This window comes from Micromonospora sp. LZ34 (assembly GCF_052981855.1).
This window is the reverse complement of record NZ_JBRIQN010000042.1, coordinates 1-54,998: the sequence shown is the minus strand read 5'-3', so window position 1 is coordinate 54,998 and position 54,998 is coordinate 1. Positions and strand designations below refer to the sequence as shown.

Below are 54,998 nucleotides of genomic sequence, written 5' to 3'. Positions count from 1 at the left end.
CGGGAGTGGCTCGGAGACGCTAAACGGACGTGGAGCCGACCGTAAGACCCCGCACGCGGGGCTGGTGGCCGTGAAGCGTCAACCCGGCACCGCCACGGCGGGCAAGACCGGGACCGTCCCACCGCAAGGTAGGGCATCCGATCATGTGCTCACTTCAGCCTCATGAGAGGAAACGGTTGCGGACGCCGGGCATGACGGGGGTTACGGGAGGCCGGCCGCGCGGGAGGTGGTGCCACCGGGACAGGCACCGCGATCGGAGAGCGCTCTCGGGAAGAGTTGCGGCGCGGTTGCAACGGCGTCAAGACATCGGTCTATAACGACTGTTATATATCCAGGAGATTCGATATAGCCAGTTCGCCTCAGGACCGTACGCCGCCGGCCGCGAGCAGCCGGGCGATCGGCAGGGTGGCCGCCCCCAGCGCCACCGCGTCCACGCCGAGCCGGCACAGCTCGATCGACGCCTGCTCGTACGGCTGGCGCAGCGCCTGCCGGCCGGCGGCCTCGCGCACCGCCGGCAGCAGGTCGCCCAGCGCCATCGCGGCCCAGCCGCCCAGCACCACCCGCTCCGGGTTGAACAGGTTGATCAGGTTGGCCACGCCGGCGCCCAGGTAGCCGGCGGTCTCGTCGAGCACCCGTCGGGCGGTGCCCGACGTAGCGGCCGCCTCGACCAGGGCAGCGAGCTGGGACTCCTCGTCGTCGCCCGGCACCGCCCGGCCGTGCCGCGCCTCCCGGTACCGGTCGATGATCGCCTCCGCCCCGACGTACGCCTCGAGGCAGCCGCGCGCCCCGCACCGGCAGGGCCGGCCCCCGTACACCAGGGTGGTGTGCCCCCACTCCCCCGCGCTGCTGGACGCCCCGCGGTAGGTGACCCCGTTGGTCACCACTGCGGACCCGACACCGGAGCCGACCAGCGCGAACACCGCGTGCCGGGCGCCCCGCCCGGCGCCGAACCACATCTCTGCCTGGCCCAGCGTCTTGGCGCCGTTGTCGATGTGCAGCGGCAGGTCGGTGCCGGCGGCGATGAGCCGCTCCAGGGGCACCCGGTCCCAGCCGAGGGCCTGGGCATGCACCACCGCCCGCTCCCCCTGCTCGACCACGCCGGAGACGCCGATGCCCACCCCGAGCACGTCGTCCGGAGTCACCCCGGCCCGGGTGGTGACCGCGTCGATGCCGGCCAGCACGTGCCCGGCGACCACCGCCGGCTCGGTGCGCGCTGGGTCGAGCGGGTACTCGACGCTGGCCAGCAGGGTCATCGCGAAGTCGAACAGCTCGACCCGCACCCGGGTCTCGCCGACGTCCACCCCGACCACGAAGGCGTACCGGGGCGCGACCCGGAGCATCATGCTGGGCCGGCCGCCGTCGGACTCGGCCGCGCCGGCCTCGACGACGAGGCCCTCGTCGATCAGGTCGCCCACCACGTTGCTCACCGCGGGCTGGCTGAGCCCGGTGCTGCGGACCAGGTCCTGGCGGGTCAGCGGGCCGTCGAGGAAGAGCTTCGACAGCAGCGCCGACCGGTTCCGCAGCCGGACACCGCGATTCGTCGCTCGCGCCAACTCCACACGCCACCTCGATCCCCCGGGCCGTCCGAGGCGACTGTACGACCCCGTGCTTGACGGCCCTGCGGACAACCACTTTAATGACGACATTCATTAAGCCTTGATGTAACTCTCGTGACACCGGGCGGCGCCGCCGCCGGAACACCAGCCCCACCCGCCCCACCGGCCGCCCGCGACCCCCTGCGCCACCGGGCGCCGGTGGCCCGCACCACTGTCGAACCGGAAGGGCAGATCGTGTCGAGACGACACCTCGCGATACTCACCGCGGCCGTCCTGGCCGCCGCCTCGCTGACCGCCTGCGGCGGCTCGGGCGACGACGCCTCCTCTGGGGGCGCGAAGACGCTCACCTACTGGGCCAGCAACCAGGGCGCCAGCCTGGAGGCCGACAAGCAGATCCTCCAGCCGGAGCTGGCCAAGTTCGAGCAGCAGACCGGCATCAAGGTCAACGTCGAGGTGGTGCCCTGGTCGGACCTGCTCAACCGGCTGCTCGCCGCCGCCACCTCCGGCCAGGGCCCGGACGTGGTGAACATCGGCAACACCTGGTCGGCCTCGTTGCAGGCCACCGGCGCGCTGGTGGAGTTCGACGACGCCACCCTGGCCAAGGTCGGCGGCAAGGACCGGTTCGTCCCGGCCGCGCTGGCCGCCGCCGGCGCCCCCGGCAAGCCGCCCGCGGCGGTGCCGCTCTACAGCCTCGCCTACGCCCTCTACTACAACAAGAAGGCGTTCGCCGACGCCGGCATCACCAGCCCGCCCACCACCTGGGAGCAGGTGGCCGAGGCCGGCCGGAAGCTCACCGGCGGCGGCAAGTGGGGCCTCGCGGTCGAGGGCGCCAACCCGTCGGAGAACGCGCACCACGCGTTCACCTTCAGCCAGCAGTACGGCGGCGAGTGGTTCGACTCCGCCGGCAAGCCGACCTTCGACACCCCGCAGAACGTCGCCGCGGTCAAGCGCTACATCGACCTGATGGCCGTCGACAAGATCGTTAACCCGAGCAACGCCGAGTACGCGCAGAACCAGTCGGTCTCCGACTTCGCCAACGGCAAGGCCGCCATGCTGCTCTGGCAGGCCGCCGGGTCGAACCTGAAGTCGCAGAACATGGCGCCGGACGCGTACGGGATCGCCCCGGTGCCGTTCCTGGCCGCCCCGCCGGCCGGCGGCAAGAAGGTCAACAGCATGGTCGCCGGGATCAACATGGCGGTGTTCAAGCACACCAAGAACAAGGACGCCGCGCTGGAGTTCGTCAAGTTCATGACCAGCGACGCCGAGCAGGTCGCGCTGAACAAGACGTACGGCTCGCTGCCCGCCGTCAAGACGGTGGCCGGTGACCCGGCGTTCGCCGCGCCGGAGCAGAAGGTGCTCCAGGAGACGCTCGCCGGCACGGCCGCGCCGCTGCCGCAGGTGCCCGACGAGAGCACCTTCGAGACGCTGGTCGGCACCGCCATGAAGGAGTTGTTCGCCGACGCGGCGCGCGGCAAGCCGGTCACCGAGGAGAGCGTCCGGCAGAAGTTGAGCCAGGCCCAGCAGCAGATGCGCTGACCCGCCGGACCGGTGGCCGTGGGAGGGACGCCGACCCTCCCACGGCCACCCAGCGAGAGGACCTCGATGGCAACCAGCACCACCCCCCGGGACGTCGCCGCGCCCGACCGGCCGGCCCGCGGCGGGAAGTCGGACCGGCGCCGCCTCCGGCGGCCCCGCCGGTCCCTCCTGCCGTACCTGCTGCTCGCCCCGGCCATCGTGCTGGAGCTGGCGATCCACGTGGTGCCGATGCTGGTCGGCGCGTGGATGAGCCTGCTGGAGCTGACCCAGTTCCACATCCGGGACTGGTCGACCGCGCCCTTCGTCGGCCTGGAGAACTACCGAGTGGTGCTCGACTTCGACTCCGCCGCCGGGGCCGAGCTGCTGCACTCGTTCTGGGTGACCGTGATCTACACGGTCGCCTCGGTCGGGCTCTCCTGGGTGCTCGGCACCACCGCCGCGGTGCTGCTGCAACGACCCTTCCGCGGCCGCGGCGTGCTGCGCGCGCTCTTCCTCACCCCGTACGCGCTGCCGGTCTACACCGCCGTGATCACCTGGAGCTTCCTGTTCCAGCGGGACACCGGCCTGGTCAACCACGTCCTGGTCAACCAGCTGCACCTGTTCGGCGAGAAGCCGTTCTGGCTGATCGGCGGGAACAGCTTCTTCGCGCTGCTGATCGTCTCGATCTGGCGGTCCTGGCCGTTCGCCTTCCTCTGCATCATGGCCGGGCTGCAGAACATCCCCGGTGAGCTGTACGAGGCCGCGGCCATGGACGGGGCCGGCTTCTGGCGGCGGCTGCGCTCGGTGACCCTGCCCATGCTGCGGCCGGTGAACCTGGTCCTGCTGCTGGTGCTGTTCCTGTGGACCTTCAACGACTTCAACACCCCGTACGTGCTCTTCGGCGGCTCCGCGCCGGACCAGGCGGACCTGATCTCTATCCACATCTACCGCAGCTCCTTCAAGACCTGGGACTTCGGCTCCGGCTCGGCGATGTCGGTGGCGCTGCTGCTGTTCCTGCTCGTGGTCACCGCCGCCTACCTGCTGATCACCAACCGCCGGAGGAACGATGCGTGAGACGGCCACCGAGCGCTGGGCCCGCCGGATCGTGCTGACCCTGCTCGCGATCTTCGTCCTGGTACCGCTGTACGTGATGGTCAGCTCGGCCATCAAGCCGCTGCAGGACGTGCAGAACGCGTTCACCTGGTGGCCGCGCCGCCCGACGCTGCAGGCGTTCGTGGACATGTGGTCGACCGTGCCGCTCGGCCGTTACCTGGTGAACAGCCTGGTCGTCTCCAGCGTGGCGGCGGTCTTCTCGGTCACCGTGGCGATCTTCGCGGCGTTCGCGGTGAGCCGCTACCGGTTCCACGGCCGGGGCCTGTTCTCGGTGACCGTGCTCTCCACCCAGATGTTCCCCGGCATCCTGTTCCTGCTGCCGCTGTTCCTGATCTACGTCAACCTCGGCAACGCCACCGGCATCCCGCTCTACGCCAGCCGGACCGGGCTGATCATCACGTACCTCACCTTCTCGCTGCCGTTCTCGATCTGGATGCTGGTCGGCTACTTCGACTCCATCCCGCGCGGGCTCGACGAGGCCGCGCAGGTCGACGGCGCCGGGCCGCTGTGCACCCTGTTCCAGGTGGTGCTGCCGGCGGCGGTGCCCGGCGTGGTCGCGGTGACCGTGTACGCGTTCATGACCGCCTGGGGTGAGGTGCTCTTCGCCTCGGTGATGACCAACGAGGACAGCCGCACCCTGGCGGTCGGCCTGCAGGGCTACTCCACCCAGTTCAACGTCTACTGGAACCAGATCATGGCGGCCTCGCTGGTGGTCAGCATCCCGGTCGTCGCCGGTTTCCTGGCGTTGCAGCGCTACTTCGTCGCCGGCCTCACCGCCGGCGCGGTCAAGTAGGACCACGTTCACCGCGCTCGCTAAGGAGAACCGAGAAGTGCCGGACCTGTCCAACCTGCCGCCCGACTTCCTCTGGGGCGTCGCCACCTCGGCGTACCAGATCGAGGGCGCCGTCGACGCCGACGGTCGGGCACCGTCCATCTGGGACACCTTCTGCCGGCTGCCCGGCGCCGTCGACAACGGCGACACCGGGGCCGTCGCCTGCGACCACTACCACCGTTGGCCGGAGGACGTGGGGCTGATCCGGCGGCTCGGCGTCGACGCGTACCGCTTCTCGGTGGCCTGGCCCCGGGTGCGCCCGGACGGCGTCGGCGCGGTGAACCCGAAGGGGCTGGACTTCTACGACCGGCTGGTCGACGCGCTGCTGGCCGCCGGGATCCGGCCGTTCGTCACGCTCTACCACTGGGACCTGCCGCAGGTGCTGCAGGACCGGGGCGGCTGGCCGGAGCGGTCCACCGCCGAGGCGTTCGCCGACTACGCCGCCGTGGTGGCCGCGCGGCTCGGCGACCGGGTGACCGACTGGACCACCGTCAACGAGCCGCTCTGCGTGTGCTGGATCGGGCACCTGGAGGGGCGGATGGCCCCGGGCGAGCGGGACCTGGCCCGGGCCGTGCGCGCCGGGCACCACGTGCTGCTCGGCCACGGGCTGGCCACCCGGGCGATCCGGGCGAACGCCGCCAGCCCGGCGTCGGTGGGGCTGGTGCTCAACCTCAGCCCGATCGAGCCGGCGACCGACCGGCCGGAGGACGTCGCGGCGGCTCGGCGGATGGACGGCCACGTCAACCGCTGGTGGCTGGACCCGGTGCACGGCCGCGGCTACCCGGCCGACATGCTCGCCACGTACGGCGTGGAGCCGCCGGTGCGCGGCGACGACCTGGCCGTCATCGCCACCCCGACCGACTTCCTCGGCGTCAACTACTACTTCCGGCAGCTGGTGGTCGACGACCCGGCCGGGCCGGCACCGCACGCCCGGCAGGTGCCGGTGCCCGGCTCGGTGGAGACCGCGATGGGCTGGGAGATGTACCCGGCCGGGTTGGAGCAGCTGCTGGTCGCGGTGCACGAGGAGTACCGGCCGGCGAAGATCATCGTCACCGAGAGCGGCTCGGCCTGGCCGGACGAGGTCACCCCGGACGGGACCGTGGAGGACAAGGAGCGCACCGACCACCTGGAGCAGCACTTGGCCGCCTGCGCCGGGGCGGTCGGCCGGGGCGTCCCGCTCGCCGGCTACTTCGTCTGGTCGCTGCTGGACAACTTCGAGTGGGCGTACGGCTACGACAAGCGGTTCGGCCTGGTGCACGTGGACTACCCGACGCAGCGGCGGACGGTCAAGGCGAGCGGTCACCGCTACGCCGAGCTGATCCGCGCCCACCAGCGGCGCACCGGGGCGGCGGAGGCCGTCGCCCCGGTGGCCGGATAGCGGGCCGACGGGGCCCGGGAACCCTGGGTGTCGCACCGGGCGGCACCCAGGGACCCGTCCGGATGGCCGGCCGGGTGAAGCGGCACCGGCGCCGGCCGGGACGGCGGTAGCCTGCGATCGTGGCCGCGACGGAGCAGGTCCCGGCGGGTGGCCCCCGACTGGCCGAACTCGACCGGTTGAAGGCGTTCAGCGACGGCGTCTTCGCGATCGTCATCACCCTGCTGGTGCTGGAACTGCGCGTGCCCTCGTACGAGCCGGGCGGTCTGCTGTCGGCGCTGCTCCACGAGGGCTCCAGCTACCTCGCCTTCGTGGTCTCCTTCGTCTACGTCGGCGTCCTCTGGCTCAACCACCACGCGCTGCTGCGGCTGCTGGGCGGCACCAACCTGGCACTGAACTGGATCAACCTGGCCATCCTGTTCGGCGTGGTGATCATCCCGTTTCCGACCGCGGTGCTCGCCTCGGCGTTTACCCAGGACGGCGACCGGCACGACCGGCAGGTGGCGGTCGCCCTCTACGCGCTCGCCGCGGCGCTGATGTCGGTGCCGTGGCTGGTGGTCTTCGGCTACCTGCGCCGCCGGGCCGAGGTGCGCGGGGCGGGCGTCGACGACGCGTACGTACGCGCGCAGGAGCGGCGGCCGGTCACCGGCCTGGTCCTCTACGGCCTGGCCGGCCTGCTCGGCTGGTTGGTGAACCCGGTGGTCGGGCTGGTCGGCATCATCGTCATGATCGTCTACCACGCCGTCACCAGCGAGGGAATCCGCCGTCGGCGGCGGTCGCCGGCCGGCCGGCCGCGCTGACCCGACCCCGCTCGGCCCGCGTCAGATCGGCCGGGGTGTCGGCGTCCCGCGGCGAGCCGGTCCCGTCGCAGGGCACCCGGACCACCAGGTCCGGCCGGTCGCGGATGAGGTCGCGGGCGCCCCGGTCGCCGGTGGCGTACCGGTCGAGCAGCGGCCAGGCCGGCCGGCCCAGCAGCACGGGGTGCCCGGGCCGGCCGGCGTAGGTGGCGACCGCGACCGGCGCGCCGGCGGCGTACGCGGCCCGCACCCGGCGCACCGCCGCCGGGCCGAGCAGCGGCTGGTCGACGAGGACGACGACGGCCGCCGCCACGTCGTCCGGCAGCGACGCCAGCCCCCGGCGCAGCGAACCGCCCAACCCGTCCGCCCAGGCCTCGTTGCGGACCAGCACCGCGCCGGGCAGGTCGGGCAGGTCGTCGCCGCCCGCGCCGACCACCACGTGCACCGGCGCGCACCCGCCCCGCCGCAGCAGGCGGACCGCGCGGCGCACCAACGGCTGGCCGGCGAACTCCACGAGGGCCTTCGGGCGACCGAACCGGTGGCCGGCGCCGGCGGCGAGCAGCAACCCGGCCACGGCCCCCGCGTCCTCCGCTCCCGGCACCAGGCCTCCCCTGCTCTTGCTGTTCTTCCGTTATGCCCGATAGGACCCGGTCAACGCTAATATGAGGCGGTGCAGAGCGGGAACCAGAGCACCGATCCCGGCGCCGGGCCGACGTCCCGCGTCGCGCTGACCGTCAACGGCACCGGCCACGACCTCACCCTGGACAACCGCACCACCCTGCTCGACGCGCTGCGCGAGCACCTCGGCCTGATCGGCGCCAAGAAGGGCTGCGACCACGGGCAGTGCGGCTCGTGCACGGTGCTGCTGGACGGCCGGCGGGTGAAGAGCTGCCTGATCTTCGCGGTCAGCCTGGACGGCTGCGACGTGCTCAGCGTGGAGGGGCTGGCCGGCCCCGACGACCTCAGCCCGCTGCAGGCCGCGTTCATCGCGCACGACGCCTTCCAGTGCGGCTACTGCACCCCGGGCCAGCTCTGCTCCGCCCGCGGCCTGCTCGACGAGGTGGCCCGGGACTGGCCCAGCTCGGTCACCGGTGACCTGATCGGACCGGTCGAGCTGACCGACGCCGAGATCCGCGAGCGGATGAGCGGCAACCTGTGCCGCTGCGCCGCGTACCCGAACATCGTGGCCGCCGTGCGCGAGGCGGCGGGGTCGCGGTGAGGCCCTTCCGCTACCGGCGGCCCGCCGACGTCACCGAGGCGGTCGCCCTGCTCGACGCGGAGCCGCAGGCGGCGTACCTCGCCGGCGGCACCAACCTGGTCGACCTGATGAAGCTCGGCGTGCAGCGGCCGGAGCTGCTGGTGGACGTCACCCGGCTGCCGCTGGACGGGATCGAGCCGCAGCCCGACGGCGGGCTGCGGGTGGGCGCCACCGCGCGCAACAGCGACCTCGCCGCGCACCCGCTGGTGCGCCGGGACTATCCGGTGCTCGCCCGCGCGCTGCTCGCCGCCGCCTCCGGGCAGCTGCGCAACATGGCCACCACCGCGGGGAACCTGCTCCAGCGCACCCGGTGCGTCTACTTCCAGGACACCGGCAAGGCGTGCAACAAGCGCACCCCCGGCAGCGGCTGCGCCGCGCGGCACGGGCAGAACCGCGACCTGGCCATCCTCGACTGGTCCGACCGGTGCGTGGCCACCCACCCGTCCGACCTGGCGGTGGCGCTGGCAGCGCTGGACGCGGTGGTCGAGGTGCACGAGCCGGACGGTGCCCGGGAGCTGCCGCTGACCGAGCTGTACCGGTCACCGGGCGAGCACCCGGAGCGGGAGACCACCCTGCCCCGGGGCTCGCTGATCACCGCGGTGCGGATCCCGCCGCTGGTGGCGGCGCGCCGCTCGACGTACCTGAAGGTGCGCGACCGGGCGGCGTTCGCGTTCGCGGTCGGCTCGGTGGCCGCGGTGCTCGACCTCGACGGGGACGTCGTGCGAGAGGTCCGGCTGGCGTACGGGGCGGTGGCGCACCGGCCGTGGCGCGCCCACCGGGCCGAGCAGGTGTTACGGGGTCAACGGTTCACGCCCGAGCTGGCCGGCCGGGCCGCCGACGCCGAACTCGCCGAGGCCCGCCCGCTGCGGCACAACGGTTTCAAGGTGCCGCTGGTCCGCAACATCACCGTCCGGGCGCTGACCGACCTGGCCGGGCAGGCGGCGGCATGAGCACCGGGGCGGTGGGGCGGGCGTACCCGCGGCTGGAGGGCCGGGACAAGGTCACCGGTGCCGCCCGGTACGCGGTGGAGTACCCGGTGGAGGGCGTCACGTACGGCTGGGCCGTGCCGGCGGCGGCGGTGCGCGGCCGGATCACCCGGATCGACCCGGCGGCGGCGCTCGCCGTGCCCGGCGTCCTGGCCGTGGTGCACCACGGCAACGCGCCCCGGCTGGCCCCGGACGTCGACGCCGACCTGTACCTGTTGCAGGACCCGGTGGTGCACTACCGCGGCCAACTGGTCGCAGTGGTGGTGGCCGAGAGCATCGAGGCCGCCCGGGAGGGGGCGCGGCTGGTCGCGATCGAGTACGACACCCTGCCGCACAGCACCGTGCTCACCGAGGACCACCCCGGGCTCTACCGGCCGGACCGGGTGAACCCGTCCTACCCGACGGACACCGCCTCGGGCGACTTCGACGCCGGGTACGCCGCCGCCGCGGTGCGGGTGGACGCCACCTACCGGACCCCGGCCTACCACAACAATCCGATGGAGCCGCACGCCAGCACCGCGCACTGGCGGCCGGACGGGACGCTGCTGGTGCACGACTCCAGCCAGGGCTCCACGCCGGTGCAGGCCGCTCTCGCGGAGCTGTTCCGGGTGCCCCGGGAGAGCGTCCGGGTGGTCAGCGAGCACGTCGGTGGCGGGTTCGGCAGCAAGGGGTACGCCAAGGCTGCGGTGGTGCTCACCGCGCTGGCCGCCCGACACGTGGACCGGCCGGTGCGGCTGGCGCTGACCCGGCAACAGCTGTTCGGCCCGGTCGGCTACCGCACCCCCACCATCCAGCGGGTCCGGCTCGGCGCGGACGCCGACGGCCGGCTCGCCGCGGTCTCCCACGACGCGATCAGCCAGTCCTCGACGATCGTCGAGTTCGCCGAGCAGACCGCCGTCTACACCCGCAGCATGTACGCCGCGCCGCACCGGCGCACCACACACCGGCTGGTCCGGCTGGACGTGCCCTCCCCGTTCTGGATGCGGGCCCCCGGCGAGTGCCCCGGCGCGTACGCCCTGGAGTCGGCGATGGACGAGCTGGCCACCGTCTGCGGGGTCGACCCGGTGGAGCTGCGCGTCCGTAACGACGCGCGGGTCGACCCGGAGTTCGGCGAGCCGTTCACCAGCCGGAACCTGGTCGGCTGCCTCACCGACGGGGCGCGCCGGTTCGGCTGGGCCGACCGGGACCCGCGGCCGGGGGCCCGCCGGGACGGGCGCTGGCTGGTCGGCACCGGGGTGGCCGGCTCCAGCTACCCGGCCCGGCAACGCGCCGCGTCGGCGTCGGCCACCGCCCTGCCCGACGGGCGGTTCCGGGTGGAGATCAACGCGGTCGACATCGGCACCGGCGCCCGGACCGCGCTGTGGCAGATCGCCGCCGACGCGCTGGGCGTGCCGCCGGAGCGGGTGGAGGTCCGGATCGGCGACAGCGCGCTCCCCCGGGCCCCCGGCGCGGGCGGCTCGATGGGCACCTCCTCCTGGAGCTGGGCCGTGGTGCGGGCGTGCGAGCAGGTGCGCGACCGGCTGGGGCCCGACCGACAGCCACCCGGGGACGCGCTCACCGTCGAGGTGAGCAGCGCCGACGAGGTCCGCGCCCAGGCCCAGCGGCCGCGGTACGCGTACGGGGCGCAGTTCGCCGAGGTCCGGGTGGACGCCGACACCGGCGAGGTGCGGGTGAGCCGGATGCTCGGCGTTTTCGCGGTCGGCCGGGTGGTCAACCCGACGACCGCGCGCAGCCAGCTGATCGGCGGCATGACGATGGGCATCTCGATGGCGCTGCACGAGGAGGGCGTGCTCGACGAGCGGTACGGCGACTGGGTCAACCACGACCTGGCCACCTATCACATCACCGGCTGCGCGGACGTCGAGCGGATCGAGGCGTACTGGGTGCCCGAGGAGGACGCCGACCTGAACCCGTCCGGGGTGAAGGGGCTCGGCGAGATCGGCATCGTCGGCACCGCGGCCGCCGTCGCCAACGCCGTGCACCACGCGACCGGGGTACGGATCCGGGAGCTGCCGATCCGCCTCGACAAACTGGTCACCGGATCAGTCTTTGCTTAAATAAGCCCACGCTGATATAACTGGCGGGTGCACGCCTTCGATGTGCTCGGCGATCCGGTGCGACGCCGGATCCTCGAGCTGCTCGCCGACGGCGAGATGACCGCCGGCGGGCTCAGCGACGTGATCCGGGCGGAGTTCGGCATCTCCCAACCGGCCGTCTCGCAGCACCTCAAGGTGCTGCGGGAGAACGGCTTCACCACGGTGCGGCCGGAGGGGACCCGGCGGCTCTACGCCGTCGACCCGGGCCCGCTGCGCGAGGTCGACGACTGGCTCGGCCACTTCCGCCGGTTCTGGATCCCACCGCTTCAGGCACTCGCCACCGAGCTCGCCCGGGGCAAGCGAGAACGGCGGCTGCGCGGGCAGTCCGCCGACGCGTCCGACGACGACAGGAGACAACCATGATCGACGCGACCAGCCAGCTCAACGCCGTCCGCCGCCAGGTGGGCCAGCGGACGCTGGAGGCCGGCGAGGCGCGGGTCACGACCATCAGCCAGACGTACGACGCGCCGCTGGAGGACGTCTGGGACGCCTGCACCAACCCCGAGCGCATCCCCCGCTGGTTCCTGCCCATCAGCGGCGACCTCAAGCTGCACGGCCGCTACCAGTTGGAGGGCAACGCGTCCGGCGTCATCGAGCGCTGCGACCCGCCGAAGAGCTTCGCCGCCACCTGGGAAATGATGGGCGAGGTGAGCTGGATCGAGGTCCGGCTGACCCCCACCGACGACGGCCGCACCCGGTTCGAGCTCGACCACATCGCCCACGTCGACCAGGAGCGGTGGGACCAGTTCGGCCCGGGCGCGGTCGGGGTGGGCTGGGACCTGGCGCTGCTCGGCCTGGCCACCCACCTCGCCAACGACGGCAGCGGGGTCACCCCGGAGCAGAGCGAGGCCTGGAGCACCTCCCCGGAGGGCCGGGCGTTCACGACCACCAGCAGCGAGCGGTGGGGCGAGGCGAGCATCGCCGCCGGCACCGACCCGGCGCAGGCCCGGGCCGCCGCCCAGCGCACCACCGCCTTCTACACCGGCGTCCCGGAGAGCTGAGCCGCCCGTCGCCGGCGCGATCCACCCGGTTTGCGGGATGTCGGGGTGTCCCCGGCGCCCGGACACCCCGACATCCGGTAACCGGAGTGGATCAAGATGGCGGGTAACGCGCTGCGGCATGAGTGGCCTGCCGTACTCCCACTGCTCCTACTGCGGGGCGGCCTACCCGGCGACGGCCGGCTGGCCGCGGGTCTGCGCGGTCTGCGGCCAGACGGTCTGGCGCAACCCGCTGCCCGTCGCGGTGGCGGTGCTGCCGGTCCGCACCGCCGCGGGCCTGTCGGCGTGGTCGTCGTACGCCGGGACATCGAGCCGGCGCGCGGGCTGCTCGCGCTGCCCGGCGGCTTCGTCGAGTACGGCGAGGAGTGGAACGACGCGCTGGTCCGGGAGCTGCGCGAGGAGACCGGTCTGCTCGCCGACGCCGCGGACGCGCGGCTCTTCGCAGTGCACAGCGCCCCGGCCGGCGGCACCATGATGGTCTTCGGCGAGCTGCCCGAGCGGCGGGCCGAGGAGTTGCCGCCGTCGGCCGCCGACCGAGGAGGCCACCGAGTGGCTGGTGCTGACCGAGCCGACCGAGCTGGCCTTCTCCACGCACACCGGGTGCTGGCCGACTTCTTCGCCCGCCGCGTCGGCTGAGACGCCATCGCGTCCGACGCCGGCGGTGCTGTGACGATCAGGCGGTGCCGGTCAGGTAGGCGGCGGGGACCGCTTCGGTGAGCCAGACGCCGTTGGCGCTGCGGTAGAAGACGTGTCCGTCGCGGGCCATCGCCGCCGCGTCGATGGTGAACACCACGACCGACCCGGGCCGGCGGGCGCCCACCCGTCGGGCGGTCTCGACGTCGGGCGACAGGTGGACGTGGTGCCGCCCGCCGCGGTGCAGGCCGGTGGCCCGGATCGACGCGACGGCGGCCGCGCCGGTGCCGTGGTAGAGCGTGTCCGGCGGCGGCACCGGCACCAACCCCAGGTCGACCGGGATCGAGTGCCCCTGGTTGGCCCGGATCCGCTCCACCCCGTCCGGGCCCCGCTCGACCGCGAACCGCTGCTTGTCGTTGCCGGCCACCACCGCGTCGAGGTCGGCACGGTCGATCCGCAGCGCGGCGAGGAACTCCCCGACCGGCACCCAGCCCGCCCCGTCGGGCGTGAGGCCGAACCGGCCGGGCTGGTGCCGCAGCGCGAGCGACATCCGCTTGCTCAACCTGACCAGATCCGCGAGATCCACCCCGGCATTGTCACCCGGAAGCACGCCCCGATCACGACCCGCCCGGCCCGGGTCGTCCCTCGACGGCGCCCGACCGGCAGGAGCCCGGCGCGGCGGCCGGCGTGGGCGCGGCGGCGACCGGCGAGGCCGGCGCGGCGAGGGTCCGCGATGGCCGCGCCGCCGGGAAGGCCCCGGACCCGCGACAGGGGTGCGTTGGTGCACCGACGAGCAGCTTCTCCTACCGGGCGCTCAGCGTATCGCTCTTGACGAAGGCCAGGTCGATGGCGGGATCGGTAACGGTGATCGCAGCGGGCGACAGGATCGGGACGCCGACGGGCAACGGCCGGTCGGGGGCCAGCGTGATCTTGACGCCGGGGAGCCCTCCGACGAAGCGGGTGGCGTAGAACGCGACGTTGCCGCTCACGGTCAGCCGGTCGGCGGTGAACCGAACGGTCCGGTCGGGCGCGCCGGCCGGGCGCAGCGCGACATCATCGGTGACCGCCTCGTGCATGCTGAACTTCAACGCCGTGAGGGTGCCGTCGGCGGTGGGCAGTTGGACGATCCCTTCCAACCGGAGTCCGGTCATGGTCAGCGTGGAGCCGGTCAGCTTCGAGGGGGTCGTCGCCACCAGCGGCTGTCCCGGATCAGCGCTGATCCATGGCAACGCCGTCCCGGCGTCGACGCCGCCGGTGGCGTTCGGGGACGACTCCGGTCGGCGGCAGTCGCCCGACGCTGCCGGTGCAAGGGTCGCCGGCACGTTCGTGGACAGCCGGTGGAGGGGTCCGGCGGAAGCCCTCGCCCGCGTCGCGGCCCCCTCGTCGTCATCGTGGTGTCCCCCGCCGAACACGTCGCCGGTCCCGTCGGTGCGGACGACGTGGCCAGCGCGCGTCTCGAGGTATCCGATCGGGCGAGCCGGAAGGGCGCCGTGCGGGCCGGCCGACGCGGGCCGATTCTCCTGCGGCGCGCCGCTCGGTGCTGGCGGGCTCGGGCAGGTAGGTCCGTCCCGCGCGGTGGCAGGCAGGATGGACGCCCGGGCCGGGCTGAGCGCGGCGGGCGCCACGGCGGCGGCGAGGCCGAGCAGTCCGAGCAGCACGGCGAAGATCCGGGGGTCGGGCTTGCGAGGCACGAGCGGTTCCGCCTCCGGCCCACCGGCTCGCTGGTATGTCCCCGACCCGCGGGTGCCCTCTTCAGTGGGTGCCCGCAAGGCGATGCGCGGGCCGATGCCGTCCCGATCCGACATCAGCTCGTCGACGACGGCCGGCTGCTCCCGCTCGGCGCCGGGCCTGCACCGGGGGCCGGTAGGTCAGGGGCCGTCCCGGTCGCCGGCTTGTGCCGCGTCCCCGCCTCGTCCGGTGACTCGTCCTGCGAGTCGCCGGACGAGGCGTCCCGCCCCATCCCCTCGCCGGCCGACCCTCGGGTCGTTCCGTCGTCGTCGGGCTCTCCCCGTCCGGCCGCAGGGTCGGGGGCCAGCACCCACGCGTAGCCCAGGGCGCTGCCCACAATGCCGAGGATCAGACCGATGAAGAAGCCGCCGAGGTTCACCCCGATCAGCGAGAAGAGGGCGGTCACCGCGGCGACCACGGCGTAGAGGACCCGGTGCTGCGGCTTGAACCACATCAGCAGCCCGCAGGTGACCAGGATGGCGGGGATCAGCCAGGAGAGGAAGCCCGTCGGCCCGGTTTGGAAGGAGAGACCAGCGAGCGACATCTGGGTGGTGCCGAAGATCTCGAGGCCGGCCAGGCCGGTGAGCAGGCCACCCCAGAAGGGCCGGGTCCGCCGCCAACGGCGCACACCTCCCCATGCCCCGCGGAGCCGGCCAGGCCGGGCGTGCTGGAGTTCAACGTCTGTCACGCATCCTCCTGCCGGATAAGGAGTGGAGCGCAGGGAAGGGCGCGCGGAGCGTGCCCTGGTGGCCCGGGCGGTCGGCTCAGAAACATTCCCTGGCGGCCGGGCCGACGTTGACCTTCAAACGAAGCCCGGTGAGGCTGAACGTCCCGGCCTGAGTGGAGCGCGCCACCTGGCGCAGGTTCTTGATGTTCACCGCGTCGGCCTGCTGGCCGAAGGCACCCCGGGGACCCTTGGCGCCGTCAGGACCGCCCTCGAGGGTCGACGCGTCCTGCCCGATGTTGATGTTGGTAAACGTGACGTCACCCTCGAGCGACTCGACGTCGATCAGCAGGTCGCTCGCCGTGGCGGGCCTCCCGCCGCCGCCGCCGGTGATGGTGAGCACTACGGGAACGCCCGGCGCCTTGACTGACTGGCACAGGTCGAAGAGCCGTGCTTCGCGGATACCGGTGACTGCCACGGGGTGCTCCGTGCCGTCGACCTCTCGGGCCACTCCGCCGTACTGGACGAAGCCCTCCCCCTGCAACTCCGAGGCCGAAACCTTGAACGTCTGCCCGGACACCGCGAACGAGGCCGCGATCGCGCCGTTGGCCATGCCGAAGACGATCCCGGCGGCGACGACGCTCGCCGGCACCAGCATCGCGGCGAACCTTCGCCACCGGGTACGCCCCACGGGGTTGCCGATCCGTTCCTGCACGATTGCTCCCTCGGGTGGATGTCGCGCGGTTCGCCGGACGGATGTGATGGCCGCGCGCGGCGCTGGCCACCGGTAATCGGCAGGCAATCAGGTCCGCTGTGGTGGTGCCGGAGTGCCGCACACCACAGGGCCCGCCTACTCGACGCTAACACGGAGTGGACTTTCCGGGGGCGTTTCCTCACGGAGCGTAGAACTAACCGCGATTCCGGTTGGTAAGGGCAATCGGAAACGGACAACCCGAACTGCGATGCATTCGATTGTCGAATACCCACCAGAGGCCATTCGGGGACGACGGTCCGGCCTCGGTGGCGGGTGCGGCAGGCGGTGCGGGTGGGATGCTCTCGGCCTGTCCCCACATCGGACTTTCCCCGCTATCACCTGCGACCCCTTCGCCACGCGGGCCACGACTTCCGGCGATGTCCTGCGCCGTCACCCGGGTGAAATCGATGATGCCCCTAGCAGCCCTCCTGCGGTGAGCCTGCGTGCGACTGCGGCAGGTTGCCCGTGCCGAACCCGGCCGATCGTCCGATTCGGAACGGTGGAGCGAAGGGCACGACGCGGGACGTCGGGGCGACGGACAGCGCGGACGGCAGGCCCGGGAAACAGAGAGCATTCCGGTTACGGAGCTCCGTGACGTTTCAGCGTCAACGCTCCGTTCCGGACCGATCTCGAAAGGTCACTTTATGTTCGCACGCACGGCGCATCACCTCGTTCCCGCGCTGGCGATGGCGCTGGGTATGTCCGCCGTGGCCGTGGCACCCATCGCACAATCGGTTGCCGCGCCCGCCGACGCCTGCATGAAGGATCCGAGAAGCAAGAGCGGTCGGGAGGACGACGCGGTCGTCGAGAAGTTCATGGTGGCCGCCGCCCATCCCCTCGCCGCCGAGGCCGGTTGCAAGATCATCGCCAAGGGCGGTAGTGCCGCGGACGCCGCCGTATCGGTTCAGGCGGTCCTCGCCGTCGTGGAGCCGCACGCCTCCGGGCTGGCCGGCGGCACCCTCATCAACCACTGGGACGAGGACGACCGCGACATCCGGTTCTTCGACGGCATGGCCAGGGCTCCGAAGAACGTGACCGAGAATCTCCGGACGCCCACCGCGCAGGAGGCCGAGGACCTCGGGACGAATCGCTATCCGAACGACGCCTCGGCAACCGGACGCGCATTCGGCGTTCCGGGCACCCTGCGGGTGCTCGCGGACGTGCACGAGTTGTACGGCAAGCTCCCGTGGAATCAGCTCTTCGATGACGCCATCAGGTTGGCCGCGGACGGCTTTCCGATGTCACCCAACCTGCACGACGGTTTCGAGGAGCGCTTCAACGGACGGAAGCGCTGCAACTATCCCGACCTGCGCCCCCGTTACTGCGACGGCGACGAGCCGAAGCCGGTGGGAACGACCCTCTACAACCCGGAGATCGCAGAGGTGCTGCGGCAGGTGCGGAGCGGGGGCGCGGAGGCGTTCTACGATCCCAACGGCAAGATCGCCCCGGCCATCGCCGAGCACGCGGCCAAGGGGCCGATCAAGCTCAAGGGCAACACGGCGGGCCCAGTGGTGATTCCGTCCCTGATGACCCCGCAGGACTTCGCCGACTTCACCACCGTGGAACGCACGGAGGTGTGCCGGAAGGTTTTCGGCGTCTCGGTGTGCACCTCGCCGCCGGCCGCGTTCGGCGGAGTGGCGGTGCTGGAGATGCTCAAGTTGCTGGAACGCGGCCAGGTAGCGAAGACCGACCCTGGCTCGGCCGCCCGGATCCATCTCTCGATCGAGGCCAGCCGGCTGGCGAATCTCGACCGTCGCGCCTACATCGGTGACCCGGAGTACCACGGCGTGCCGGTGGACGGTCTCCTCGACGACCGGTATCTCGACAGCCGCTTCGCCCTGTTCTCTCCGGATCGGGCGATCCGGCCGGTCGAGCAGGGCGACCCGCCGGGAATTCCACGGCCCGCCCCGCAGGTGGGCGACGAACCGTCCACCGTGGATGTCGGTGACCCGACGAGCAACGTGAGCATCGTCGATGCCGAGGGCAACGCCATCTCCATGACGACCACGAACAACAGCCACTTCGGGTCGCATCTGGAGGCGCAGGGGATGATCCTCAACAACGCGTTGAACAACTTCACGGACACGGCGTCGGTCTCGCCCGGTAAGCCGGTCAACGTCCTGCAGCCGGGGAAGCGGCCCACGGCCTCGATGGCGCCGACGCTCGTGCTCGACGGCGAGGGCAGGGAACTGAAGCTCGTGGTGGGCGCCGCCGGCGGCTCGCACATTCCCGACTACGTGGTGCAGACCGTCGTTGGCGTGATCGTCGACGGCATGGGCCCGGCGCAGGCGATCAACCAGGGCCACTACAGCGGGCAGGACATCACCCGCGACTGCGACGGGAGACGGGACGCACCGTCGGAGATCGAAGCGAACCGGCGGATCGCCCTGCGCATGCCGGGCCTCGTCGAGCGTCGGCACCCCTGTCCCCGGCTCATCGCCCTGGACAGCGGACTCACCGCGATCGAGATCCGCGGCAAGCAGCTTCTCGGCGCGGCCGACCCGCGTCGGGACGGCACCGCCACCGGGGGCTGACGCCACGCCGGCCAACCGGCCCCACCGCGGCGCTGGCGGCTGACGGAGGCACGCTTGGGATCTCCCGGGCGGCCGCCGGCGCCGGCGTCACGCGCCCGTCCAGGCGTACGCGCCCGCACGCTCCGCCGTTCGCCGCGCTGGCCGACCCTCGATCGGGTCCGCCCGCGCGGCGATCATGGCGCCTGTCCCGCGTCGAGCCGGGCTGCCCGCGCGACCGTCGCCGGGAGCCGGTTGCGCCAACGGCACCTGAGCAGGGCTTCATACGTCGGGTTCATCTCGGTCGGGTGATGCCCGCTCACCCTGCCGAGTTCCATGATCGGGTCATACCGACCCATCCACCGCTTGGCGGGGTCCGGCAGAGGTTCGAGGCATGCCCAGGTCGTCCCGGTGAGGTGATGCTGGCTCACCCCGTCGAGTCCGATGATCGATTCGACCGTGCAACTTCCGGTGTTCGCGGAAGGGAAGGGGTCGCCATGAATAGAAAGAGCGAAGGCGAACAGCCTGCGCCTGACCGGGACACAGCTCAGAAGAGGTTCCGCGGTAGCGCTCCCGTAGCGGGGAAGCCGGCCGAGACGCTGCCGCCGGAGGAGATGGTCGCCTGGCGGCGCCGCGCGCTGGAGCAGCAGCTGCCGAGCGCCGGCTTTCCCGCGGGCTCCGGTAAGCCGTCGCTGGTGTATCTCTGGGTGACGATGTTCCTGGCGGCGGCCATCGTGCTGGGGTTCGCACTCAACCACCAGCGGGGCGTGCCCCCGGCCGTGGTGGATTCGCAACGGGACAACGTGTCGAAGGTCGCCACCAGCACGCGACTGACCATCCAGCACTCGGTGGAGGAGCTCGACCAGCAGGTCTCGACCCGGGCACCAGGGACCCCGGACCCCGAGCTGCTGAAACGGGTGGTGGGGGACGGAGCCACCTGGAACGGGGCGACGATCATGGAGACCACCACCCGCCGTCCGCTGGCGACCCTCGGGCCAGAGGTGCCGTTGGACCAGCTACCGCCGACGTTGCCGGCCAACGTGTTCCCGGTCACCACGGAGGACGGTCCGGCGCTGGTCCGCAACATCGCGCTGGACGGATCGCGGACTCTGCTGGCGATGCAGCCGCTCAACATGGACGAGTTGCGGCTCAACCCCAAGGCCCGACAGGGCGTCTTCGTGATCACGCCGGACGGCAAGAGCACCCTGATGCAGGGGGTCAGTGCCGTCGACGAGGTCCACCTGCCGGTGGTCTTCCGCGGACTGGCACAGTCGGAGTCCAGCGAGGGCCACCCGATCAGGGTGACCGAGTGGCCGGATCGACAACTTGTCGTCTCCTCCGCGCCGGTGGGGAACACCGGCGTGACGCTGGCGACCTTGATCGTCGCGGAGGAGACGGGCGGTACCTCCACGGTCCGCGGTCTCCTGCTCGGCCTGACCCTGCTGGCACTGGCGGTGCCGAGCTTCCTGCTGATGCGGCTGGCGCTGGTCCGGCCCGTGCGCTCGGTGCTCGATCAGGCCAAGGCCAACGCCTCCGGTGCCGCCCCGAAGAAGCGGCACCCGCTGCGCATCGCGGAGGCGCACCGCATCGCCCAGGCGCTGGCCACCACGTCCGGTGAGCCCTCGTCCGCCAGCGCTCCGCGCACCCGGTGGCGGTGGCGGTGGCGGCCGACCGTGACGCAGGGCCTGGCCGTGGCCACGGTCGCGGCTCTGCTCTGGCCGGCGGCGGCCGTGGCGACGACGATCGGCGCGCCCAAGCCGTCGATCCCCGAGCAACTCGTCAAGGACGAGGAGAGCCGGGCCGAGGCGGCGAGCACCCTGATGGGTAGGGCGCTCAACAACGGGCTGCAGACGGTGATCCGCATCTCCCAGGCCGCCGAGGCCGGCGACCCGGCCCAGATGACCCCGCTGCTCAAGCAGGAACTGGCCGACAAGCAACGGTTCCGCACCCTCTACGTGATGGATTCGAACGGTTCGGTGATCAGCTCTGCCGGGCGTGAGCCGCTGCGTAAGGAGCGGCTGCGGGGTGAGTCCGGGATCGATCTGGACGACAAGACCGCCCGAGTCCCGGTGGTCTACGCCTTCCGGGTGGGCGCCAACGGCGTCGCGACCGTCGGTGAGTACGACATCGACTACCTGCTGGAGATGCTGCGTGAGGTGGACGGTCAGGCACGGGTCGTGGACGAGGACCTGCGGACCGTCTTCGACTCCGAGGGCTTCCGCGCCTTCGAGGAGTTGGAGGGTAGCGCGCGTGGTGCCGCGGCCGAGGCGCTGAACGGCGGCACCGTGGGGCGGGCCGAGAAACCCGGCGGCGGTGCGGCGTTGATCGCGGCGTCCGGCTTGAACAAGCCCAACACGGTTGCTCCGCTGAAGTGGTCGCTGGTCGTGGAACAGGATCTCGCCGGACTGCGGCTGCCGCAGAGCGACGGGCGCCGTTGGACGCTGCTGGTCGCCGGCGCCGCCACAGGCGTCGTGCTGCTCACCCAGGTGTGGCAGTACTACGTCTTCGCCCGGCCGCTGCGGCGGCTCGCGACCGAAGCCGACAAGATCCGCGACGGCTCGGTAGAGGAGCCCATCCCGCCGCAACGACACGATGACATCGGGGAACTGGCGATGTGTCTGGAGATCTGCCGTCAGGCCCGGCACACCGGCTCCGCCCGCCTGGGCGGCGTGACGCGGATACGCGGCACGGAGGACGACCCGACGGCGGTGCTCCCCGAGATTCCGCCGCGAGCCGACGCGGAGAGGGTCGCCCCGCCGACCGTCTATCGCGCCGGCAACCACCCTGCCGGCCGAGACGAAGGGGACTGACGTGGCATACCTATACGTCGTATTCGTCCTTTGCTGCCTGGCTCTGCTCGGCGCCGGGATCGTCGAGCACCGCAACCACGACCGCAACCTGGTGAAGATCCCGGACCGCGTGCTGGTCAACGGCATCCGCGGTAAGAGTTCCATCACCCGGCTCTGTGCCGGTGCGTTGCGCGGCGGTGGCCGGGTGGTGGTGGCCAAGACCACCGGCACCGCCGCCCGGTTCATCTTCCCGGACGCCAGTGAGGAGCCGGTGCACCGGAAGTTCGGCATCGCGAATGTGGTGGAGCAGATCGGGATCGTGCGGCGGGCCGCCGTCTACCACCCCGACGCCCTGGTCATGGAGTGCATGGCGGTGATGCCGGCACTGCAGGAGGTCAACCAGAGCAAGCTGATCCGGTCGAACATCGGGGTGCTGTGCAACGTACGGGAGGACCATCTCACCGAGATGGGGCCCACCCTGGACGATGTGGCCCGGTCCCTGAGCCGGTCCATGCCGGTGGGTGGGGTCTGCATCACCGCGGAGCGGGAACGGCTGGCGATCCTGCAGGAGGAGGCCGAACGACGCGACTGCCGCCTCATCGCGGTCGATCCGGAGTCGGTGACCGACCGCGAGATGGATGGATTCGGGTGGATCACGTTCAAGGAGAACGTCGCCATCGCACTGGCCGTCGCCGAGCAACTGGGCGTCGACCGGCACAGCGCACTCAAGGGCATGTGGGAAGCACCGCCCGACCCCGGTGTGCTGTCCGTGGCGCGGGTGATGCACGGCAGCAAGCGGATGCGGTTCGCCAACATCTTCGCCGCCAACGATCCCGAATCCACCTTCATGAACATCCAGCAACTGGAGAATCAGCACCTCATCACCCGTCCGCTGACGATGGTGGTCAACTGCCGGCCGGACCGGATCGAACGCAACGGTCAAATGGGCGAGCTCAGCGGCCGGGTGCGACCGGAGAAGATAGTTCTGATCGGCGAGGTGACCAAGAGCGCGCGTACGAGCGTGCCGTCCGAGCTTCAGGACCGGGTGGTCGACATCGGCGGCAAGCTTCCCCCTGACAGCCTGCTCGAGGGCGTGATGGCGGAGACGCCGGCCGACTCGTCGATCGTCGCCGTCGGGAACATCCACGGGCAGGGCGAGGTCCTGATCCACAAACTGGCGGAACTGCCGGGCTGGACCTGCGAGGACGGCTCTCCAGCGGCCTCCACGCTTCGTACGCCGACCGGAGAAAGGATTCAGCGATGACCTTCGGCGGAGAACTCAGTGCCCAGTTGGCTACCGCGAGCCTCGGGATCGGCCTGGTGTTCGCGCTGCTGTGTTACCTGACCACCAACCTCTCGCCGGGCGGCATGATCACGCCCGGGTGGATCGCGCTGACACTCATCGAGGACCAGCTGCAGGCGGTGATCATCGCGGGGATGACCGTGCTCACCTACCTGCTCACCCGGCTGATGCAACGGGTGGTCATCCTCTACGGCAAGCGGCTGTTCGCGGCGATCGTACTGCTCAGCGTCCTGTTGCAGCTGACCCTGTTCGTCATCGTCCAACGCGACCTTCCGCTGCTGTTCGCCCACCAGACGCTGGGCTTCGTCATCCCTGGGCTCATCGCGTACCAGCTCGTACGGCAGCCGCCGAAGGCCACCATCATGGCGACCTTCATCGTGACCGCCATCACGTTCGGGGTCGCGTACAGCGGCGTTGTCGCCGGCTTCGTGCCGGTGACCTGAGCGCAGCCACAGAGCCGAGTCGCGAAAGGAGACGCGGGCATGAAGTACTGGACGTACGTTCGCAGACGGACCGTACTTCTGACTACCGGCGTGTTCGCCATGTTGCTCGCCGTCGGCGCGGGCACCTATGCCCTGGTGCTGCCGTCGCCGGCGGACCAACCGGTGATCACCCTGGGCGCGGGCGAGCCGTCCCAGGGCCCCACCCGCGGCACGTCCGGGTACACCTACCAGCGCTCGACGGACCCTGATCGTACGGAGATCATCGACTCGTCGGGGCAGCCCGTCGCGACCATGACCGATGGCGCGCGTACCGTGCAGATCTACGGTCCGCTCCGGACGTTCGAGGAGCCTCGCTTCACCGCTGCGAAGGTCGAGACCAATGTCTGGGTTCGCCTCGCACCGCAGCCGTGGCGTGCCGGCGCCGAACACGAGCAGTGGTTCACCGACTGGCTCGCCGGGGTGCGCAACGACCGCTCACCGGACGTGTTGGCGATCGCCATGGAGTACGTCGACGGAGCCCCGGCGAAGAAGGACAACCAGGGACAGCAGTATTCGGGTGACGCCTCGTTCGGGCCGCCGGACCCCGCGGATCCGGATGGCCGGCAGGAGCGCTCCGACTTCTACGACTACCTGCAGGAGCCGTGGACGTTCCCGGACGGCAAGAACGAACTGCCCTCGCCGCAACGTGCGCTCGCCCTGGACTGCTCCGGCTATCTGCGGATGGTCTACGGTCACCGGCTCGGATATCCGCTGCTCGGCACCAACAACCCGGGCGACGGGCTGCCGCGCCGGGCGTACGCGATGGCCGAGGTGGGCCCAGGTGTGGCCCTCACGCCCAACACCGGCCAGCGGCCCCGCGGCATCGACCGCCTGCTCCCCGGCGATCTGCTGTTCTTCAACGCCCAGCCGATGCCGAGCCGGCAGATCGACCACTCCGGCATCTACCTCGGCCTCGATGACAGCGGCCACCACCGGTTCGTCTCCAGCCGTTCCCAGACGGACGGTCCGACCATGGGAGACCTGTCCGGCGAGCCCATCCTCGACGGCATGGGTTACTGGCCGGATCGGTGGCGCACCGCCCGGCGAATCTGAGCCGCACACGACCATCGGCGGCATCGGCCAGGCGTCCCTGCCGCCTGCCGCCCGGTAGTTCACCCGTGGCCGGTTGGGTATCGCACGACGATGCCCGACCGGCCCGGTGGTTCATCCGTAGGGGCGGGTGGCGAACGAGGATGCCCAACAAGCCTGCCGGCACCTGAGCGACCAGGGCGGCGCCGGGCGGCCGGTGACTGCCTGCCGGGTCGTGCGTCCGCCTGGCGGGGCGGTGATTGCCGGTGAGGGCGACTGTCCCGGCGCCATGCTCGCCACACGCTCGGGACGCGGCGAACGGCACTGTGGATCGGTCGAGATCGGGGCTCGGTGCCGGCCTTTGGCTGGGAGCGGTCCCGGACGGCCGACGCAGCCGGTGAGAATGCGTCGACGGAACCGGCGGGGCCCCGTGGGGAGGAGCAGTCTAGTACCAACCGCGCGGTCGTGGGGGCGTTTTCGCGAACCCGGGTCGGGTAACCATCCGGCGAGAGCCGGGAAGCCAATCGAGAGCCCGGGAACCGGGAGCGTCCGGAAGCAGTCGACCTCCGGCGTACCGCGTTCTGCCACCTGCGGTGCTTGCGCTTCCGATCCCAGCGGCGTCAACCCGATGGGAGCTTCACGATGAACTCGATCTTCCGCAAGAGCGCGCTGTCGGTTGCCGGTCTGCTGATGACCGGTGGAGCCGTCGCGGTTCCGGCAATCACCGCCGAGACCGCGCCGGCGAAGCCGGCCATCGCGGTGCAGGCGGAGGAGCCCCCTGGTCAGGACAAGAAGGTGCTCGACCACGATTACCAGCGACAGCCCAACGATTACTACTGCGCTCCGGCCGCGACCCGGATCGCCCTCTCCACGCAGGGCAAGACCCCGAGTCAGCGGGAGGTGGCCGAGAAGCTGGGCACCACCAGGGCCGGCACCAGGTCGGCCGACGACGCCACCCGGGTGCTCAACGAGATGACCGGCGGCGGCTACGAGACCACCGTGATCAGTGGCCCCACCGCCGAGCCGGAACAGGTCGACAGGCTGCGCACCGACGTGATCGAGGCGGTGGACGCCAAGCGTGGCGTGGTGGCCAACACCATGGGCACCGCCGTCGACACCGAGGGACGCCGGCACTCGTTCCCGGGCGGACACTACGTGACCATCATCGGCTACCGCGATAACGGCGAGACGCTGCAGATCGCCGATCCGTACGACCCGAAGAAGCACTACTGGATGACCGACGACAAGGTGGCCACCTGGATTGCCCAGCGCGGCTACTCCAGCTGACGCCCGCCTCGTGGCACAGCCGTGGCCCGGGCTTCCCGCTGGGGAGTCCGGGCCACGGCGTGCCGGCTACGGTCAGCAGGCGGCTCCGGACGGGACACCGTCGACGGCCCGACGGCCATCCCGGAGTGACCGTCAGGCGGCGGCGCGGTCGGCGGTCGGGCGGCGCCGGCGGGCCGGGTCGGTCAGCGCCGGCCGACGCCACGCGCCGTCCGGGGCGTACAGGTTGGTGCCCGGTGGGACGATCTCGTCGATCCGGTCGAGGGTGGCGTCGTCCAGGCTCAGGGTGGCGCCGGCCAGCAGCCCGTCCAGCTGGGCCATGGTGCGCGGGCCGATGATCGCCGAGGTGACGCCCGGGTGGGCCACGGTGAACGCGACCGCCAGCTCCGGCAGCGTACGGCCGAGGCTCGCGGCCAGCTCCGCCAGTTCCTCGACCGCCCGGTACTTGGCCGCGTTGCCCGGCAGCGACGGGTCGAAGCGGGCCGGGGTCAGCCCGGGACGCCCCGTCGCCAGGTCCACCGGGCGGCCCTCCCGGTACCGGCCGGAGAGGAACCCGGAGGCGAGCGGGCTCCAGACCAGCACCCCCATGCCGTACCGCTGGCTGACCGGCAGCACGTCGGCCTCGATCCCCCGGGCCAGGATCGAGTACGGCGGCTGTTCGGTGCGGAACCGGCCCAGGCCACGCCGCTCGGCGACGTGCTGCGCCTCGACGATCTCCTCGGCCGGGAAGGTGGAGCAGCCGAACGCCCGGATGGTGCGGGCCCGGACGAGGTCGCTGAGCACGCCGAGGGTTTCCTCGATGTCGGTGGTGTGGTCGGGGCGGTGCACCTGGTAGAGGTCGATCCAGTCGGTGTCCAGCCGGCGCAGGCTCTCGTGCACCGTCCGCAGGATCCAGCGCCGGGAGTTGCCGCCACGGTTGGGGCCCTCGCCCATCGGGAAGTGCACCTTGGTGGCGAGCACCACGTCGTCGCGCCGGCCGCGCAGCGCCCGGCCGACGATCCGCTCGCTCTCCCCCGCGGAGTACATGTCGGCGGTGTCGACGAGGTTGACCCCCCGGTCGAGCGCGGCGTGGATGATCCGCACGCAGTCGTCGTGGTCGGGGTTGCCGACCGCGCCGAACATCATCGTGCCGAGGGCGTGGACGCTGACCTCGATGCCGGTGCCGCCCAGTACCCGGTAACGCATACTCGTGCTCCTCGCGGTGTCCGCCCCGGCGGCGGACCCGCCGGCGACGTCGCCCACGCTAGGAATTCGAGTGCACTCGAGGTCAACACCCGGTGGCGCGGGGACTCGGTACCGCGGGGAGGGTGCGCTGGCGCCAGGGGGCCGGGTCAGCGGGCGACCGCGTCCCCGGCCTCCGGGCCGCGGGCCAGGTAACCGCTGGCCTGCAGCTCGAACAGCTCTCGATAGAGACCGCCGGCGGCCATCAGCTCGTCGTGGGTGCCCTGCTGGACCAGCCGCCCCTGGTCGAGCACGAAGATCTGGTCGGCGTGCCGGACGTTGGCGAGCCGGTGGGTGATCAGGATGACGGCCCGGTCCGGGTGCCGGCGCAGGTGCCGGAACAGCGCGTGCTCGGCCCGGGCGTCGAGCGCGGCGGACGGCTCGTCGCAGATCAACAGCGCGGCGTCGCGGTAGAGCCCGCGCGCGGCGACCAGCCGCTGCCACTGCCCGCCGGAGAGGTCGTGGCCGTTCTTGAACTCCCGGTCGAGCAACGTGTCGTAGCCGTACGGCAGGTTGTCGATCATCTCGTCGGCGGCGGCCGAACGGGCCGCCTCCCGCACGCTCGGCCCGGGCCGGTCGGGCGGCCGGTCGTGGCGGCCGATCCGGATGTTCTGCCCGGCCGTGAACGGGAACCTCCACCAGTCCTGGCTCATCACCGCCACCTGGCCACCCACGGCGTACGGGTCGAGGTCGGTGGTGTCCACGCCGTCCCACCGGATGGCGCCCGCGGTCGGCCGGTACAGCCCGGCGATGAGCTTGGCCAGCGTGGTCTTGCCCGAGCCGTTCTCGCCGACCAGGGCGATCACCTGCCCTCGTCGCACGGTGAGGCTCACCTCGTCGACGGCCGGCTGTGCGGTGTCCGGGTAGCGCAGGCTGATCCGGTCGAGTTCGATCATCTCGAAGCCGTCGACCGGCCGCCCGCCACCGGCCGGCATCCGGGCCTGGGCGCGCTCCAGGAAGTTGCGGTAGTCCTGGTAGTAGAGCGCGTCCTCGTAGAGCGAGTTGGTGGCCAGCACCGCGACACCGAGACTGCTCCGCGCGGACTGGAGGGCCAGCAGCGCGGTCGCCGCGGCGGCGAGCGCGACCAGCCCGCCGAGGAGCAGGGCGCCGAGGACGGCGTAGACGCCGAACGCGGCGAGCCCGGCGATGCTCGCGCCCACCAGCCGGGTGCCGGTCAGCGACCGGACCAGGCGCAGGTGGGCCCGGGTCTCGACGGCCATCACGCGGCAGAACTCGGCGAGCAGGAACCCGCGCATCTGGTAGGCACGCACCTCGGCCGCGGTGCGCCGGTTGGCCATCCAGGTGCGCCAGCATCCACATCCGCCGACGGCGGGTGATCCGGGCCAGCATGGCGAGGTACTGCCGGCGGGCCACCCGGACCGCGGTGACCGCCTCGGGCACCGCCGCGAGCAGCAGGCAGGGCAGCAGGATCGGCTGGATCACCGCGACCGCCACCGCGGTGGCGACCATCCCGACCACTCCGGTGACCAGGTTGACAGTGTGGTCCACGATGAACGCCGCCTCGGTCATCCCTCGGTCCCGGGCCCGGTCCATCTCCTCGGCGAAGCCGGCGTCGTCGAACGCGGCGAGGTCGACCGCCGTGGTGGCCTCGAAGAGGCGTAGCTCCACCTGGTAGTTGATCTGCGGGGTGAGCCGGGCCTGGGCCCAGCCGGCCGCGATCAGCAGCCCGCCCCGGGCGGCGACTGCGGTGGCGGCCACGACCAGCGCCGGCAGCGCCGCGCGCACCCGGTCCGGGGTGGGACCGGCGGCGAACAGCTCGCGCAGCACGCTGGTCGTGGCGAGCAGGCCGAAGGTGGTCATCACCCCGGCGGCGACGTTCAGCCCGATGGAGGCAGCGGTGTCCCGACGGCTGGTCGCCCACGCCAGCGCCACCGCCTCCCGGACCAGCCGGGGCAGCCGGCGGGCCACCGCCCGGAAGCTGGTGTGCGCGAAGTCGGTGGCGTGGTGCATCCAGACGGCGTCCTCCAGCTCCGGCAGCACCGGGCCGGTGGCGGCATCGGCGGCCGGTTCGGCCGGGGAGTCGTCCGGCTCGGACGGGTGGCGCTGGCGGGCCATCGACTCCACGGACCCCTCCCGGGCGGACGCAGCTGAACCGGCCGCCCGAGATTACTGCCGGCGACCGACTCGTGTCGTGACGTGATCGGCGTGTCGAACGCGCGTGCCAACGGCGTGTCGGCCAGGGCGGGACCGGGTCAGGACGCCGGCTCCACTCCGGACGCCGGCGACGGTCCGGCGGCCAGCGGCAGCAGCACCCGGAAGGTGGTGTCACCCGGGGCCGACTCGACCCGGATGTCGCCGTGGTGCTTGCGGACCACGATCCGGTACGAGATGTCCAGCCCCAGGCCGGTGCCGGCGCCGACCGGCTTCGTGGTGAAGAACGGCTCGAAGATGCGCGGCCGCACGTCCGCGGGGATGCCCGGCCCGGTGTCGGCGATCTCCACCGCGAGGAGATCGCCCTCCCGTCCGGTGCGGACGGTCAGGGTGCCCTGCTCCCCCATCGCGCCGAGCGCGTTGTCGATCAGGTTGGTCCAGACCTGGTTGAGCTCCGCGGCGTACGCCGGGATGTGCGGGAGACCGCGGTCGTACTCCCTGACCAGCCGGACCCCGGCGGGCAGCTTCCCCTTGAACATCACCAGCGTGGCGTCGAGCAGGTCGTGCACGTCGACCACCTGGTACGGCGCCCGGTCCAGCTGCGAGTACTGCTTGGCCGCGCCGACCAGGCCGGAGATCCGGGTGACCGCGTCGCCGATCTCCCGCATCAGCAGCTCGGTCTCGACCGTGTAGGTCAACCACCGGACGGCGGCCTCCAGGTCCGCCGCACCCACCGCCGCCTGCACCCGGGCCAGCCACGCCTCGTCCAGCCCACCGCCGACCAGCGTCGGCGCCAGGTCCCAGGCGGCACCGACCTGGCGCTCCGCCAACCAGTCCGTCAGGGCGTCCTCGGCGTCCGCCGCGGCCATCGGGCTCAGCTGCGGCGCGGCGGCCACCCGCGCGACCGCCTCCTCCTGCAGTTCCACGAGCGTGTGCAGCGCCCGGCCGTCGAGCCGGCCGTCGGCGATCATCGCCAGCTTGTGCCGCATCCCGGCCACCCGGTCGCGCAGCACCGAGGTGGCCCGGACCGCCGCCGCCGCGGGGTTGTTCAGCTCGTGGGTCAGCCCGGCGGACAGCGAACCGAGCGCCAGCAGCCGTTCCCGCTCGCCGACGATGGCCTGGCTGTCCCGCATGCCGAAGAAGAGCCCCTCCAGCAGGTGCATCGCCATCGGAAACCAGGAGCGGACGGCGTACGCGAAGGTCTCCGCCGGAAGGACGAAGAACTCCGCGTCGGTGACCGCCCGCAGCGTGTTGCGGTAGACCTGCTCGACCTGGTCGTCGAGGTACGCCTGGGTGGCCCCGCCGTACACCCCGCGCTGGTCGGTACGGCTGACCACCACGTCGTCGCCGTGCACCCGTCGGCTCAGCGTCACCGCCCCGGCGAGCAGGACGTAGAAGCAGGTCGCCGCGGCGCCCTCGGGGTAGACGACGGCGCCGGCGGCGCGCCGCTCCACCCGGCCGTGTTCGGCCAGCCACCCGAGCTGCTCGTCGTCGAGCGACTCGAACAGGAACAGGGTGCGCAGCTGGCCGGGGGTCAGCCGCTCCGTCGGGGTGGTCACTGCGCCTCCAGGTAACGGTGCACGAGGGAGACGGCCATGGCGCCCTCGCCGACCGCGGACGCGACCCGTTTCACCGACTGGGCCCGCACGTCGCCGGCGGCGAAGACGCCCGGCAGGCTGGTCTCCAGGTGGTACGGATCCCGCGACAGCGCCCAGCCGGCCGGCCGCCGCCCGTCGGTGACCAGGTCGGGCCCGGTGACGACGAAACCCGGCCGGTCCCGGACCAGCACCCCGTCCAGCCACTCCGTTCGTGGCTCCGCCCCGATGAAGATGAACAGCCAGGACGCCGCCACCTGGCGGGCCCGGCCGGTGCGGGTGTCGCAGAGGGTGAGCTGTTCGAGGTGGCCGTCGCCCGACCCGCCGGCCACCACGGTGTGCGGGTGCACGGTGACGTTGTCGATCCGGTCGAGCTGGTCGATCAGGTAGCGCGACATCGAGGCGGTGAGGTCCGCGCCGCGGATCAGCAGGTGCACCCGCGCGGCGTACCGGGAGAAGTGCACCGCCGCCTGGCCGGCCGAGTTGGCCCCGCCGACGATGTAGACGTCCTGTTCCACGCAGCTCGGCGCCTCCGTGGCGGTGGAGCCGTAGAAGACGCCCTGCCCGGTGAACCGGGCCAGCCCCGGCGCGTCGAGCACCCGGTAGGACACCCCGGTGGCCAGCACGACGGTGTGCGCGGCGATCTCGGTGCCGTCGCCGAAGCGCAGCAGCCGGGCGGAGCCGGCCTCGCTCAGGCCCACCACCTCCCGGGTGCTGAGCAGCTCGGCGCCGAACTTCAGCGCCTGCCGGCGCGCCCGGTCGGTGAGCTGCGCGCCGGACACCCCGTCGGGGAAGCCCAGGTAGTTCTCGATCCGGCTGCTCTGCCCGGCCTGCCCGCCGGTGGCCCGGCGTTCGACCAGCACCGTGCGCAGTCCTTCGGACGCGCCGTACACCGCCGCGCCGAGGCCGGCCGGGCCGCCACCGATCACCACCAGGTCGTAGAAGTCGGCCGCGGGCACCACGGTGAGCCCGGCCAGTCCGGCCAGCTCCGCCTCCGTCGGCGCGATCAGGGCCTTGCCCTCGGTGGTGACGACCAGCGGCAGGTCCGCCTCGGTGGCCCCGGCCGCGGCGAGCAGCCGGACGCCCTCTGGATCGTCGGCGAGCAGCCAGCGGAACGGCACCAGGTTGCGGGCGAGGAAGTCGCGCACCGCGAACGACGGTGCCGACCAGCGGTGCCCCACCACCCGGATCTCGGTGGCCGCCGCGTCCGGCGTGGCCGCCCACGCCTCCAGCAGCGTGTCCACCACCGGGTAGAGCTTCTCCTCCGGCGGGTGCCACGGTTTGAGCAGGTAGTGGTCCAGGTCGACGAGGTTGATCGCGTCGATCGCGGCGTCGGTGTCCGCGTACGCGGTGAGCAGCACCCGGCGGGCGGCCGGGAAGAGGTCCATCGCGGCCTCGAGGAACTCGATGCCGTTCATCTCCGGCATCCGGTAGTCGGCCAGCAGCACCGCCACCTGCTCGCCCCGGAGTTTGATCTCCCGCAGCGCCGTCAGCCCGTCGGCGCCGGAGGCCGCCCGCACCACCCGGTACCGGTCACCGTAGCGACGGCGCAGGTCGCGGGCCACCGCCCGGGACACCACGGGGTCGTCGTCGATGGTCAGGATCACCGGGTTCGCCATGGCGTGATCCAACCATCCGCCGGCCCGGCGGCGCACCACCGCCCGGAGGCGCTGCCGCCCGTCACGCCCGGGCGACGGCACGGTTGACCGGCCCCGGGACGGGTAGACGGGCCCCGGCGCCAGGTGGATGGCGGCACCGGGCCACCGGCCGCCGGAGACGTCTCGGGGGGTCGATGTCCGATGGACCGCCGACGTCGCACGACGTCGTGGAGCTGCGGGTGCACGGGGTGTCCGGCGCGGGCGCCGACCAGGTGCTGGACCGCCCGAACGTGGCGCAGGTGGCCGGGGACCGCAGCGGCGGGTTCTACCGGCCGCGTGCCGGCTACCCGGACACCCGCGGCTCGGGTGGGGTGATCCTGGAGGCGTACCGGTGGAGCGACCTGCCCTCCGGCACCGCGGTCCGGACGCTGTCGCTGGTGTTCCTGCTGCCGTTCATGCTCTGCAACGTGGCGATCTGGATGCGCCCGCCCGGGCTCGACCGGACAGGGTTCGTCGTGAAGGGGCTGTGCCGGGTGCTGGCCCTCACGCTGACCGCCCTGTACGTGCTCTCCATCGTCGGGGTGGCGCTGGACCTGGTCGCCTGGCGCTGCCTGGCGTCGTCCGAGTGTCTCGCCGAGCGGATGTGGCTGTCCTGGCTGGGCGGGCAGCCGGTCGGGCTGCGCCTAGCGGTGCTCTCGCTGGTGCCGGTCGCCGCCATCGGTGTGGTCTGGCGGCTCGGCGCCCGCCCGGGGCGCAACTTCGACGCCTTCCGGGCGCCCGCCTCCATCGCCGCCGTCCACGAGCTCAGCGCCGTGGGCCAGTGGGACGCGGCGCCACTGGTGGGGCGGTTGCGCTCGCTGCACGTGGCGACCGCGTTCGCCACGTTGAACGTCGCCCTGCTCACCGCCCGGGCCCGGTCCGACGCCTCGGTCACCACCGTCGCGCTCGCGGTGGCCACCGGCGCGGTGCTCATCGCCTGCCTCGTCCTGGTCTGCGTGTACCCGGTGGTCAACCCGGTCGAGACGCGCCCCGGCGTCGACCGGGTGACCCGGACGGTGCGCGACGCCGCCTTCGGGCTGACCATCCTGGTCCTCGCCGTGGTGGCGGCCCACCGGGGGCCGTGGCTGGCGGCGACCGGTCTGCCCGGGCACGGTCAGATGATCGCCTACCTGCTCGTCTTCCAGACGGTCCTGCTGGTCGGGCTCGGCGCGCTGGTGGTGCGGCCGCGCGGCCGCCACGGCCGCGCGGCGCTGCACGGGCTCGGCGCACCGATCATCGCGGCCGCCGGCACCGGCCTGGCGGTGGCGTTCTCCGCCGAGCTGGTCTACCGGGTGGCGGACTTCCTCGACCGCAACCAGCCGACCGCGGACCGGGTGCTGCTCAGCCCGCCACTGATGTACAAGTGGGCGATCTTCGGTTTCTTCCTGGCGGTGCTGGGCATGCTGCTCGCCGCCGGCCTGGTCACCGTGCTCACCCGGCGCCGGCGGCTGCGCGCAGCCGCGGTGAGCGTCGCCCGGGACTTTCCCGACGCCCCTCCGGGGGCCGCGCCCCGGCTGCGGCAGGTCACCAAGACGATCGCCCGGGCCCGGTTCACCGAGCGGTTGGAGTCGCTCACCGGGGTGTACGCCTGCCTGGTCGCGCTCGGCATGGCCACCAGCGTCCTGGGCCTGCTCGACCTCTATCCGGGCGCGGTCATCGAGCGGTACCTCGGCGTGCCGGCCGACCTGGTCAACTTCGGCATCGGCATCGGCAGCTACGTGATCGCGGCGGTGCTCCTCGGCCTGGTGGTGGGCGGCATCTTCGCCTACCGCACGGCCGAGTTCCGCCGCTACATCGGGGTGGTGTGGGACCTCGGCACCTTCTGGCCACGTGCCGCCCACCCGTTCGCACCGCCCTGTTACGCCGAGCGGGCCGTGCCCGAGCTGGCCCGGCGGATCACCTACCTCGCCGAGCGCGGTGCCGGGGTGCTGATCGCCGGGCACAGCCACGGCTCGGTGCTGCTCGCGGCGACCGTGATGCAGCTGCCGCCGCACGTGCGCGACCGGGTGGCGCTGCTGACGTACGGGTCGCCGTTGCGCCGGCTCTACACCCGGCTCTTCCCCGCGTACGTCAACCAGGAGGTGTTGCACGAGGTGGGCGAGCGGGTGGGCTGGCGGTGGCTGAACCTGTGGCGCGACACCGACCAGATCGGCAGCTGGATCTTCTCCCCGCACCGGCCCGGCGAGCCGCCGGCGGTGCCCGGGCCGGCGGGCACCGTCGACCGACGGCTGCGCGACCCGTGGGACGTGGTGGCCCCGCCGAGCGACAGCGTGCCGCCGCCGATCCTCGGGCACTGGCCGGGCGAGACCGACGAACGCTTCGGCGACGCGGTGCGGGAACTGGCCGAGCGACTCCGCCGGCAGGCGCCGCACTGACCCCGCGCGCCGCCCGGCGGGTCAGTCCCGCCCGGCCGGCACCGCGGCGGTCACCTCCACTTCGATCAGCGCGTCGGGCAGGAACAGCCGGCTCACCTCCACCGTCGTGCTGGCCGGTGGCGGCACGGCCGTGAAGCGACGGCGCCGGACCGTGGCGTAGCCGGGCAGGTCGTCGAGGTCGGTGAGGAACGTCCGGATGTGCAGCACGTCGGCCAGGGTCGCGCCGTGGGCGGCCAGCACCCCGTCGACGATCTCGAAGATCCGTTCGGACTGCACGACGATGTCGCCCGCGCCGACCACCCGGCCGGCGTCGTCGACGGCCACCTGGCCGGCGAGCACGAGCAGGGCGCCGCCGCCGGCCAGGTCGAGGCGGGCCAGGTGGGCGAAGCGGTCGCCGAACGGGGCGGCGACCGTGGCGGGGTTGTCGAGGGTGAGCTTCACAGGTACTCCCGGGTGACGAGGGTGGCGATGTCGGCGGTGGCGTCGGGGGCGGCGGCCAGGACGGCCCGGGCCGCGGTCACCAGCGGTGCCGGCGTCGCGCCGAGCGCGTCGCGCACCAGGTCGAGGTCCTTGCCGGCGAGCGCGACCGGGAAGTCGGCGTCCCGGGCGGTGGCCCGGCCGAGCGCGCCGGCGAGCGGGCCGTCGGCCAGCGCGTCCAGGGCGGTCCGCCGGTCGACGCCGACCGCGCCGGCGACGGCGAGCGTGTCGGCCAGCCCGGTGACCGCGACGAGCAGCGCGGTGTTGAGCACCAGCTTCACCGCGGCGCCGCTGCCGAGGTCGCCGCAGTGGCGCACGGCGCCGAGCGCCGCGAGGACGGGGGTGACCCGCTCGACGGCCCGGGCCGCACCGCCGGCGAAGACCCGCAGCCGGCCGGCCCGGGCGGCGGCGACGCTCCCGCCGACCGGCGCGTCGACCAGGTCGACGGCGCGCGGTAGCCGGCCGGCCAGGGCCCGCACGGCGGCCGGGCCGACGGTGGACATCTCGACGACGCAGCCGCCCGGGGCCAGGGCCGGCACCGCGCCCGCCGGGCCGTACAGCACCGCGTCGACGGCGGTGGCGTCGGTGAGCATCGTGACGACGACCTCGGCGTCCCGGGCGGCGTCGGACGGGGATCCGGCCACCCGGGCACCGGCCCGCCGCAGCGGGGCGGTACGCGCGGCGGTGCGGTTCCACACCGTCACCCGATGACCGGCGTCGAGCAGGCGCTGGGCGATCGCGGCGCCCATCCGGCCCGTGCCGAGTACGGCGATCTCTGTCATGCCGACCACCGTAGGAACGGGACCGCCATGCGACCAACGAATGTTGATGATGGCTGCCATGCGGCGAGCGCATGGCGGCGAATATCCTGCCGGGCATGCATCCGCACGCCCTGGACGTGTTCCGGACGGTGGCCCGGCACGGGTCGATCACCGCCGCGGCACGCGAGCTCCGCTACACCCAGTCGGCGGTGTCCCGGCAGATCGCCGCCCTGGAGGCGGAGCTCGGGGCGGTGCTCTTCGACCGATTCCCCCGCGGCGTCGCGTTGACCGAACCGGGGCGCTGCCTGCTGCCGCACGCGGAGGCGGTGCTGGAGCGGCTGGCCACCGTCCACCGCGAGCTGGACGCGCTGCGCGGCCTGGGCGGCGGGCGGCTGCGGGTCGGAGCGTTCCCCACCGCGATGGCGGCCCTCGTGCCGCGCGCACTGGCCGCGTTCCGGACGGCGTACCCGGAGGTCGCGCTCTCCCTGGTCGAGGGACGCACGCCGGCCCTGCTGGAGCGGCTGCTCGCCGGCGACGCCGACCTGGCGGTGGTGAGCGCGCCGCCGGACCAGCCGCTGGACGGTGGCCGCTTCGCCCTGCACCACCTGCTCGACGAGCGGCTGCTCGTCGCCGTGCCCCGCAACCATCGGCTGGCCCGGCGCCGCACGGTGCGCCTCGCCGGCGAGGAGTCGTTCGTGACCGGCTCGACCGGCGCCGAGGACCCGCTGATGCGGGCCGCCATGCCGCCCGGATTCCGGCCCCGTGTCGACATCGTGGCCGCGGACTGGACCGGCAAGCTCGGCTGTGTGGCGGCCGGGCTCGGCGTCGCCCTGGTGCCCGCGCTGGCCGTCCGGGCCACCCCGGCCGACCTGGCGCTGCTGCGGCTGCACCCCGACGACGCGCCGGTGCGCCAGGTGTACGCGGCCACCGTCGCCGACGGCACCGGCCACCCGCCGTCGACCGGCTGCTCGACGGCCTCACCGCCCAGGCCCGCACCGGCTGACCCGCGGCTATTCTCGCCGGGTGGACCGGTCCCGGCAGACGCGCAGCCTGATCGCCTCGAACAAGCGGGCGCGGCACGACTACACCGTCCTCAAGACGTACGAGGCCGGGATCGTGCTGGTCGGCACCGAGGTCAAGTCGCTGCGCGAGGGCCGGGCGTCGCTGGTCGACGCGTTCGCCCAGGAGCGCGACAGCGAGCTCATGCTGTACGGGCTGCACATCGCCGAGTACGGCCTCGGCAGCTGGACCAACCACGCGCCGCGGCGGACCCGTAAGCTGCTGCTGCACCGGGTGGAGATCGACCGGATCCGGGAGAAGGTCCGCGAGGGCGGGCTGACCCTGGTGCCGCTGTCGATGTACTTCGCCAACGGCTTCGCGAAGGTCGAGCTCGCCCTGGCCAAGGGCCGCCGGTCGTACGACAAGCGGCAGGCGCTGGCCGAGCGGGACGCCAACCGGGAGATCGCCCGGGAACTGGGCCGCCACCTCAAGGGCCGGACCCGGCGCGGCTGACCGCCCCGGCCGTCGCCCACTGCCGCCCGTCACCCGGCCCGCCGCCGGCCGCCTCCTTGGCCCGCCGCCACCCACCGCCGACGCCAGCCGGCCCGCCACCTCGGTCGCCGATCCGTCGTCGGGTCGTCACGCACCGCTGATCCGACGCGCCGGAACGTGTTGACCTGTCCGCCGGTCTCGTGGTGTCCTCACTGGGCAACGGTAATGGCAACCGTGTTCATTACCAACAGTCCGAGGAGGACCCATGTCGCTCACCGTCCCGCCCGCCCTGCTCAACGCCGCCGAGCGCGGCCCCGTCGACGACGCCGAGTTCATCGCCTGCGTCCGCGACTCGCTGCCGTACGCCTTCCAGACCGTGCGCCGGGTGGTGGCCGAGCTGGCGGCCACCGGCGCGGACCACGCCGACGACGCGGTCCCGCCGCCCACCGAGGCCGACCGCGGCCAGTTGCTGCGGGCGCTGGCCAGCGACGCGATCCGGGGTGGTCTGGAGCGGCACTTCAACGTGCGGCTCGCCTTCCAGAACTGCCACCGGGTGGCCGCGTTCCGCCCGGCCGCGGTCGACTCCGAGGCATACCGGCGCTTCGTCTCCGCCCGGGGCCAACTGCTCAACCAGTCCCCCGAGCTGCGCAACTGCTGATCACGCCGGGCGGGGCGTCCGGCACCGGCCCGGACGCCTCGCTTGGGGCGGCAACTGCGAACGTCCGGCGCGCCGCCACCGGGCATCTGCGGCCGATCGGGCCGGTACCCACTCGCGGATGCGTCGGCTAGGGTGAGCCGGTGACGAGGTTCCGGATCGGGGAGGCGGCCGAGTTGCTCGGCGTCAGCCCGGACACCGTCCGGCGGTGGATCGACGGTGGCCGGCTCGCCGCCGGCCGCGACGGGCACGGTCACCGGGTGGTCGACGGCGTCGACCTGGCGGCGTACGCCCGGTCGCAGGCGGCCGACCCGGACGACCGCTCGGACGCCTCCTCGGCCCGCAACCGGCTGCGCGGCATCGTGGTCAACGTCGTCAAGGACACCGTGATGGCGCAGGTCGACATCCAGGCCGGGCCGTTCCGCATCGTGTCGCTGATGAGCCGCGAGGCGGTCGACGAGCTGGACCTGCGGGTCGGGTCGGTGGCCGTCGCCGTGATCAAGTCGACCACAGTGGTGGTGGAGCGGGCGGTCGCCGGCGCCGGCCGGGGACGGTCCGCGTGACGACGGCCCGGCGGGCGCGTACCGCGCTGGCGGGGATCGCGGTGGCGGTCCTCACGGCTCTCACCGGGTGCGGCGGCGGCACGGCGACCGGCCCGGCCGGCGCGGCGGGCGGCGTCACCGGGACGGTGACCGTCTTCGCCGCCGCGTCGCTGACCGAGTCGTTCACCCGGATCGGCCGGGACTTCGAGGCCGCCCACCCGGGCACCACGGTGGTCTTCAACTTCGCCGCCAGCTCCGCCCTCGCCAACCAGGTCAACCAGGGCGCGCCGGCCGACGTCTTCGCCTCGGCCGCGGCGCGGAACATGGCCAGCGTGACCGACGCCGGCAACGCCGACGGCACGCCGGTCGTCTTCGCGCGTAACCAGCTGGTCATCGCCGTGCCCGCGGGCAACCCGAAGGGGATCGCCGGCCTCGCCGACCTGGCGGACCCGGCGGTGAAGGTCGCGCTCTGCGCCGAACAGGTGCCGTGCGGCGCGGCCGCGCGCACCGCGCTCGACGCCGCGTCGGTCGCGCTGACCCCGGTCACCCTGGAACAGGACGTGAAGGGCGCGCTGTCCAAGGTGAAGCTGGGCGAGGTCGACGCCGTCCTGGTCTACCGCACGGACGCCGGGGCCGCCGCGACCGAGGTGACCGGCGTCGAGTTCCCGGAGTCGGCCGGCGCCGTCACCGACTACCCGATCGTCGCGCTCCGGGACGCGCCGAACCCGGCAGGCGCGCGGGCTTTCATCGGGTACGTCCGCTCCGACCGCGGGCAGGCGGTGCTCGCCGAGGCCGGGTTCCAGGCCCCGTAGCGTCGATGAACCGCACCGACACCCCCGCGCCGGCCCGCCGGCGCCGGCCACCCCGTACCCGTGCCGGAGTCCCGCTCGCGCTGCTGCTCCCCGCAGCACTCGGGGTGCTCTTCCTCACCCTGCCGCTGGCCGGGCTGCTGGCCCACGCCCCCTGGGCCGACCTGCCGCGGCGGCTCGCCGAACCCGGCGTGCTCACCGCGCTGCGGCTGTCTATGCAGACCGCGACCCTGGCCACCCTGCTCTGCCTGCTGCTCGGGGTGCCGCTGGCGTGGCTGCTCGCCCGGGTCGAGTTCCCCGGCCGGCGTCTGGTCCGCGCTCTGGTCACCGTGCCGCTGGTGCTGCCGCCGGTGGTCGGCGGGGTGGCGCTGCTGCTGGTCTTCGGCCGGCGGGGGCTGCTCGGCGGCTGGCTGGACGCCACCTTCGGGGTCACCCTGCCGTTCACCACCGCGGGCGTGGTGCTCGCCGAGGCGTTCGTCGCGATGCCGTTCCTGGTCATCGCCGTCGAGGGCGCGCTGCGCGGGGCGGACCAGCGCTACGAGGAGGCGGCCGCGACCCTCGGCGCCGGGCGGTGGACCACCTTCACCCACGTCACCCTGCCCCTGGTGGCGCCCGGCCTGGCCGCCGGCGCGGTGCTCTGCTGGGCCCGGGCGCTGGGCGAGTTCGGCGCCACCATCACCTTCGCCGGCAACTACCCGGGGCGGACGCAGACCATGCCGCTCGCCGTCTACCTGGCCCTGGAGACCGACCTGGAGGCGGCCGTGGTGCTCAGCCTGATCCTGCTCACCGTCTCGGTGGCCATCCTCGCCGCCCTGCGCGACCGGTGGATCACCAGCTCGTGACCGCCGCGCTGCTGGACGCCCACCTCGTCGCCGACCGGGGCACGTTCCACCTCGACGTGCCGTTGCGGATCGCCGCCGGTGAGGTGGTCGCACTGCTCGGCCCGAACGGCGCCGGCAAGACCACCGCGCTGCGCGCGCTCGCCGGCCTGCACCCGTTGACCGACGGGCACGTCACGCTGGCCGGCGTCGACCTGGACCGGCCGCGACGCCGGCTGCGCACGCCGACCGAGCGCCGGCCGGTCGGCGTGGTCTTCCAGGACTACCTGCTCTTCCCGCACCTGAGCGCGCGGGACAACGTGGCCTTCGGGCTGCGCCGGCACGGCGTCGACCGGCGCGCCGCGCGACGGGCGGCGCTGGACTGGCTCGGCCGGGTAGGGCTGGCCGAGCACGCCCACCGGCGGCCCCGGCAGCTCTCCGGCGGGCAGGCGCAACGGGTGGCCCTGGCCCGCGCCCTCGCCGTCACACCGTCGCTGCTGCTGCTGGACGAGCCGCTCGCCGCCCTGGACGCGCGTACCCGGCTCGACACCCGCGCCGAGCTGCACCGCCATCTCGCCGCCCATCCGGGGGCGACGCTGCTGGTCACCCACGATCCCCTCGACGCGCTGGTGCTGGCCGACCGGCTGGTCATCGTGGAGGACGGCCGGGTGGTGCAGGAGGGCGACGCTGCCACGGTGACCGCCCGGCCGCGCACCGACTACGTGGCCCGGCTGGTGGGGCTGAACCTGCACCGCGGCCGGGCGGACGGGCACGTCGTGCGGGTCGCCGACGGGCTGGCGCTCACCGTCGCCGAGCGGCTCGACGGGGACGCCTTCGTGGCGTTCCGGCCGACGGCGGTGGCCCTGCACCCGGACCGGCCGGAGGGCAGCCCCCGCAACACCTGGCCGGCCCGGGTGACCGGGGTGCAGCGGCACGGCGACAACCTGCGGGTGCAGCTCGACGGCCCGATCGTGGTGGCCGCGGACGTCACCCCGGCGGCCGCCGCCCAGCTCCGTCTGGTGCCGGGGCAGCCGGTCTGGGCCGCGGTCAAGGCGACCGAGACGCACGCGTACCCGGCCAGCGGCTGACCCCTTCGCCGGCTTGCGGCCGGTGGTCGCCGGCCTCCGCCCTCGCCGCCGGCTCTATGATCCGGCGCATGGCTCTGCTGCACCGGGCGGAACTGCGCCCCTCCAAGCTCGAACTCCTCGCCGCGTGGCTGCCGGGCCGCCCCTGGTTCGAAGGGGACGCCGGCGCCGGCATCGAGCGGGTGGCCACCTATCGCTTCGACGACCCGGCCGGCGAGGTCGGTATCGAGACCATGCTGGTCCGGGCCGGCGGCGGGCCGGTCCACCAGGTGCCGCTGACCTACCGCGGCGCACCGCTGGACGGCGCCGAGGCGTGGCTGGTCGGCACCTGCGAGCACTCGGTGCTGGGCCACCGCTGGGTGTACGACGCCTGCGGCGACCCGGTCTACGCCGCTGCGCTGGCCGCGGCGATCCTCGCCCACACCGGCCAGGCGGAGGAGTACTTCGAGGTGGACGGCCGGCGCGAGCACCGCGCCCCCAGCATGGCGATCGCCGCCGAGGGCGCGCGGCGGGCCGTCGTCCCGCCGGTGGGCTCGGTGGACCGGGTGGCGGACGACGACCCGACCCGGATCGTCACCGACGCGGTCGACCTGACCGTCGTCCGGCGGGTCGGTGACCACACCGACCTGCCGGGGAGCCGGCTGACCGGCAGCTGGGAGGGCCAACCGGCGCCGCTGCCGCTGGCGTACGCCTCGCTCCGCTGACCGGCCGACACCGCCCGCCCGTCGGCGAGCGACTCGGCCTCGTCCGTGTTTGTGCCGCCGAGTCGGCCGCCGCTGCGCGGCTGGGCACCGCCCGATACGACATGGCGTCGCTGCCGGGTCGCCAATAGGATCAGATCATGTACCGGACCTTCGTCACCATCGCGCCGCCGCGCTCCTGAGCGGGGCGACTCTGCTCATCGCGTCCAGCCGTTGTGCGGGCTGAACGCGCGGTTCACGCATCGTTGAGTTCGGTACGTCCCGCTTCCGCGACTTATTCCTTCTCGTCGCAGGAGCGATTCCTTCATGCTTGTCTCCGAACACCCGGTGGCCGCCGCTCGACGCTCCGCCACCGGCCTGTGGTTGCTCGTATCCGCAGGCGTGCTGTGGGGCACCGGTGGTCCCTCCGGCAGCCTGCTCGCCCTCGAAACGGGGTTGTCGCCGCTGGCGGTAGCCGCGTACCGGCTCGCCATCGGCGGCACCCTCATCGTCGTCCCGCTCGTGCTGACCCGACGGCCGTTGCCGCGTGGCCGGCACGCCTGGACCCGGATCACCGTGCTCGGCATGCTCGCCGCCGTCTTCCAGGCCTGCTTCTTCGCCGCGGTATCACTCACCACGGTGACCGTCGCCACCCTGCTCACCATCGGCACGTCACCCGTCCTGGTCCTGATCGCCGAGTGGATCACCGGGCGGCGACGGATCAGCCTGCTGATCCTCGCGACAGTGGCACTGGCCGTCACCGGTCTGGCCTTGCTCGTCGGCGCACCGTCCAGCGGTCACAGCATCTCGGGCGTGCTTGCCGGAGCCGCACTGGCGCTGCTCTCGGCAGGCGGTTTCGCCACCATGACCTTCGTCAGCGCCCGACCCGTTCCCGGCCTCGACGACCTCGCCGCGACCGGGTTCGGCTTCACCATCGGCGCAGCCACGCTCGCCCCGCTCGCCGCCGAGACATCGGGCATGAGCTTCACCCCGGGCTGGGCCTCCATCGGGCTACTGCTTCTCCTGGGCACCGCGCCCACCGCCGTGGCGTACACCCTGTACTTCCGAGGGCTGCGTACCACCTCGGCCGGTACCGCAGCACTGATGGCGCTGCTGGAACCACTCGTCGGAACGGCCTTGGCGACCTGGATCCTCGGCGACCGTCTCAGCCCCACCGGTCTGGTCGGCGCCGCGCTGCTCACCACGGCCATCCTGCTCCACACCCGCCACTCGCCCCGCTAGCCGTCTGGGCCCGGGCCAGGATTGCCGACAACACCTGCCCGGGCCCCGACGTTCGCCATGGCTTCCGACCTTGAACCGGTTGCGTGTGGCGCCTTGGCCCGGGTTGTGGGCCCCGTCTGCTTGCGCGAGCGGGAGATCCGGCTCCTGGACGGATAGCTGCCACGCTCGCCACCACAGTGGGGCGAGTTGCCGGCGTGCGGCCTCCAGCTACCGACTGACACAGGCGGGTGATCTCGTCGTGCTGAGCGGCGAGTTGTGACAGTGCCCGGATCTCGAAGGTGAGCAGCCCGGAGATCGTCCTGTCGGCAACGCGGACCCGACCGCCCTAGCAGCTCAGCGGCGCAGCAGGTCGGTGTGCGCGGCGCGCAGCCGGGCCAGCGCGGGATCGCTGCCCGGTGGGACCCGCCGGTCCAGCTCCGCCCAGACCTCGGCCAGCGCGGTGGCAACGACGCGCAGCTCGGCGGCGTGCCGGCGGCCGCTCTGCCGGTGCAGCTCGTCGAGGCGGCGGGCCCAGCCGGCGGTGACCTCGGCGAGACGGTCTGCGTCGGCGCGGGCCTGGGCGGCGGTGCGCGCGGCGGCGGCCGGCACGATCGCGGCGACCGGGCGGGGATCACCGTCGCGGGTGAGCACCGTGACGGTGTCGGTCAGCTCGGCGAGGGCGACGAGCTGGGTCAGCCGGGTGCGCGCCTCGCGCAGGGGCAGCGAGCGCGGCTGGGCCGACGGCGGGGTGCGGGCGGGGACAGCCATGGATGCATGGTGACCGGCGGGTACGACAATCCGCCCGTCGCGGGTCCAGCATGGACGGTGGAAAATCCCACGGAACGCGCCGCGGCGCCGCGTTACGCTGCCCGCCCAGCGTCGGCACCCGGAACAGGGGCCGACGGATCCTGCGGTGATGAGGAGTGCCGTGGCCCGCATCGAACTCCGGACGGTCGACCTGCGTGCGATCAACTCGATGACCAAGTACCCGTCGATCCCGACGTACCACACGCTGGACCCGCGGGACGGGGGCCTGCGGGAGGAGTGCGTCGAGTTCACCGGGCCGGTCACCCTCACCGAGAAGGTCGACGGGACCAACGCCCGGGTCGTCGTGCTGCCGGACGGGTCGTACCTCATCGGCAGTCGGGAGGAGCTGCTGTACGCGCGGGGTGACCTCATCGGCAACCCGGCGCTCGGCATCGTCGACGCCCTGCGCGAGGTGGCCGAGGCACTGCGCGTGACCGCGGCGGACGACCGGGTCACGGTCTTCTACCTGGAGGTCTACGGCGGCAAGGTGACCGGGGCGTCCCGCAACTACACCGACAGCCGGCGGGTGGGGCACCGGCTCTTCGACGTGGCGGTGCTCGACGGCCCGGGGACCGTGCTGGACTGGCCGGCCGAACGGATCTCGGCCTGGCGGGACGGCGGCGGCCAGCGGTTCCTGCCCGAGGAGGACCTGCTCGACCGGGCCGCGAAGTTCGGGCTGGCGACGGTGCCCCGGCTGGACACCATCGCCGCCGACGAACTGCCCCGCGAGGTGGACAAGATGCACGCGTTCCTCACCGGCCGGCTGCCCCGGACGCTGGTCGCCCTGGACGGCCCGGCGGGCGCGTCCGAGGGGATGGTGCTCCGGTCGGCGGACCGCGCGGTGATCGCGAAGGCCCGGTTCCAGGACTACGCGCGCACCCTGCGCCGCCGCGACGGGCGCGGCTGACCCGACGCGCGCGGCGACACGGCCGGCGGCGGGACGTTTTCCGTCGCCGGCCGGCGACCGGCCGGCCCGGCGACGACCGGCAGAACACGGGTCTGGACATCTACAGTTAACAATCCTAATAATTGTGCATCCGTCGATCCGACGGCCCTCGAACCGGGAGGTCCGGATGCGTCGCCCTGCCCGAAACCTGTTGCTGGCCGCCGTCGCGGCCCTCGCCACCGCCGCCGGCGCCACGCTCGTCCTGGCCGCCCCGGCCCGGGCCGCCGGCCCGACCGCCACCTTCGTCAAGACCGCCGACTGGGGCACTGGGTGGGAGGGGAAGTACACCATCACCAACGGCGGCGCCGGCACCATCACCGGCTGGCAGGTCGCCTTCACGCTGCCGGCCGGCACCACGCTCGGGTCCTACTGGGACGCCACGGCGAGCAGCGCCGGGCAGCGGCACACCTTCACCAACCGCTCGTGGAACGGCACCGTCGCGCCCGGCGCCTCGGTCTCGTCCGGGTTCCTGGCCACCGGCTCCGGCGCTCCCACCGACTGCACGCTCAACGGCGCGCCCTGCGGCGGCGGCACCCCGACCAGCCCGCCCACCACGACGCCACCGCCCACCACCCCACCGCCCACCACGCCACCGCCGACCACCCCGCCGCCGACCACCCCGCCGGTCGGCGGGCTGCCCCGGCACGCGCTGATCGGCTACCTGCACGCCAGCTTCGCCAACGGCTCGGGCTACCTGCGGATGGCCGACGTGCCCGCCGACTGGGACATCATCAACCTCGCTTTTGGCGAACCCACCTCGGTGACCTCCGGCGACATCCGCTTCCAGCTCTGCCCGGCGGCCGAGTGTCCGGGCGTCGAGACCGAGGCCGAGTTCATCGCGGCGATCCGCGCCAAGCAGCAGCAGGGCAAGAAGGTGCTGCTCTCCATCGGCGGGCAGAACGGCCAGGTGCAGCTCATCACCACCGCCGCCCGGGACACCTTCGTCCGGTCCGTCTCGGCGATCATCGACCGGTACGGACTGAACGGGCTGGACATCGACTTCGAGGGGCACTCGCTCTATCTGAACGCCGGTGACACCGACTTCCGCAACCCCACCACGCCGGTGATCGTCAACCTGATCTCCGCGCTCCGCGCCCTCAAGCAGCGGTACGGGGCGGGCTTCGTGCTCACCATGGCGCCGGAGACGTTCTTCGTCCAGCTCGGCTACCAGTTCTACGGGCCGGGACCGTGGGGCGGGCAGGACCCGCGCGCCGGGTCGTACCTGCCGGTGATCCACGCGCTGCGCAACGACCTGACCGTGCTGCACGTGCAGGACTACAACTCCGGCCCGATCGTCGGGCTGGACAACCAGTACCACACCATGGGCGGCGCCGACTTCCACATCGCGATGACCGACATGCTGCTCGCCGGATTCCCGGTGGCCGGCAACGCCAACGCGGTCTTCCCGCCGCTGCGCGAGGACCAGGTCGCCTTCGGCGCGCCGTCCTCGGTCAGCGCCGGCAACGGCTACGTCGCCCCGGCCGGCGTGCAGGCGGCGGTGACCTGCCTGGTACGGGAGCAGAACTGCGGGTCGTACACCCCGCGCAGTGGCACCAACCCCGACTTCCGGGGGCTGATGACCTGGTCGATCAACTGGGACCGCTACTACAGCTGGGAGTTCCGGCTGAGCCACGGCCCCTTCCTGAAGGCGCTGCCCTGAGCCGTCCGCCCGACGTGGTGACCCGGCCGACCCCGGCCGGGTCACCACCGGTCACTGGGCGCGGCGCTCGGGCACGTCTGACCCGGCGCGCCACTCGTGCGCCAGCACCGACCACACCTCGATGTCGATGCGCCGCCCGGCCGGGCCGGGGTAGACCTGCCGCAGTGTCCCGTCATGGCGCATGCCGAGCCGGCGGGCGACCGCGATGCTGCGGGCGTTCTCGGCGTTGGTGCGCCACTCCACCCGCTGGATGCCCCGCTCCCGCACGGCCCAGTCGACGATCCGGCCGACCGCCCGGCTGATCAGGCCGCGCCCCTCGGCGCCGGGCTCCAGCCAGCAGCCCGCCTCGGCGACGCCGACCGTCACGTCGAACGACACGAACATGACCCCGCCGACCAGGGTGCCGGACTGCCAGATGCCCCAGATGCCGCCGGCGTCGCGCGCCCACCGGTCGGCGTAGCGCTGCAGGACGGCGCGGGCCGAGGGCAGGTCGGTGGCCACGAAGGCCGGCGACACCCAGGGCGCGATGTGCTCCCGGGCCCGGTCCAGGTGGGCCAGGAACTCCTCGGCGAGCCACGGGTCGAGCGGACGCAGCTCGACGTCCTCGGTCAGGGGCAGGGCGAACACCGAACCTCCGTTGCTGATCTGACGGGTCGACCCCCATCCTGCCGCCGGCGCCGCACCCCGCCCCGGGCACCCCGGCCGGAACCGGCGCGGACGCCAACCGGGTGTATACATTAGGCGTATACGCGGTGTGTATAGTCCGCTCATGTCGATCGGACAGACCTTCCTCGGCCTCCTGGAGGCCACCCCCCGGCACGGCTACGACATCAAACGCCTCTACGACGAGCGCTTCGGCCACGCCCGCCCGCTCGCCTACGGCCAGGTCTACGCCACCCTGTCCCGGCTGCTGCGCGGCGGTCTGGTCGAGGTGGAGGCGGTCGAGCCCGGCGAGGGCCCGGAGCGCAAGCGGTACGCCATCACCGAGGCCGGCGTCACCGACGTGGCCGGCTGGCTGGCCCGGGCCGAGAAGCCCGAGCCCTACCTGCAGAGCACCCTCTACACCAAGGTGGTGCTCGCCCTGCTGACCGGGCGTAGCGCCGCCGACCTGCTCGACGTACAGCGCGCCGAGCACCTGCGGATGATGCGCGAGCTGACCCGCCGCAAGCGCGACGGCGACCTGGCCGAGCAGCTGATCTGCGACCACGCGCTGTTCCACCTGGAGGCCGACCTGCGCTGGCTGGAGCTGACCGCCGCCCGCCTCGACGACCTGGCCTCGGCGGTGCTGGCGTGAGCGCGCCGCTGCTGGCCGCCGAGGACCTGCACCGCTCCTTCGGGCCCACCCGCGCCCTGGCCGGCGCCAGCCTGCGGGTCGACCGGGGCGAGGTGGTGGCGGTGATGGGCTCGTCCGGCTCCGGCAAGTCCACCCTGCTGCACTGCCTCGCCGGCATCGTCCGGCCGGACTCCGGGCGGGTGCTGTTCGCGGGGCGCGACCTGGCGGCCCTCTCCGACGCCGAGCGCAGCGCCCTGCGCCGCGAGGCGTTCGGGTTCGTGTTCCAGTTCGGCCAGCTGGTGCCGGAGCTGACCTGCCTGGAGAACGTGGCGCTGCCGCTGCGGCTGGCCCGGGTCGACCGGCGCCAGGCCGAACGCCGGGCCGCCGAGTGGCTGGACCGGCTGGAGGTCGGCGAGGTGGCCGGCAAGCGGCCCGGCGAGGTCTCCGGCGGGCAGGGGCAGCGGATCGCCGTCGCCCGGGCACTGGTGACCCGACCGGAGGTGATCTTCGCTGACGAGCCGACCGGCGCGCTGGACTCGCTCAACGGCGAGCGGGTGATGAAGCTGCTCACCGGGGCCGCCCGGGAGACCGGCGCGGCGGTGGTGCTGGTGACGCACGAGGCGCGGGTGGCCGCGTACTCCGACCGGGAGGTGGTGGTGCGCGACGGCCGCACCCGCGACCTGGAGCCCGCGGCGTGAGCCGGCTACGTGGTGGCGCGGCCGACCTCACGATGGGCGCCCGGATGGCCTTCACCGGCGGCCGGGACGGCTGGCTGCGCGCGGTGCTGACCGCGCTCGGGGTCGGCATCGGCGTGGCGATGCTGCTGCTCGCCGCCGCGGTGCCGCACGCGCTGGACGCCCGGGAGGCCCGCGGGGACGCCCGCGACGACCTGCGGATGGGCGAACAGATCCCGGCCGCCGGCAACACCCTGCTGATCCGGGCGACCGACACCAGCTTCCACGACCGGCCGATCCGGGGCCGGGTGCTGCGCCCCGAGGGGCCGGCCGCGCCGACGCCGCCGGGGGTCGCCGCACTGCCCGGGCCCGGCGAGGTGGTCGTCTCCCCCGCGCTGCGCGACCTGCTCGACTCGCCCGACGGCGCGCTGCTCGCCCCGCGACTCGGCGGCGCCCGGATCACCGGCACCATCGGCGCCCAGGGTCTGGCCGGGCCGAACGAGCTGGCCTACTACCTGGGCAGCGCCACCCTCTCGGCCGACGAGGGCGCGTCCCGACTGGACGCCTTCGGCGGCGGACTACCCGGCGAGGGCTTCGGCCCGGTGCTGATGCTGCTCACGGTGATCATCTTCGTCGTACTGCTGCTGCCCATCGCGGTCTTCCTCGGCGCGGCCGTGCGGTTCGGCGGCGAACACCGGGACCGCCGGCTGGCCGCGCTGCGGCTCGTCGGCGCGGACGCCGCGATGATCCGCCGGATCGCCGCCGGGGAGGCCGCGGCCGCCGCGCTGCTCGGCGTCGCGGTCGGCGGCCTGCTCTTCCTCGCCGGACGGCAGGTGGTGCCGCTGGTCACGCTGATGGACCTCAGCGTGTACGCGGCCGACGTGCGCCCGCCGCTGCCGCTGGTCGTCGGGGTCGCCCTGGCGGTGCCCGCGCTGGCGGTGCTGGTGGCCATGGTGGCGCTGCGCGCCGTGGTGGTCGAGCCGCTCGGGGTGACCCGTCGGGCCACCCCGGTGCGCCGCCGGCTGGTGTGGCGGCTGCTGCTGCCCGCCGCCGGGCTCGGGCTGCTGCTGTCCGCCACCGCCGGCGTGACCCCGGCCGGGGCCGAGAACCAGACCGCCGCCGGCGCGGTGCTGCTGCCGGTCGGCACGGTCACCCTGCTGCCCTGGCTGACCGACCTGGTGGTCCGCCGGCTGCGCGGGGGGCCGGTGCCGTGGCAACTGGCGGTGCGCCGGCTCCAGGTCGACAGCACCGCCTCGGCGCGGCTGGTGAACGGCATCGCGGTGGCTGTCGCCGGCACCATCGGGCTGCAGATGCTCTTCGCCGGCGTGGCCGGCCAGTTCACCACGTCGACCGGGCAGGATCCGTCCCGCGCCCAGGTGCTGGTGCAGTTTCCGGCCCGGCCGGACGCCACCGCCGCGCTGGCCCGGCTGGCCGCCGCCCCCGGCGTGACCGGCGGCACCGGCACCCTGGTCACCGGGGTCACGGCCGCCGACGGCTACGCCGATCTGCGGATCGGCGACTGCGCCGCGCTGGCCGAGTTCGCCCGGCTGGACCGCTGCGCCGACGGCGACGTGTTCCTGGTCCGTGAGCCCGACGACGGAGGCCGGTCCGCGGCCATCCGACCCGGCGCCACGGTGGCGGTGGGCGACGGCGACGCCACCTGGCGGGTGCCCGCCGCCGCTCGGGAGGCATCGATCCGGCCTCATCCGGCGGGCTACCAGCAGACGGCTGTGCTGGCCACCCCGGCCGCGGTCGAGCAGGCCCGGCTCGGTCCGCTGCGCGCGGACGCGTACCTGCGGCTCGCCCCCGGGCAGCCGGACGCCGTCGAGCACGTCCGCAACGCGGCCGCCGGTGTCGACCTGTTCGCCGGCGTCCTCACGCTGACCGGCACCACCCAGGCGACCAAGTTCGTCAACATCCAGCGCGGCCTCTACATCGGCGCGGTGGTCACCCTGCTGCTGATCGCCGCCAGCATGCTGGTCGGGGTCCTGGAGCAGCTGCGGGAACGGCGCCGGCTGCTGGCCATGCTGGTCGCGGTCGGCACCCGGCGGGGCACGCTGAGCTGGTCGGTGCTCTGGCAGACCGCCGTGCCGGTGCTGGTCGGGCTGGCCCTCGCGGTGGTCTTCGGGCTGGGGCTGGGCGCGGTGCTGCTGCGCATGGTGCAGGCCCCGGTGGTCATCGACTGGTCGGTGCTCGCCCTCTCCACCGCGCTCGGCGCGGCGGTGGTGCTGCTGGTCACCGGGCTCAGCCTGCCCGTGCTCTGGCGGCTCACCCGCTCGGACGGCATCCGCACCGAGTGACCCGTGGCCCCGGCCGGCGCTCCTCCGCCCGGCCGGGGCCCCGGCGGGCGGACGGGAGCAGACGACGACGGTCGCCACCGCCGGCCGGGGCGGTCAGGCCGGCGGCGGCGCGGGGCTCGACGCCGTCGCATCGGCCAGCAGCTCGGCCAGGTGTACGGCCCGGACCCGGGATCGCCGCCGCCGCAGTCCGGTGCGCAGCTGCCGCAGGCAGCCGGGGTTCACCGCCACCACCAGGTCCACCCCGGCGGCCTCGATCTCGTCGATCTTGGCGTCCAGGATCCGGCGGGAGTCACGCGGCCGCAGCAGGGAGTACGTGCCGGCGGCGCCGCAGCAGGTGGCCGCCGAGGGCAGCTCGACGTAGTCGGCGACCTGGCGCAGCAGCGCCCGGGGCTCGGCGAAGACCCCGAGGCCGTTGCGCAGGTGGCAGGAGTCCTGCAGGGTGACCCGGGCCCGGCGGCCGGCCACCCGCAGCTCGACGCCGGCCGGCCGGCCCGCGAGCCAGGTGGACAGCTCCCGCACCCGCCCGGACCCGAGCACCGAGGCCAGGTGCGCCGCGCAACCGCCCGAGGTGGTGACGATGGTGCCCGGCAGTTCCGCGCCGAGCCGACGGGCCAGCCGCTCACCGCCGGCCAGGTCGCCGTTGTGCGCGTGCAGCGCGCCGCAGCAGCCCTGCGCGGTCGGCGCGGCCAGCGCCGGGTCGAGGGCCCGGGCGGCGCGACTGACCGCCGGGAAGAGGCCCCGCTCGAAGCAGCCCAGCATGAGCTGCGCGGGCGGCTGCTCGACCAGGGCGGGGCCCGGCGCATCGGCAGCCGGCTCGACGGCCGGGGTCGGAACGGTGGACACTCCGGTGGTCCCGGCCGGGGCCGGGGTGGGCGGCCGCGGGGTTCCCGGGGCCGCCGGCGGGGTGAGGGCCGGGCCGCGGGCGGCGCCGCGGACCAGGCCGAGCAGGCGGAGCAGCCACCGCTGCTCGGCGACCAGCATCAGCGCCCGGGCCAGCAGCGGCCGGCGCCGGCCGCGCCACTGGTGCACCCGCCACTGCTCCAGCAGGCTGCCGTACTGCACGCCGGCCGGGCAGACCGGTTCGCACGCCCGGCAGCCCAGGCAGAACGAGGACTGCTCGGCGAGGGTCGGGTCGTCCGGGGGCAGAGTGCCGTCCTGCAGCGCCCGCATCAGGGTGATCCGGCCCCGCGGCGAGGACGCCTCGTCCCCGGTCATCGCGTACGTGGGGCAGGCGGGCAGGCAGAAGCCGCAGGAGATGCAGCGGGACAGCTGCTCCGGGTCGAACACGTCGCCGGTCACGAGCCCAGCTTTCCGGGGTTGAGGATGCCCGCCGGGTCGAAGGCGGTCTTGATCCGGCGGAGCAGGGCGAGCTGGTCGTCGCCGAGCCGGGCGGCGAGGAACGGCAGCTTCGCCGCACCCACCCCGTGTTCGCCGGTGATGGTGCCGCCGAGGTCGAGGGCGGCGGCGAAGACGTCGGCGAACGCCGCCTCGGCACGGCGTACCGCGTCGGTGTCGGCGGCGGATTTGAGCACGCAGGTGGGGTGCAGGTTGCCGTCGCCGGCGTGACCGAAGGTGGCGATGGCGACCCGGTGCCGCGCGGCGATCGCGTCGATCCGGTCGACCATCTCGGCGATCCGCGGCCGGGGCACGGTGGCGTCCTCCAGGATGGTCACCCCACCCCGGCGGGACAGCGCGGGCAGCGCGCAGCGCCGGGCGGCCAGCAGCGCCTCGGCCTGGGCGACCTCCCGGGCGGTGGTGACCTCCACGGCACCGGCCTCGGCGCAGGCGGCACCCATCCGGTCGAGGTGGGTGGCGACCAGGTCCGGCGGGCCGTCGTCGCCGAAGAGCAGCAGGGCGCCGGCGTCGGTACGCAGCCCCAGGTGGGCGAAGTCCTCCACCGCGTCGATGCAGGCCCGGTCGAGGAACTCCAGGGTCGCCGGCACCACCCCGGCCCGGATCACCCCAGCCACCGCCTCCCCCGCCTCGGCCAGCGACGGGAAGTACGCCACCCCGGTGTTGGCGGACGCGGGCGCCGGCAGCAGCGCCACGGTCGCCTCGGTGATCACCGCGAGGGTGCCCTCGGAGCCGGTGAGCAGCCGGGTGAGGTCGTAGCCGGCCACGTCCTTCCACAGTCGGCCTCCGGTGCGGATCACCTCGCCGGTGGGCAGCACCGCCTCCAGGCCGAGCACGTAGTTGCGGGTGACCCCGTACTTCAGGCCGCGCAGCCCGCCGGCGCAGGTGGCGATGGTGCCGCCCACGGTGGCGACGGTCCGGCTGCCCGGGTCGGGCGCCCAGAGCAGCCCGCGCCCGGCGGCGGCGTCGGCCAGCGCGGCGCTGGTCACGCCGGGCTGCACCCGGGCCAGCAGCTCGTCCGCGCTGACCTCGAGGATGGCGTTCAGCCGGGTCAGCACCAGCACGATCCCACCGTGCAGCGGCACGGTGGCCGCGCAGAGGTTCGAGCCCGCGCCGCGCGGCACCACCGGGACGCCGTGCCGGGTGGCCAGCGCCAGCACCGCGGCGACCTCGGCGGTGTCGGCCGGGAACACCACCGCGTCGGGCCGGTGCGTGAAGAGTGGGGTGGCGTCGCGGGCGTACGCGACGAGGTCGCCGTCGGCGTCGTGCACGTTTCCCGGGCCGACGATGCCCCGCAGCTCGGCGAGGACGGTCGCGGACAGCGCCATGCCAACCCTTCCCGGCGCGCCGGCCGCGCCCGGAGATTTCTGCCGACCATCGCCGAATGGTCGGCAATGACTTTCACCGGATCATAGTGAGCCACGCCAGCCAGGTGAAGACAGCCGCTCGGCGAAACCACTGACCTGCGCGCGCGCCAGGTGCACCGACCGGCCAGCCGGACGGCGGCCGGGACAACCCGCCGCCACCTGCTCCCTAACCCGGGGCGCCGGCCCGGTGACCGCCCGCTGCCCGGCCTCGGTGCCAGCGCGGCGATCACCGGATACCTCGGGCCGGTGGCAGGTGCTCCCACAGGGCGGCGTACTCGCCCACGGTGAGGAAGGACGGGTTCGCCGTTACCGCTCATGTAGCGTTAGTTAGCTTATGATCGGCAGTCCCGCCTTGCGGTGGGACGGTCCCGGTCTTGCCCGCCGTGGCGGTGCCGGGTTGACGCTTCGCAGCCACCGGCCCCGCGTGCGGGGTCTTACGGTCGGCTCCACGTCCGTTTTGCGTCTCCGAGCCACTCCCGGCGACGGTGGCCGCCAGGGCGGCCAGGTTGCGTGCGGCGTTGACGTCCCGGTCCAGGACGAGGCCGCAGGTGGTACAGGTGAAGGTGCGTTCGGACAGGGACAGCTTGGTTCTCACCGTGCCGCAGCCCGAGCACGTCTTGGACGAGGGATACCAGCGGTCGGCCACCACCAGACGGCCCCCGTACCACCGGGTCTTGTACTCCAACTGCCGGCGGATCTCGGCGAAGCCGGCGTCACTGATGCGCCGCGCCACCCTGTGTTTGCGCAGCATGCCGGCGACGTTGAGGTCCTCCACCACGACCGTGCCGTAACCGGTGGCGAGGCGGGTGGTGAGCTTGTGCAGGCCGTCACGGCGCAGGTTCGCCACCCGGGCATGCGCCCGGCCCAGCGCTGCTCGGGCGCGACACCACCGCTTCGAGGCATCACGCCGGGTACGCCGGCCGGGGCCGACCTTGCGGGACAACCCACGACTGATCCGGCGCAGCCTCCCCAGGGCCGCACCGAGATGTCCCGGGTTCGGCACCAGCTCCCCGGTGGACAACACCGCCAGGTGCGTCACCCCCAGATCGACACCGACCGTCGCATCCGGACACGCGGGTGCACGTTGCGCGCGCTGCACCTCGCAGGTGAACGACACGTACCACCGGCCCCCGTCACGACGCACCGTGGCCGACAGGATCCGGGCGGTCCCGGCCTCCAACCGGCGGGCCAGCTTGCGAGCCGACTCGTGCAGCTTCAACCGGCCCAGCCGGGGAAGAGTGACATGCTTACGGTCGGGTTCGATGCGGATGGTGCCGGTGGTGAACCGCACCGTCGGTGTCGACCGGTGGCGGGACTTGAACCGGGGAAACCCGACCGGCCGGCCGGCCCGCTTACCCGAGCGAGAGTCGGCCCAGTTCTTCAACCCACGAGCGAGGGCGTCCAGGCCGGTGTTGTACGCCTCCTTCGAGTAATCCC

General features: G+C 73.3%; 49 protein-coding genes and 1 pseudogene. 33 read left to right on the top strand and 17 right to left on the bottom strand.

Annotated elements, in window-relative coordinates; genetic code table 11:
* Positions 1-359: 359 nt before the first annotated feature.
* Positions 360-1,559 carry an ROK family transcriptional regulator gene (locus ACVCAH_RS30200; protein ID WP_447139632.1) on the bottom strand — a complete coding sequence of 400 codons (1,200 nt, stop codon included), beginning with the start codon at positions 1,557-1,559 and terminating at the stop codon, positions 360-362.
* Positions 1,560-1,790: 231 nt separating this feature from the next.
* On the opposite strand from ACVCAH_RS30200, the gene ACVCAH_RS30195 reads away from it, so the two are divergent.
* The 5 genes from ACVCAH_RS30195 (at position 1,791) to ACVCAH_RS30175 (ending at position 7,191) form a co-directional block, all read left to right on the top strand.
* Positions 1,791-3,092: an ABC transporter substrate-binding protein gene (locus ACVCAH_RS30195; RefSeq protein WP_447139631.1), complete on the top strand. Its 1,302-nt coding sequence runs from the start codon at positions 1,791-1,793 to the stop codon at positions 3,090-3,092.
* Between the two features lie 66 nt (positions 3,093-3,158).
* Entirely contained in the window at positions 3,159-4,145 is a 987-nt protein-coding gene (locus ACVCAH_RS30190; protein ID WP_447139630.1) for a carbohydrate ABC transporter permease, read from the top strand.
* Positions 4,138-4,977, top strand: coding sequence for a carbohydrate ABC transporter permease (locus ACVCAH_RS30185; protein WP_447139629.1), 840 nt, complete (start codon positions 4,138-4,140; stop codon positions 4,975-4,977). Before ACVCAH_RS30190 ends, ACVCAH_RS30185 begins: the two co-directional genes overlap by 8 nt.
* Positions 4,978-5,014: 37 nt before the next feature.
* Positions 5,015-6,394: a GH1 family beta-glucosidase gene (locus ACVCAH_RS30180; protein WP_447139628.1), complete on the top strand. Its 1,380-nt coding sequence runs from the start codon at positions 5,015-5,017 to the stop codon at positions 6,392-6,394.
* 119 nt (positions 6,395-6,513) lie between these two features.
* A complete protein-coding gene (locus ACVCAH_RS30175; protein WP_447139627.1) occupies positions 6,514-7,191 on the top strand; it encodes a TMEM175 family protein in 678 nt (225 codons plus the stop codon).
* Here the strand turns inward: ACVCAH_RS30175 and ACVCAH_RS30170 are convergent.
* The gene (locus ACVCAH_RS30170) at positions 7,136-7,789 is read right to left on the bottom strand and encodes a nucleotidyltransferase family protein (protein ID WP_447139626.1); all 654 of its coding nucleotides are present in this window, start codon (positions 7,787-7,789) and stop codon (positions 7,136-7,138) included. The two genes, ACVCAH_RS30175 and ACVCAH_RS30170, sit on opposite strands and share 56 nt — an antisense overlap.
* A 69-nt stretch (positions 7,790-7,858) precedes the next feature.
* Here ACVCAH_RS30170 and ACVCAH_RS30165 point away from each other — a divergent pair, with 69 nt between their 5' ends.
* The 6 genes from ACVCAH_RS30165 to ACVCAH_RS30140 all read left to right on the top strand — a co-directional run bounded on the left by ACVCAH_RS30165 (position 7,859) and on the right by ACVCAH_RS30140 (position 13,162).
* Positions 7,859-8,407 (top strand): 2Fe-2S iron-sulfur cluster-binding protein, encoded by a 549-nt coding sequence (locus ACVCAH_RS30165; RefSeq protein WP_447139625.1) that lies wholly within the window; start codon positions 7,859-7,861, stop codon positions 8,405-8,407.
* Entirely contained in the window at positions 8,404-9,396 is a 993-nt protein-coding gene (locus ACVCAH_RS30160) for an FAD binding domain-containing protein (protein WP_447139624.1), read from the top strand. The genes ACVCAH_RS30165 and ACVCAH_RS30160 overlap by 4 nt, the downstream gene beginning before the upstream one ends.
* A complete protein-coding gene (locus ACVCAH_RS30155) occupies positions 9,393-11,489 on the top strand; it encodes a xanthine dehydrogenase family protein molybdopterin-binding subunit (protein ID WP_447139623.1) in 2,097 nt (698 codons plus the stop codon). Before ACVCAH_RS30160 ends, ACVCAH_RS30155 begins: the two co-directional genes overlap by 4 nt.
* Before the next feature lie 27 nt (positions 11,490-11,516).
* The gene (locus ACVCAH_RS30150; RefSeq protein ID WP_447139622.1) at positions 11,517-11,891 is read left to right on the top strand and encodes an ArsR/SmtB family transcription factor; all 375 of its coding nucleotides are present in this window, start codon (positions 11,517-11,519) and stop codon (positions 11,889-11,891) included.
* Positions 11,888-12,529: an SRPBCC family protein gene (locus ACVCAH_RS30145; protein WP_447139621.1), complete on the top strand. Its 642-nt coding sequence runs from the start codon at positions 11,888-11,890 to the stop codon at positions 12,527-12,529. Before ACVCAH_RS30150 ends, ACVCAH_RS30145 begins: the two co-directional genes overlap by 4 nt.
* 282 nt (positions 12,530-12,811) lie before the next feature.
* Positions 12,812-13,162: an NUDIX domain-containing protein gene (locus ACVCAH_RS30140; RefSeq protein WP_447139620.1), complete on the top strand. Its 351-nt coding sequence runs from the start codon at positions 12,812-12,814 to the stop codon at positions 13,160-13,162.
* A gap of 37 nt (positions 13,163-13,199) precedes the next feature.
* Here ACVCAH_RS30140 and ACVCAH_RS30135 read toward each other — a convergent pair whose 3' ends face one another.
* From ACVCAH_RS30135 to ACVCAH_RS30120, 4 genes are all read right to left on the bottom strand, one after another.
* Positions 13,200-13,745, bottom strand: a complete 546-nt coding sequence (locus ACVCAH_RS30135) for an RNA 2'-phosphotransferase (protein ID WP_447139619.1) — start codon at positions 13,743-13,745, stop codon at positions 13,200-13,202.
* A 217-nt stretch (positions 13,746-13,962) separates the two neighbouring features.
* On the bottom strand, positions 13,963-14,850 hold the full coding sequence (locus ACVCAH_RS30130) for a hypothetical protein (RefSeq protein ID WP_447139618.1): 888 nt from the start codon (positions 14,848-14,850) through the stop codon (positions 13,963-13,965).
* Positions 14,851-14,963: 113 nt separating this feature from the next.
* Positions 14,964-15,575, bottom strand: coding sequence for a DUF6114 domain-containing protein (locus ACVCAH_RS30125; protein ID WP_447139617.1), 612 nt, complete (start codon positions 15,573-15,575; stop codon positions 14,964-14,966).
* A 76-nt stretch (positions 15,576-15,651) separates the two neighbouring features.
* A complete protein-coding gene (locus ACVCAH_RS30120) occupies positions 15,652-16,266 on the bottom strand; it encodes a DUF6230 family protein (protein ID WP_447139636.1) in 615 nt (204 codons plus the stop codon).
* 482 nt (positions 16,267-16,748) lie between these two features.
* Between ACVCAH_RS30120 and ACVCAH_RS30115 the strand changes: the two genes are divergently transcribed.
* From ACVCAH_RS30115 to ACVCAH_RS30090, 6 genes are all read left to right on the top strand, one after another.
* Positions 16,749-18,839, top strand: coding sequence for a gamma-glutamyltransferase family protein (locus ACVCAH_RS30115; protein ID WP_447139616.1), 2,091 nt, complete (start codon positions 16,749-16,751; stop codon positions 18,837-18,839).
* A gap of 395 nt (positions 18,840-19,234) precedes the next feature.
* Positions 19,235-21,625 (top strand): HAMP domain-containing protein, encoded by a 2,391-nt coding sequence (locus tag ACVCAH_RS30110; RefSeq protein WP_447139615.1) that lies wholly within the window; start codon positions 19,235-19,237, stop codon positions 21,623-21,625.
* 1 nt (position 21,626) lies between these two features.
* On the top strand, positions 21,627-22,868 hold the full coding sequence (pgsB, locus tag ACVCAH_RS30105) for a poly-gamma-glutamate synthase PgsB (RefSeq protein WP_447139614.1): 1,242 nt from the start codon (positions 21,627-21,629) through the stop codon (positions 22,866-22,868).
* Entirely contained in the window at positions 22,865-23,350 is a 486-nt protein-coding gene (locus ACVCAH_RS30100) for a poly-gamma-glutamate biosynthesis protein PgsC/CapC (protein ID WP_447139613.1), read from the top strand. Before pgsB ends, ACVCAH_RS30100 begins: the two co-directional genes overlap by 4 nt.
* Positions 23,351-23,449: 99 nt before the next feature.
* A complete protein-coding gene (locus tag ACVCAH_RS30095; RefSeq protein ID WP_447139635.1) occupies positions 23,450-24,442 on the top strand; it encodes an NlpC/P60 family protein in 993 nt (330 codons plus the stop codon).
* A 618-nt stretch (positions 24,443-25,060) separates the two neighbouring features.
* Entirely contained in the window at positions 25,061-25,705 is a 645-nt protein-coding gene (locus ACVCAH_RS30090; protein WP_447139612.1) for a C39 family peptidase, read from the top strand.
* 132 nt (positions 25,706-25,837) lie between these two features.
* Here ACVCAH_RS30090 and ACVCAH_RS30085 read toward each other — a convergent pair whose 3' ends face one another.
* Complete coding sequence (locus tag ACVCAH_RS30085) at positions 25,838-26,887, bottom strand: aldo/keto reductase (RefSeq protein ID WP_447139611.1); 1,050 nt, start codon at positions 26,885-26,887, stop codon at positions 25,838-25,840.
* Positions 26,888-27,033: 146 nt separating this feature from the next.
* Positions 27,034-28,221: an ABC transporter ATP-binding protein gene (locus ACVCAH_RS30080; protein ID WP_447139610.1), complete on the bottom strand. Its 1,188-nt coding sequence runs from the start codon at positions 28,219-28,221 to the stop codon at positions 27,034-27,036.
* Here ACVCAH_RS30080 and ACVCAH_RS30075 point away from each other — a divergent pair.
* Complete coding sequence (locus ACVCAH_RS30075) at positions 28,214-28,546, top strand: hypothetical protein (protein ID WP_447139609.1); 333 nt, start codon at positions 28,214-28,216, stop codon at positions 28,544-28,546. The genes ACVCAH_RS30080 and ACVCAH_RS30075 overlap by 8 nt on opposite strands.
* Before the next feature lie 590 nt (positions 28,547-29,136).
* Here the strand turns inward: ACVCAH_RS30075 and ACVCAH_RS30070 are convergent.
* Positions 29,137-30,594 (bottom strand): ATP-binding protein, encoded by a 1,458-nt coding sequence (locus tag ACVCAH_RS30070; RefSeq protein WP_447139608.1) that lies wholly within the window; start codon positions 30,592-30,594, stop codon positions 29,137-29,139.
* Positions 30,591-32,249: an FAD-dependent oxidoreductase gene (locus ACVCAH_RS30065; protein ID WP_447139607.1), complete on the bottom strand. Its 1,659-nt coding sequence runs from the start codon at positions 32,247-32,249 to the stop codon at positions 30,591-30,593. The genes ACVCAH_RS30070 and ACVCAH_RS30065 overlap by 4 nt, the downstream gene beginning before the upstream one ends.
* Positions 32,250-32,422: 173 nt before the next feature.
* Here ACVCAH_RS30065 and ACVCAH_RS30060 point away from each other — a divergent pair, with 173 nt between their 5' ends.
* The gene (locus ACVCAH_RS30060) at positions 32,423-34,642 is read left to right on the top strand and encodes a hypothetical protein (protein WP_447139606.1); all 2,220 of its coding nucleotides are present in this window, start codon (positions 32,423-32,425) and stop codon (positions 34,640-34,642) included.
* Positions 34,643-34,663: 21 nt separating this feature from the next.
* On the opposite strand, the gene ACVCAH_RS30055 is transcribed toward ACVCAH_RS30060, so the two are convergent.
* Positions 34,664-35,083, bottom strand: coding sequence for a RidA family protein (locus ACVCAH_RS30055; RefSeq protein WP_447139605.1), 420 nt, complete (start codon positions 35,081-35,083; stop codon positions 34,664-34,666).
* Positions 35,080-35,901 carry an NAD(P)-dependent oxidoreductase gene (locus tag ACVCAH_RS30050; protein WP_447139604.1) on the bottom strand — a complete coding sequence of 274 codons (822 nt, stop codon included), beginning with the start codon at positions 35,899-35,901 and terminating at the stop codon, positions 35,080-35,082. The genes ACVCAH_RS30055 and ACVCAH_RS30050 overlap by 4 nt, the downstream gene beginning before the upstream one ends.
* Positions 35,902-35,972: 71 nt before the next feature.
* On the opposite strand from ACVCAH_RS30050, the pseudogene ACVCAH_RS30045 reads away from it, so the two are divergent.
* The 9 genes and pseudogenes from ACVCAH_RS30045 to ACVCAH_RS30005 all read left to right on the top strand — a co-directional run.
* A pseudogene (locus ACVCAH_RS30045) lies at positions 35,973-36,758 on the top strand (LysR family transcriptional regulator); the annotation flags it as partial.
* A gap of 145 nt (positions 36,759-36,903) precedes the next feature.
* Positions 36,904-37,392: an SsrA-binding protein SmpB gene (smpB, locus tag ACVCAH_RS30040; RefSeq protein WP_447139603.1), complete on the top strand. Its 489-nt coding sequence runs from the start codon at positions 36,904-36,906 to the stop codon at positions 37,390-37,392.
* A gap of 244 nt (positions 37,393-37,636) precedes the next feature.
* A complete protein-coding gene (locus ACVCAH_RS30035) occupies positions 37,637-38,029 on the top strand; it encodes an SCO5389 family protein (protein WP_447139602.1) in 393 nt (130 codons plus the stop codon).
* 140 nt (positions 38,030-38,169) lie between these two features.
* The gene (locus tag ACVCAH_RS30030; protein WP_447139601.1) at positions 38,170-38,589 is read left to right on the top strand and encodes a TOBE domain-containing protein; all 420 of its coding nucleotides are present in this window, start codon (positions 38,170-38,172) and stop codon (positions 38,587-38,589) included.
* Complete coding sequence (gene modA / locus ACVCAH_RS30025) at positions 38,586-39,380, top strand: molybdate ABC transporter substrate-binding protein (protein ID WP_447139600.1); 795 nt, start codon at positions 38,586-38,588, stop codon at positions 39,378-39,380. The genes ACVCAH_RS30030 and modA overlap by 4 nt, the downstream gene beginning before the upstream one ends.
* 5 nt (positions 39,381-39,385) lie before the next feature.
* Complete coding sequence (locus ACVCAH_RS30020) at positions 39,386-40,219, top strand: ABC transporter permease (protein WP_447139599.1); 834 nt, start codon at positions 39,386-39,388, stop codon at positions 40,217-40,219.
* Entirely contained in the window at positions 40,216-41,283 is a 1,068-nt protein-coding gene (locus ACVCAH_RS30015) for an ABC transporter ATP-binding protein (RefSeq protein WP_447139634.1), read from the top strand. Before ACVCAH_RS30020 ends, ACVCAH_RS30015 begins: the two co-directional genes overlap by 4 nt.
* 68 nt (positions 41,284-41,351) lie before the next feature.
* Positions 41,352-41,984 carry a CG0192-related protein gene (locus tag ACVCAH_RS30010; RefSeq protein WP_447139598.1) on the top strand — a complete coding sequence of 211 codons (633 nt, stop codon included), beginning with the start codon at positions 41,352-41,354 and terminating at the stop codon, positions 41,982-41,984.
* Between the two features lie 303 nt (positions 41,985-42,287).
* The gene (locus ACVCAH_RS30005; protein WP_447139597.1) at positions 42,288-43,202 is read left to right on the top strand and encodes a DMT family transporter; all 915 of its coding nucleotides are present in this window, start codon (positions 42,288-42,290) and stop codon (positions 43,200-43,202) included.
* A 333-nt stretch (positions 43,203-43,535) separates the two neighbouring features.
* Here the strand turns inward: ACVCAH_RS30005 and ACVCAH_RS30000 are convergent, their stop codons facing one another.
* Positions 43,536-43,949, bottom strand: a complete 414-nt coding sequence (locus ACVCAH_RS30000; RefSeq protein WP_447139596.1) for a type II toxin-antitoxin system Phd/YefM family antitoxin — start codon at positions 43,947-43,949, stop codon at positions 43,536-43,538.
* A gap of 148 nt (positions 43,950-44,097) precedes the next feature.
* Here ACVCAH_RS30000 and ACVCAH_RS29995 point away from each other — a divergent pair, with 148 nt between their 5' ends.
* Together ACVCAH_RS29995 and ACVCAH_RS29990 are read left to right on the top strand one after the other, a co-directional pair.
* Positions 44,098-44,895, top strand: a complete 798-nt coding sequence (locus ACVCAH_RS29995; RefSeq protein ID WP_447139595.1) for an RNA ligase family protein — start codon at positions 44,098-44,100, stop codon at positions 44,893-44,895.
* 187 nt (positions 44,896-45,082) lie between these two features.
* On the top strand, positions 45,083-46,594 hold the full coding sequence (locus ACVCAH_RS29990; protein WP_447139633.1) for a chitinase: 1,512 nt from the start codon (positions 45,083-45,085) through the stop codon (positions 46,592-46,594).
* A gap of 51 nt (positions 46,595-46,645) precedes the next feature.
* Here the strand turns inward: ACVCAH_RS29990 and ACVCAH_RS29985 are convergent, their stop codons facing one another.
* Positions 46,646-47,221 (bottom strand): GNAT family N-acetyltransferase, encoded by a 576-nt coding sequence (locus tag ACVCAH_RS29985; protein WP_447139594.1) that lies wholly within the window; start codon positions 47,219-47,221, stop codon positions 46,646-46,648.
* Positions 47,222-47,363: 142 nt separating this feature from the next.
* On the opposite strand from ACVCAH_RS29985, the gene ACVCAH_RS29980 reads away from it, so the two are divergent.
* From ACVCAH_RS29980 to ACVCAH_RS29970, 3 genes are read left to right on the top strand one after another with little or no spacing between them, the layout of a single operon-like run.
* Positions 47,364-47,888, top strand: a complete 525-nt coding sequence (locus tag ACVCAH_RS29980) for a PadR family transcriptional regulator (RefSeq protein WP_447139593.1) — start codon at positions 47,364-47,366, stop codon at positions 47,886-47,888.
* A complete protein-coding gene (locus ACVCAH_RS29975; protein WP_447139592.1) occupies positions 47,885-48,565 on the top strand; it encodes an ABC transporter ATP-binding protein in 681 nt (226 codons plus the stop codon). Before ACVCAH_RS29980 ends, ACVCAH_RS29975 begins: the two co-directional genes overlap by 4 nt.
* Positions 48,562-50,841, top strand: coding sequence for an FtsX-like permease family protein (locus ACVCAH_RS29970; RefSeq protein WP_447139591.1), 2,280 nt, complete (start codon positions 48,562-48,564; stop codon positions 50,839-50,841). Before ACVCAH_RS29975 ends, ACVCAH_RS29970 begins: the two co-directional genes overlap by 4 nt.
* Positions 50,842-50,934: 93 nt before the next feature.
* Here the strand turns inward: ACVCAH_RS29970 and ACVCAH_RS29965 are convergent, their stop codons facing one another.
* The 3 genes from ACVCAH_RS29965 to tnpB form a co-directional block, all read right to left on the bottom strand.
* Entirely contained in the window at positions 50,935-52,140 is a 1,206-nt protein-coding gene (locus ACVCAH_RS29965; RefSeq protein WP_447139590.1) for a (Fe-S)-binding protein, read from the bottom strand.
* Entirely contained in the window at positions 52,137-53,522 is a 1,386-nt protein-coding gene (locus ACVCAH_RS29960; RefSeq protein ID WP_447139589.1) for an FAD-binding oxidoreductase, read from the bottom strand. Before ACVCAH_RS29960 ends, ACVCAH_RS29965 begins: the two co-directional genes overlap by 4 nt.
* A gap of 352 nt (positions 53,523-53,874) precedes the next feature.
* Positions 53,875-54,998 (bottom strand): IS607 family element RNA-guided endonuclease TnpB (tnpB, locus tag ACVCAH_RS29955; RefSeq protein WP_447139588.1); only part of this gene is annotated, 1,124 nt, incomplete at its 5' end.

Excerpts from the sequence above, each read along its gene's own strand:
- ACVCAH_RS30190 (WP_447139630.1), top strand. The coding sequence starts at position 3,159 with ATGGCAACCAGCACCACCCCCCGGGACGTCGCCGCGCCCGACCGGCCG.
- ACVCAH_RS30185 (WP_447139629.1), top strand. The coding sequence starts at position 4,138 with ATGCGTGAGACGGCCACCGAGCGCTGGGCCCGCCGGATCGTGCTGACC.
- ACVCAH_RS30155 (WP_447139623.1), top strand. The coding sequence starts at position 9,393 with ATGAGCACCGGGGCGGTGGGGCGGGCGTACCCGCGGCTGGAGGGCCGG.
- ACVCAH_RS30145 (WP_447139621.1), top strand. The coding sequence starts at position 11,888 with ATGATCGACGCGACCAGCCAGCTCAACGCCGTCCGCCGCCAGGTGGGC.
- ACVCAH_RS30110 (WP_447139615.1), top strand. The coding sequence starts at position 19,235 with ATGCTGGCTCACCCCGTCGAGTCCGATGATCGATTCGACCGTGCAACT.
- ACVCAH_RS30100 (WP_447139613.1), top strand. The coding sequence starts at position 22,865 with ATGACCTTCGGCGGAGAACTCAGTGCCCAGTTGGCTACCGCGAGCCTC.
- ACVCAH_RS30095 (WP_447139635.1), top strand. The coding sequence starts at position 23,450 with ATGTTGCTCGCCGTCGGCGCGGGCACCTATGCCCTGGTGCTGCCGTCG.
- ACVCAH_RS30090 (WP_447139612.1), top strand. The coding sequence starts at position 25,061 with ATGAACTCGATCTTCCGCAAGAGCGCGCTGTCGGTTGCCGGTCTGCTG.
- ACVCAH_RS30085 (WP_447139611.1), bottom strand. The coding sequence starts at position 26,887 with ATGCGTTACCGGGTACTGGGCGGCACCGGCATCGAGGTCAGCGTCCAC.
- ACVCAH_RS30080 (WP_447139610.1), bottom strand. The coding sequence starts at position 28,221 with ATGGCCAACCGGCGCACCGCGGCCGAGGTGCGTGCCTACCAGATGCGC.
- ACVCAH_RS30065 (WP_447139607.1), bottom strand. The coding sequence starts at position 32,249 with ATGGCGAACCCGGTGATCCTGACCATCGACGACGACCCCGTGGTGTCC.
- ACVCAH_RS30060 (WP_447139606.1), top strand. The coding sequence starts at position 32,423 with ATGTCCGATGGACCGCCGACGTCGCACGACGTCGTGGAGCTGCGGGTG.
- ACVCAH_RS30050 (WP_447139604.1), bottom strand. The coding sequence starts at position 35,901 with ATGACAGAGATCGCCGTACTCGGCACGGGCCGGATGGGCGCCGCGATC.
- ACVCAH_RS30035 (WP_447139602.1), top strand. The coding sequence starts at position 37,637 with ATGTCGCTCACCGTCCCGCCCGCCCTGCTCAACGCCGCCGAGCGCGGC.
- ACVCAH_RS30020 (WP_447139599.1), top strand. The coding sequence starts at position 39,386 with ATGAACCGCACCGACACCCCCGCGCCGGCCCGCCGGCGCCGGCCACCC.
- ACVCAH_RS30010 (WP_447139598.1), top strand. The coding sequence starts at position 41,352 with ATGGCTCTGCTGCACCGGGCGGAACTGCGCCCCTCCAAGCTCGAACTC.
- ACVCAH_RS30005 (WP_447139597.1), top strand. The coding sequence starts at position 42,288 with ATGCTTGTCTCCGAACACCCGGTGGCCGCCGCTCGACGCTCCGCCACC.
- ACVCAH_RS30000 (WP_447139596.1), bottom strand. The coding sequence starts at position 43,949 with ATGGCTGTCCCCGCCCGCACCCCGCCGTCGGCCCAGCCGCGCTCGCTG.
- ACVCAH_RS29995 (WP_447139595.1), top strand. The coding sequence starts at position 44,098 with ATGAGGAGTGCCGTGGCCCGCATCGAACTCCGGACGGTCGACCTGCGT.
- ACVCAH_RS29980 (WP_447139593.1), top strand. The coding sequence starts at position 47,364 with ATGTCGATCGGACAGACCTTCCTCGGCCTCCTGGAGGCCACCCCCCGG.
- ACVCAH_RS29960 (WP_447139589.1), bottom strand. The coding sequence starts at position 53,522 with ATGGCGCTGTCCGCGACCGTCCTCGCCGAGCTGCGGGGCATCGTCGGC.